The sequence below is a fragment of the Streptomyces sp. SDr-06 genome (assembly GCF_003324565.1).
Lineage (GTDB): Bacteria > Actinomycetota > Actinomycetes > Streptomycetales > Streptomycetaceae > Streptomyces.
This window is the reverse complement of the sequence record NZ_QOLA01000002.1, coordinates 229284-285625: the sequence shown is the minus strand read 5'-3', so window position 1 is coordinate 285625 and position 56342 is coordinate 229284. Positions and strand designations below refer to the sequence as shown.

Below are 56342 nucleotides of genomic sequence, written 5' to 3'. Positions count from 1 at the left end.
ACCCCCCGTTTCGTGCGCCCCGGCGGCGCGTGTCGCGCCCCGCGTGCGCTGGTGCGCGCCCCCAGTGCCCCCCACCGATCCGTTCGGCCGGACCGTGACGGGGGTAACCGCCGCCCAGAATCGTTGCGTGCCCAACGAAGGCACCGGTAGCGGTGACCCTGGGAGGAGCTGGAAACGTGATCCGGGTACTTCTCGTGCACGACGCGTGTCTGTTGCGGTCGGCCTTGGCCGACCGCCTCTCACGCGAATCGGACTTGGAGGTCCACCACGCCCCTTGGCGCGGCGCGGCGGCATTGGCGCGATTATTGAGCCCGGACGTCTGCGCGGCCGACCTGGACTGCTCCGAGTCCTATGGCATCGCCCCGCTCGGCGAACTCACCGGCTGCCGTCCCGGCACCGGGAAGTGCCGACTGCTGGTGCTGGCCGACACACACCGTCCGGGACCGTTGAAACGGGCCGCCGACGCCAACGCGCGCGGCTATGTGGACAAGGGGGGCACACCCGAGCGCCTGATCCTCGCCATCAGACAGGTGGCCGAGGGGAAACGGTTCGTCGACGACTCGCTCGGCTTCAGTTTCCTCAGGGCCGCCGAAATGCCGCTCACCCAACGGGAGTTGAGCGTGCTCTCACTCGCCGCGAAGGGGGCCTCGGTCTCCGACATCGCGCTCCGGCTGCACCTTTCCAACGGCACCGTGCGCAACTACATGGCCGCCATCACCCGCAAGACCGGGGCACGCAACCGGGTCGACGCGATACGGATCTCCCAGGGGGAGGGGTGGGTGTGAGGGGCCGGTTCCGGTGAGGTCGCGGTAGAACGCGGAGCGGGCCAGGAGCTCCTCGTGGGTGCCGAGTTCCGCGCGGGCCCCGTCCATCAGCAGTACGCGGTCCGCGCGCCGGGCCGAACCGGTGCGGTGGGCGACGACCACGAGGGTGCGTCCGGTGAACGCCCGCTCCGCGCGCGCCTCGGCCGCCGGGTCGAGATGACAGGTGGCCTCGTCGAGCAGCACCAGGGGCGCGGGCGACACATGGGCCCGCGCCAGCGCGACGAGCTGGCGCTCGGCGGCGGACAGCGCGGCGGGGTCGAGCACGGCGTCGAGCCCGCCGAGCCGCTCCAGGAGCGGCCCCGCCCCGACCGCCTCGGCCGACTCCCCCAGGGCCTCGTCGTCGGGGAGCCGCTCGCAGAAGTAGCCGAGGTTCTCGCGGAGGGTGCCGGTGAACACGTACGCCTCCTGCGGCACGAGCACCCGGTCGCAGCCCCTGATCACCTCGCCGGCGTCCGGCCGGAGCACCCCGGCGATCAGTGCGAGCAGGGTGGACTTGCCGATGCCGCTGGGCCCGGCCACCGCGAGCCGCTCGCCGGCCGGCACGGCCAGGTCGAGCCGGTCGAGGACCGGGGCGGCGCCGGGCCCGTACGCGAAGACGACCTCGCGCAGCCGCACCGGCCACGCCCCGGGCCCGTACGGCACCGGGGCCGGGCGGTCCTCCTCCCCCTCGGTCAGCCTGCGCAGCACGACCGTCAGCCGGGCGCCCGAGGTGCCGAGCCCCTGCACCAGGGCCTGGAGCGCGGGCAGCAGGGACTGCGTGAGGTAGGCGAGCGCGCCCGCCAGGCCGCCCGCGGTGACGCCGTGGCGCAGCAGCCAGGGCGCGCTGACCAGGAGCAGCACCAGGGGCAGGCGTCCGCCGATCCCCACGGCGAAGGTCCGGGCCACCCCCCAGAGGGCGAGCGAGCGGGCCGCGCGGTACTCGTCGTCGATCCGCTGCCCGGCGCCCGCGGCCGCCCGCTCGTGGGCGCCCGACGCGGCGATGTCCCTCAACCCGCCCGCGATCAGGCCCAGTTCGGCGGCCAGCCGTTCGTCGGCGGCCAGGAGGTCCTCCTGGCGGCGGGCGAGCGGGCCGAGCGTCGCGGCGAACAGGGCGAGACCCACGGCCAGCGGGCCCGCGACCACCGCGAGCAGCGGGGGTGCGAGGGCGAAGAGGCCGAAGAGGGCGCCCGCGGCGGTGAAGACGAAGGTGCGCGAGACGAGGACGAGGCCGGCGAGGGTGTCCCTGGCCAGCTCCACCTGCTGGGTGAGGCGGGACAGGGCGGCGTCGTCCGCCTCGCGCAGGCCGCGCGTCACCACCGCCCGCACCAGCCCGTCCCGTACGGGCTCCACGAGGTCGGCGACCGCCCCGTACACCCGGTGGGTTCCCCAGGCCCCGGCGAACACGGCGACGGCGGCCGCCGCGAGCCATCCGGCGCCGGTGGCGGCACGGCCCGCGAGGAAGCCGTCGTCGAGGGCGAGGGCGAGGGCGAAGCCGAGGAGGAAGGTCTGGGCGGATTCGAGCAGGGACCACCCGGCGAGGCGCAGCAGCACCCGCTTGCGCCGCCCCAGCAGGCTCATCAGCACGCGGCCTCGACCTCCCCGAACACCGCGCGGTAGTCCGCGATCCGGCAGAGCTCGTGGTGGGGCGCGACGGCCCGCGCCCGGCCGTCCTCCAGCCACACCACGAGGTCCGCGCGCGCCGCCGTCGAGGCCCGCAGCGCGATGACCAGGTGGGTGCCACTGCCGTGCAGCAGCGCCTGGGAGACCTTGAGCTCGGTGGCGGAGTCGAGGCTGGAGGTGGCGTCGTCCAGGATCAGCAGGCGTCCCGGGTGCGCGAACGCCCGTGCCAGACCGAGACGTTGGGCCTCGCCGCCGGACAGCGGCGCGCTCGCGCAGGGGGTGGCGTAGCCTTCGGGCATCGTGCGGATGAAGGCGTCGGCGCAGGCCGCGCGGGCGGCGGCGCGCACCGCGTCCTCGCCCGGGTCGTCGGCCCCGTACGCGATGGTGCCGCCCACCGTGCCGCCGAGCAGCACGGGGCGGGCGAAGGCGTAGCCGACCGCCCGGCGCAGCTCGGTGCGGGTGAGCAGGGGCAGGGGCACGCCGTCGAGGGCGACCGTCCCCGCCTCCGGATCGGCAAGGCGTCCGGCGACGGCCGCGAGTGCGGACTTGCCGCTGCCCGAGTGCCCGACGACGGCGACGACGGCCCCGCCCGGCACCGTCAGATCGAGCGCGCGCAAGGGGCCGTGCGTGACGCCCCGCAGGGTCAATTCGCCTTCTCCGGGCGGGAGTTCGGCGTTCCCGTACGCCGTTGTCGGCGTGCCCAGGACGTCCTGGAGGCGGGCCACGGCGGTGCGGCCGCGGGTCAGGGTGTTGACCATGCCGACCAGGGCGCCGGTGCCGGTGGCGAGCGCGGCGTAGCGCCAGGCGGCGAGGAGGCCGCCGACGCTCAGGTCGCCGCGGGCCACGCGCAGCCCGGCGACGGCGAGGACGGCGAGCTGGAGGAGTGGCAGCAGCACGGCGGCCTGCGCGGTGGAGCGGCCGAGGACCTCCCACATGCGGTGGCCCTGGCGGGACAGCTCGGGCAGCGGGGCCAGGATCCGGGCGGCGTCCCGTTCGGGGCGTCCGGCGGCGGCGATCGTACGGGCCCCGCGCACGGCTTCCAGGAGCCTGCCCGCGATCTCGCCCTGGGTGTGGAGGTATCCGGCGCTGCTGGCGCCGGAGCCGCGCACGAACACCTTGAGGAGCAGGGCGAACAGCGGCATTCCGGCCAGCACCACGAGGGCGGTCCACCCGTCGGTGAGGGCGAGCGCGACGAGGCCGCCGACCGGGGTGACCACGGCCGCGAGGGTGCCCGCGATCGACACCGGGACGGTCCCGGCCTGCACCGCGTTGCCGGTGAGCCGGGCCACCAACTCGCCCTCTGAACCGACGTGTTGGGGTCCCGCGTCCAGTACGTGACCGAGGACCCGGCGCCGGATCCAGGCCGCGCTGCGGGCGGCGGTGGTCGCGGTGACGGCGGATTCGACCGCGCCGATCAGCACCGCGAGGACGGTGAGCAGGACACACAGGGTGATCCACGGGCCGGCCTGGGACTGCCTCCCGGCCAGGACCAGGTCGAGGGCGCGGCCCAGCGCGGCGGGCAGGGCGAGCCCGGCGCCGGCCGACGCACAGCTCAGCAACAGGATCAGGGTGCCGGGGCCGGCGCTCTGCCGGACGGTCTCACGCAACAGCAAGGGCGGCCTCCCGCGTGGCGGCCCCGGCCGGCGAGCGGTGCCGGACGGGGCCGCGTCGTTCACTGTGTCACTGGTTACGCGGTGATCACAGGCAGAGCGTCAGGCTCGCGACGCTGTCACAGAGCAGCAGGCTGAGCTGGCTGCCGCCACCGTGACCGCCACCGTCGCCCTCGTCGATGTCGAGTTCGACGTCGAGGTTCTGCAGGTCCAGAAGGGACATTGCTTTCTCCTTTGTCGGCGATGTACAAGCCGTCCGTGGGGACGGGGTTTGTTTCAGCCCCGGGTGGGGCCGTTTCTGGGGCCGCCGGTCTCGGCGGCGGGGGTGGGCGCCAGGAAGGGCAGTCCGGCGGGCCGGTCGGCGAGGGCCGCGCCGAGTGCCAGGAGGCAGCCCGCCGTGCCGGTCGCGAGGTCCATGGACAGCCGCATCATCTGGTCGCCGGGGAAGGCGAGGTGGCCTTCGTAGAGCAGTGCGTACCAGGCGAGGAGCGCGATCTGGTCGTCGAGCCAGGCGCGCGGCGCACCGGACCGCGCCAGGTGGAGCACCATTCCGGCGCGCCCGTTGAACAGGCCGGGCTGCGCGTAGTACCGGGAGCGGGCGGCGGGCTGGATCTTGTCCCGCGCCTCCTGGAACGCCGGGTCGGCGCGGTGGGCGAGGAAGTCGTCGAGCACGGCGGCGATGCCGACGCTGCCCCCGCCCAGGTACGGCAGGGTGCGCGTGGTGTCGTTGACGACCAGGGTGCCGGCCGGATTGGTGACACAGCGGTCCAGATCGCGCCGCAGCTCCTCGGCGGCCCGGTCGAGCAGCGCCGGGTCGCCGGTGGACTCGTACAGGCGGAGCAGGAACAGCGCGGGTCCGCTGGCTCCGTGCAGCAGCCCGGCGCGGCGGCCGCCGCCGGTGCGTCCGGCGAGCAACTCGGCCGTCTCCAGCGCCTGTTCCTTGAAGCCGAGCCGGTCCAGGACCAGGCCGAGGCCCGCGAGGCCGCCGTGCAGTTCGGGGGCGAGCCGCTGCCAGTTCTCGGCCAGGACGGACTCGATCAGCTCGCGGGCCCGCTCGGTGTGGCCGAGCCGGTCGAGGACGAGGGCCACTCCGGCGAGCCCGTCGTAGAGACCGAGCGGAGTGCCGGACGGCGGCGGCGCGGTGTGCGCGAGCAGCCACTGCTCGCCCTCGGGGTAGCGCGCGGCGCCGGTCTCGGCGAGCGCGTACAGCACTCCGGCGGCGCCGTGCGCGAGGCCGAGGCCGCCGCCGGGGGTGAACTGTGCGACGTCGCCCGGGAAGAGCCGGTCGTCGCGTTCGGGGGTCGCGGAGGCGAGGATGGCGCGGATCATGGAGTCACGGCTCGCGGGCCAGTCGCCCGGCGCGACGGGCACGCACCCGCCCCGCGGCGCGTTCTCTCCCTCGATCACCCGGACCGCCTCGTCGAGGAAGCCCGCGGGCAGGCCGGGGAACTGGGACGCGGCGATCTCGGCGAGGTGGGCGGCCTTGGACCGGTCGATCACCAGCAGGCTCGTCATCGGCACGAACAACGCGATCCGCAGACAGGCCAGCGCGTAGCGGTCGACGTCGAAGCCCTTGCGGTCCAGGGGCGCGATGAAGCCGGGGTGGGCCATGGACTGGCCGCGGTGGTCGTCGACGGGCAGCGCGGCCTCGAAGTCGAGGAGGTGGACGCCCTGTTCGTCGGGGTCGACCATGATGTTGAACATGTGCAGGTCGTTGAAGACCACGCCCCGCTCGTGGACGGCGGCCACCGCGTCCTCCGTGGCCTTCAGGATCCGCAGCGCCCAGCGGGTGTACTCGGCGACCTCACCGGGGTCCGGCTCGACACCGATGAGCGGGTGGCGGGGCGCGAAGAAGGAGTTGAGGGTGCGCCCCTCCAGGAAGTCCATGACGAGGAAGCGGTGCTCGCCGAGGGTGAACCAGTCCCGCACGGCGGGGGCGACCCCGAGGCCCGCGACGCGTTCCAGGGCGTTCTTCTCGCGTTTCAGGCGGGTCACGGCGTCGGCCCCGTCCGCGGCGAGCCCGGCGTGGGGCCTGGCCTCCTTGAGGACGACCTTCTCGCCGGTGCGGGTGTCGGTCCCGGCATAGACACCGCCGCCGTTGGAGAAGTGCAGGGCGCGTTCGATGCGGTACGGCAGGTCGCCGGTGGTGGTGGCGTTGCGGGCGGCGAGGTGGGGCGCGAGGAACGGCGGCAGGGCGACCCAGTCGGGCAGGTGGAAGACGGGGTCGCGGCGGTCGGGCACGAGCACCCCGTCGGCGTTCTCGATCGCGGGCACCAGGGTGCCGTTCGCGTCCACGCAGTGCCGCTTGGTGAAGCCGCCGTAGCGGACGTAGAGCGGCCCCTCGCCCCAGCGCAGGTCACTGAGGACGTACGGTCCGGGCTCCCCGGCGAGCAGGGCGCCCAGCTCCTCCAGGATCACCCGGAACTCGGCCTCGTCGGCGGGGTAGAGAGTGGCGAACTTCCCGCTGGAACCGCGGCCCGCGTACTTGGAGTTGCGCAGGTGCAGGGGCCGTCGCCCGGGGACGAACTTGAACGGGACGGCGCGCGGGACGCAGTAGTCCCACACGTACTCCGCCACCTTCTCGGCGTTGTCCAGACAGGCCGACACGTGGATCTTCCAGCCCTGCTGCGGCCGCGTTCTGCGTCCCGGTATGCCGTCCGGGCTGAAGTGCAGCCAGTCTCCGGCGAGTTGGGTCGTCCAGCCCTCGGGAACGGTGCGCCGGGCGGTCTCGAAGAGCGGCACCCGGTCGTCGCGGCCGTCCGCACGCGAAGAGGACAAGCGGTCCGGGGTCTCGTAGAAATACCTGTCCGCCAGACAGAAGACCTCGTACCGCTTGTCCATCGTGCCTCCCCCTCGACGGCGTGACATCGAGTTGGCACTCCCCCCTCGACGGCGTGGCCACGACTTTTCCACGCCGCCGACGGGCCGGGAAAGTCACGCCTGTCATCAGGTCGCCGTGCGCTACGCATGGATCAACCTGTGTTCGCAGGGGCTCGAACAGGAGAGTTCGAACGGGGCCATTTCGGGACTGTTCCGGAGACGTTCCCTGCCTGACCCTCGGGCTACTCCTCGGGCGGGTACACCGTTTCGCGGGAGTCCAGCAGGGTGATCAGGATGGCTTCGACCGGGCAGCCCTCGGCGGCCGCCAGGACCTGCTCGTTGGCGTCCGTGTCGGGCGTGCGGGGGTGGGACTGACGCGCGCTGTCGAGTTCGAACCCGGCGGGGGCGTGATGGACGCACATGCCGGAGCCGATGCAGACGCTCCGGTCGACCTCGACGTGCCAGCGGTCGCCCATCATGCGCCTCCGTGCCCGGCGGGCAGGTGGATCATCTTGTGCTCCAGGTACTCGCCGAACCCCTCGGGCCCGAACTCCCGGCCCACACCGGACGACTTGTAGCCGCCGAACGGCCCGAGCATGTCCAGGCTGAAGGTGTTGACGTTGAAGGTGCCGGTCCGCACCTGCCGCCCGAACTCGATGCCGTGCTCGACGTCCCCGGTCCACACGCTGCCGCTGAGGCCGTACTCGGAGTCGTTGGCGATCCGGAGCGCCTCGGCCTCGTCCCCGTACGGCAGCAGGCAGATGACCGGGCCGAAGATCTCCTCGCGGGCGATGCGCATCGTGTTGTCGACGCCGCCGAAGAGGGTCGGCTCGACGTACCAGCCCCGGTCGAGCCCGGCCGGGCGGCCGCCGCCGGTGAGGATCTTGGCGCCCTCCTCCTGGCCGATCCGGATGTAGTCGAGCGAGCGCTGCTGCTGACGCCTGGCCACCAGCGGCCCGACCTGGGTCGCGGTGTCCAGCGGATCCCCGACGACGAGCGCCCCCGCGGCGGCCGCGAACGCCTCGGCGATCTCGTCGTAGCGGCTGCGCGGCGCCAGGATGCGGGTCTGCGCCACACAGGCCTGCCCGTTGTTCATCCAGGCGGCCGGGACGACTCCGGCGACCGTCGCCTCCAGGTCCGCGTCCGGCAGGATCACCGCCGCGGACTTGCCGCCGAGCTCCAGGGTGACCCGGGTGAGGTTGCGCGCGGCGACCTCCATCACCCGCTTCCCGGCCGCCACCGACCCGGTGAAGGACACCTTGTCGACGCCGGGGTGCCCGACGAGGTACTCACTCACCTCGCGGTCCGCGGGCAGGATGGAGAGCACGCCCTCCGGGAGCCCCGCCTCCGCCGCGATCTCGCCGAGGATGTACGAGTCGAGGGGCGACTCCGGGGACGGCTTGAGGATCACCGAGCAGCCGGTGAGCAGCGCGGGACCGAGCTTGGCGGCGGCCACGAACTGCGGGACGTTCCACGGCACCACGGCGGCCACCACGCCGACCGCCTCGCGCCGCACCAGGATCGGGCCCAGCGCCCCCGCTCGCCGCTCCTCGTACGGGAATCCGCGCGCCACGGTGATCGCGGAGTCCCACACCATCATCGCGCCGAGCGCCTGCGCGAGCACGCTCCAGGAGTACGGGGATCCGTTCTGCGAGCTGATCGACCGGGCGATCTCCTCGTGCCGCACCAGGATCGCGTCCTTGATCCGCGACACCACCTCGATGCGCTCCTCGGGCGTCGCCCGCGCCCAGGGCCCCTCGTCGAAGGCCCTGCGCGCCCCGGCGACGGCGCGGTCCACATCGGCGCGCGAGGCGTGCGGGACGCGGCCGATGACCTGCTCGGTATGGGGTGAGATCACCTCGATGACGTCGGAGCCGAGGGGGTCGGTCAACTCCCCGCCGATGAAAAGCTGTCCGTGTTCCACGAGCTCGGTCATGCCTGGTGCCTCCTGCGGGGCGGGCTTCCCTGTCGCAGCGGCCGGCGGCGCGGTCCACCACCACCGCCGCCCGACTCCGCTGCCTGACTGTCTGCTGCCTGGCTCTTCGCTGCCTGGACTCGTCCGACGTACCTGACGTCGTTTCAGAACTGATACCAGTTCTAGTTGCAGGTGTCCACGGTCCGAACCGTCAGGCACCAACCGCCCATTCTTCGAGGCGGAAGCCATTGCCCTGGATGACTCGGGCGACCATTGTAACCAGTTCTAGTTATAGTGACCGGGCAGCGTCCCGCCGGATCGCGCCCTGCGAGCCCCCTTGGAAGACCCGGTGAAACCCAGAGGGACCCAGAGAGCCCCAGCTAGACCCAGAGAGACGAGGACTCCATGCCGCAGGAGCCAGCCGGACCTCAGGTGACCGACCACGGTGGCGGCGTCCACTCCATCGCAGTGCCGATCCCGGACAACCCGCTCGGCCACACCCTGGTCCACCTCGTCGACACCGACCGGGGGCCGGTGCTCGTGGACACCGGCTGGGACGACCCGGCCTCCTGGGACATCCTCACCGCCGGGCTGCGCGCCCTCGGCACCGACGTCCCGGCCGTCCACGGCGTGGTCGTCACCCACCACCACCCCGACCACCACGGCCTCTCCGGCCAGGTCAGGGAGGCGTCCGGCGCCTGGATCGCGATGCACGCCGCCGACACCGCCGTCGTACGCCGCACCCGCGAGGCCGAACCGGGTGTCTGGCTCGACTACCTGTGCGCCAAACTCGCCGCGGCCGGCGCCCCCGAGGAACACGTCGCCCCCCTGCGCGAGGCCCGCGCCTCCGGGCGCGCACGGACCCTGCCGGGGCTGCGCGCCGCGCTGCCCGACCGCGAGATCGTGCCCGGCGACCTGCTGCCGCTGGCCGGGCGCCGGCTCCGCGCGATCTGGACCCCCGGCCACACGCCCGGCCACGTCTGCCTCCACCTGGAGGAGGCCCACCCCTCCCAACTCCCCGGCCACGGGCGCCTGTTCAGCGGTGACCACCTGCTGCCCGGCATCACCCCGCACATCGGCCTGTACGAGGACCCCGACGAGGCGGGCGAGACGGACCCCCTCGGCGACTATCTCGACTCCCTCGAACGGGTCGGCCGGCTCGGGGTCGCCGAGGTGCTCCCGGCCCACCAGCACGCCTTCACCGAACCTTCCGCGCGGGTAAGGGAGTTGCTGGCCCACCACGAGGACCGCCTCACCGGCCTGCTGGCCCTGCTGTCCACCCCGCTCACGCCGTGGCAGCTCGCGGAACGCATGGAGTGGAACCGGCCGTGGTCCCAGATCCCGTACGGCTCGCGCACGATCGCGGTGTCGGAGGCGGAGGCGCATCTGCGGCGGCTGGAGAAGCTGGGGCGGGCGGAGCGGGTGCCGGGGGACGGCGTGCAGCGCTACCGCGCGGTCTAGCCCCACCCCGCAGCTCCACCGCGCGGCCTCGGGGGGTGCGCGCAGTCCGCGGACCGTGCTCGCCTCTCGCGCCGTTCCCCGCGCCCCTGGCAGCACTGGTGCCGGCCGGCATGAGCATCCTCCAGCCCGGGGGAGGCGCGGGGCGCCCGACCCCGCCGGGTAGGGTGGTCGGGTCGTCATGCCCGTACGGGGGGAAGCCGGTGCAAACCCGGCGCTGACCCCTTCCCCGAGCTCTCGGCTCCGCTCGAGCAGGGGAGACCCCAATCCGTAAACCACACCCCGTGGTGAGCCGGAATGCCCCGCGGCCGCATGACCGGCTCACGTCACCCGCACACCGCTGGTGACCGGCACCGTCGAGGCATACGGAGCCGGAGCCGGGTGCCAGCGCGCGCCCGTGCCCGCGCTCCCCGCAGGAGAGGCACCGCCCGCCATGACCGCACGCCGCTGCGCCGCAGCGCTCGCCGCCGCCACCGCTGTCCTGGGCGGCGCCGCCCCGGCGGCCTTCGCCGACGGCACGCCGTCCCCCGCGGCGGTCCCGCCGGGCCTGTACGGCACGAAGGACCCGCAGTACGACGGTGTCTTCCGGCAGTCCCTCGCCTTCCTCGCCCAGGAGAAGGCCAACGTCGTGCCCGCCGAGCAGGCCGTCTCCTGGCTCACCGGCCAGCAGTGCGCCGACGGCTCGTTCATGTCGTTCCGCGCGGACACGGCCAAGGCCTGCGACACCGCGAAGCTGGACACCAACGCGACCTCGGCCGCCGTGCAGGCGCTCGTCGCGGTCGGCGGGCACGGCGACGCCGTGAAGAAGGGCGTCGCCTGGCTGAAGTCGGTGCAGCAGGACGACGGCGGCTGGCCGTACACCCCGGGCATGGGCGGCAGCGACGCCAACTCCACCGGGATCGTGATCGGCGCGCTCGCCGCAGCGGGCGAGAAGCCCGCCGAGGTGAAGTCGGCCAAGGGTGGCAAGACGCCCTTCGACGCGCTGCTCACCTTCGCGCTGCCCTGCGAGGACCCCACCGGCCCGGGTGCCTTCGCCTTCCAGCCCGACCCGAAGACGCAGAAGCTGTACGCCAACGCGGACGCCACCGCCGCGGCCGTGACCGGCTCCCTCGGCAAGGGCCTCACCGCCACCGCGGGCCAGGCCGACGCCAAGGGCACCGCCTGCGAGAAGGCCACCACCCCCGAGCAGGCCGCGCACAACGGCGCCGCCTACCTCGCCAAGACGCTGGCCCCGACCGGGTTCCTGAAGTCCGCGATGCCGGGCGCCACCGACCAGCCCGACTTCGGCAACACCGCGGACGCGGTCGTCGCCCTGGCCGCCGACGGCATGGCGCAGCAGGCCAAGGCGTCCGCCGACTGGCTGTCGAAGAACGCCGCCGCCTGGGCCAAGGAGAACGGCCCGGCCGCCTACGCCCAGCTCGTCTTCGCCGCCGACGCGACCGGCGCCGACCCGAAGAACTTCGGCGGCGTGAACCTGATCCAGTCCCTCAACGCCACGGGTCCCGCCCCGCGGACCGCGGCCACGGCGACCGCGTCCGCCGAGAAGTCCGAGAAGTCCGAGACGAAGAAGAACGACGGGATCTCGGTGTGGTGGATCGTCGGCGTCGGCCTGGTGGCCGGTATCGGCGTCGGCTTCCTGATCAGCGGGCGCAAGAAGAACCAGCAGCTGTGATCCGCACGCGACTCGCCTCGCTCGCCGCGCCGCTCCTGGCCCTGGCGGTCCTGGCCGCCGGTGCGGGGCCGGCCGAGGCGGCCGGGTACCGCTACTGGTCCTTCTGGGACCTGACCGGCGACTCCTGGGCGTACGCCACCCAGGGCCCGGCGTCCGCGCACCCCGGCGACGGCTCGGTCCAGGGCTTCCGCTTCGCCGTGAGCGCGGACTCCAAGGACGCGTCCAAGCCGCGTGCGACGCCGTCCTTCGAGGCGGTGTGCGGTGCCACGCCGACCAAGGACGGCACGAAGCGGGTCGCGCTCGTCATCGACTTCGGTACGCCCCAGGACGCCGCCCAGGGCGAGACCCCGCCTGCCGCGCGCAGCGCCTGCGCCCAGGTGCCCCCGGACGCGACCAGCGCGGACGCCCTGGCCGCCGTGGCCAAGCCGCTCCGGTACAACAGCGCGGCCCTGCTGTGCGCGATCGGCGGCTACCCGCGCACGGGCTGCGGCGAGCAGGTGGGCGACACGGCCCCCGAGCCCGCCCCGGCCGCGAAGGGCGACCACGGCAGCGGCCCCTCGGTGGGCCTGCTGGCCGGAGTGGCCGCGATCTTGGCCCTGGGCGCGGCAGCGATCTGGCAATCCCGCCGCCGCAGAAGCTGACCCCCGCCATGCCCCCCGAGCAACACCCCCCGACACCGGGCAACCCCACCCCTGAAAACGAAGCGGACCCCACCCCGACTCCGCAGCCGCCAACTGCGAGCACCGCCCACGGGGAGGCCCGCACGTGTCCACTCAGTGGTACGGGTGGTGCGGGTGGGAAACGGGGTCCGGCCGGAGGCCGGGCGCGCCCCCACCGGCCCGCGGCCGAAAGCGCCCCCTCCGGGCCCGGGGCCGAGCCCAACACCCCCCGGCCCGGAGCCAACCCCCGCCCGAGCCGGAGGCTGCCCGCGCCGGTCGCCGGCCGGAGCAACGCCGTGCACCCCGGCGCCTGGTGGCTCTGGGCGCTGGGCCTCGCCACGGCCGCGTCGCGCACGAACAACCCCCTCCTGCTCGGCCTGCTCGTCGGCGTGGCCGGCTACGTCGTGGCCGCCCGCAAGACCGACGCGCCCTGGGCCCGCTCGTACACCGCGTTCCTCAGGATCGGCCTGTTCGTGGTCGGCGTCCGGCTCGCGTTCAACCTGGTCCTCGGCTCTCCGATCCCCGGCAGCCACACCCTGTTCACGCTGCCCGAACTCCCGCTGCCCGCCTGGGCGAAGGGCATCCGGATCGGCGGCCGGGTCACCGCCGAGGGCATGCTCTTCGCGCTGTACGACGGGGCCCGCCTGGCCACCCTGCTCATCTGCGTGGGCGCCGCGAACGCCCTCGCCAACCCGGCCCGCCTCCTCAAGTCGCTGCCCGGCGCCCTGTACGAGGCCGGCGTGGCCGTGGTCGTCGCGATGACGTTCGCGCCCAACATGGTCGCCGACGTCGTACGGCTGCGTACCGCGAGAAGGCTGCGCGGCCGCCCCACCGGCGGCATCGGGGCGATCGCGCAGATCGGCCTGCCGGTACTGGAGGGCGCCCTGGAGCGCTCGGTCGCGGTGGCCGCCTCGATGGACGCGCGCGGCTACGGCCGCACCGCCCAGGTCCCCGCCCGCGTACGCCTCACCACGACCGTCCTCACGCTCGGCGGGCTCCTCGGGGTGTGCGCGGGAACCTACGGACTGCTCGCCGCCGAAGGCGCCGGGTACGGCCTCCCCGTGCTCGCGGCCGGGCTGCTCGCCTCCCTCGCCGGGCTCCGCCTGGGCGGCCGCCGCCAGATCCGCACCCGCTACCGCCCCGACCGCTGGGGTGTCCGGTCCTGGCTGGTGGCCGGTTCGGGCGCGGCGGCCGCGGCCCTGATGGTCTGGGCGGGTACATACGCTCCCGAGGCCCTCACCCTCGGCGTCCTCCCGCTCGCGCCGCCGAGCCTGCCGCTGTGGCCCGCGCTGTCCCTGCTCGCCGGGCTGCTCCCGGCGTTCGTCGCACCCGTCCCGTCGAAGGAGCCCCGGTGATCCGGTTCGAGAACGTGTCGGTCACCTACGACCCGGCCCCGGAGCCGACCGTACGGGGTGTCGAACTGACCGTCCCCGAAGGGGAGTTGGTTCTCCTGGTCGGCCCGTCGGGGGTCGGCAAGTCGACCCTGCTGGGTACGGTCTCCGGGCTCGTCCCGCACTTCACCGGCGGCACCCTGCGCGGCCGGGTCACCGTGGACGGCCGCGACACCCGCACCCACAAGCCGCGCGAGCTGGCCGACCTGGTCGGCACCGTGGGCCAGGATCCACTCGCCCACTTCGTCACCGACACCGTCGAGGACGAACTCGCCTACGGCATGGAGTCGTTGGGCCTCGCCCCGGCCGTGATGCGCCGCCGGGTCGAGGAGACCCTGGACCTGCTGGGCCTCGCGGAGCTGCGCGACCGCCCCATCGCCACCCTCTCCGGCGGGCAGCAGCAGCGCGTCGCGATCGGCTCGGTCCTCACCCCGCACCCGAAGGTCCTGGTCCTGGACGAGCCGACCTCCGCGCTCGACCCGGCCGCCGCCGAGGACGTCCTGTCGGTCCTCCAGCGCCTGGTCCACGACCTGGGCACGACGGTCCTGCTGGCCGAGCACCGCCTGGAGAGGGTGGTCCAGTACGCGGACCAGGTCATCCTGCTCCCCGCCCCCGGCGCCCCTCCCCTGATGGGCACCCCCGCCGACATCATGAGGATCTCCCCCGTCCACCCCCCGGTGGTGGCCCTGGGCCACCTGGCCGGCTGGGATCCGCTCCCCCTGTCGGTGCGGGACGCCCGCCGCAGGGCCGCCCCGCTGCGCGACCGGCTGGCTGCCCACACCCCGCGGCACCCGCGGGCGGCCCGCACCGACGGCGGGCGGACACCGACGGCGAAGGAGTCCCGCGCGGAGCGACTCGGCGACACGGACGGGACACACAGCCCGGCCGGGCACCCTCATGCGCCCGAGGCCGAGCCCCGCGCCGCTTTCCGGCGGACCCTGGCCGCCCTCTTCCGCCGCTCCCCGGACACCCCGGGCGCCCCCACCGTCACCACGGCGAGCGCCCTCGGCGTTCGGCGCGGACGCGTGGAGGCCCTGCGCCGGGTGGACCTCACCGTCGCCCCGGGCGAGACCATCGCCCTGATGGGACGTAACGGCGCCGGGAAGTCCACCCTCCTCGGCACCCTCGTCGGCATGATCGAGCCGACGACCGGCTCGGTCACGGTGGGCGGCCGCACCCCCCACCGCACCCCGCCGCGCGAGCTGGTCCGCGAGGTCGGCCTCGTACCGCAGGAGCCGCGGGACCTGCTGTACGCCGACACCGTCGCCGCCGAGTGCGCCGCCGCGGACCAGGACGCCGGGGCCGCTCCCGGCAGCTGCCGCGCGCTGGTCTCCGCCCTGCTGCCCGGTGTGGCGGACGACACCCACCCGCGCGACCTCTCCGAGGGCCAGCGTCTCGCCCTCGCCCTCGCGATCGTGCTGACCGGCCGTCCTCCCCTGCTCCTCCTCGACGAGCCGACCCGCGGTCTGGACTACGCGGCGAAGGCCCGCCTGGTCGAGGTGTTGCGGGCGCTGGCCGCCGAGGGCCACGCCATCGTGCTCGCGACCCACGACGTGGAGCTGGCCGCCGAGCTCGCCCACCGGGTGGTGATCCTCGCGGGCGGCGAGGTCGTCGCGGACGGCCCGACCGCCGAGGTGGTCGTGTCCTCGCCCGCCTTCGCCCCGCAGGTCGCCAAGGTCCTCGCGCCCCAGCACTGGCTCACCGTCCCGCAGGTCCGCGAGGCGCTGTCGTGACGCGGGACACCGGGGCGGCCAGGCCCGTCCGCCTGGGCCCCCGCGCGGTCGTGGCCCTCTGCCTCATCACCCTCATCGGCGTCGCCGCGTTCGGCTGGCCGCTCCTCGCCGACGCAGACTCCGGGCTCGCCCACGCCCAGGACGCCCCCTGGCTCTTCGCCGCGCTGCTCCCGCTCCTGGTGGGTGTGGTGGTCGCCACCATCGCGGACGACGGCATGGACGCCAAGGCCGTCGCGATGCTCGGGGTGCTGGCCGCGGTGGGCGCCGCGCTGCGCCCGCTGGGCGCGGGCACGGCGGGCCTGGAGCCGATGTTCTTCCTGATGGTGCTCAGCGGCCGGGTGCTCGGCCCGGGCTTCGGCTTCGTCCTCGGCTCGGTGACGATGTTCGCCTCCGCGCTGCTGACCGGCGGGGTCGGCCCGTGGATGCCGTTCCAGATGCTCGCCATGGGCTGGTTCACGATGGGCGCGGGCCTGCTGCCCGGCCCGAACCGCCTGCGCGGCCGGGCCGAGCTGGCCCTGCTCGCCCTCTACGGCGCGCTCGCCTCCCTCGCGTACGGCACGGTCATGAACCTCCAGGGCTGGACCTTCATCGGCGGCATGTCCTCGGGGATCTCCTTCCACCCCGGCGATCCGCTGCACGACAACCTGATCCGCTTCTTCGCGTACTGCGCCGCCACCTCGCTCGGCTGGGACCTGGGGCGGGCGGCGCTCACGGTGGTGCTGACCCTGACGCTCGGCACCACCCTGCTCAAGGCGCTCAGGCGGGCGACACGACGGGCCGCCTTCGAGGCCCAGGTCACATTCGAGGCCTGATCGGGGTCCCGCCGGGGTGAGGCCGCCCACAGGACCTTGGTCCTCTACGAGCCGGAATAGTGGCCCTGCGGCATGATCCAAGCGGGTTCCGCCAGCGGGGCTGACCTGCGCTTATCCACCCCTTACACCCCCGGGGACGTTTCACCTCTCATGCGACTCCCACTAGTAAGCGGGGTCATTGCAGCCGCCCGGTCGGCCCGTTACAACTGTTCGAGTCGCCGGAACCACCCGGTCCGCTCGCCGGGCCGACCAACTACGGGTTCCCTCGCCGTGGAGGTCTGAGAACCTCCGGCGGAGCGCGGCGCCCATGTCCCCGAAGTTAGGTTTCGCGTTGTCTTTCGCCGCCCCTTTCACCGCTCGTAAGAAGTCCATCGCCGCTGCCGGTGCCACGCTGCTGGCCGCCGCCGGTGTCGCCATGGCCGCCGTCCCGGCCCAGGCCGCACCGACGAGCGCCCAGGCGATCGCGCAGCAGATGATGCCGTCCGACCAGTTCCAGTGCTTCAGCAAGATCGTGAACCACGAGTCCGGCTGGAACCCGTCCGCCACGAACTCCTCCTCCGGCGCCTACGGCCTGGTCCAGGCCCTGCCGGGCTCCAAGATGGCCTCCGCCGGCGCCGACTGGCAGACCAACCCGGCCACCCAGATCAAGTGGGGCCTGAACTACATGAAGGAGCGCTACGGCAGCCCGTGTGGCGCCTGGAACTTCTGGCAGCAGAACAGCTGGTACTAAGCCGTACCGGCGACGGAGTCGAAGAGCCGCACGATCTGCGGCGCCGACTTCCTGAAGGCCCCGTTGTGGTCGACCGCTCCCTGGTCGACGACCGGGGCCTTCTTTCCGTGCGCGGCGAGCTGCCGCGCACAGCTGCGCGTGTTGGCGATCGGCACGTCGGTGTCCCCGCTCGCGGTGTAGAGCCGCAGCGGCACGGACGGCTTCCAGTCGCAGGTGTGGTCGTTCTCGCGCATGGCGTCGAGCAGCGCTCCGTCCGGGTGCCGCAGCCGCTCGTAGAACGCGGGTGTGAGCAGGTCCTTCACGGTGCCCGGCAGCGCGCCGAGAATCTGCTCCTCGGTGTGCGTCCCGTCGAGCAGCCCCTCGACGACGCCCGCGTACGGGGCGCGGAAGGCCTCGGCCGGGTCCTTGTACAGGGGGTGCAGCCGGTTCTGGGCGGTCAGCCAGTAGGACATGTACAGCACTCCGCTGATGTCGTTCACCCGCCCGTCGAAGAGCGCGGGCACCTCCTGGCCCTCGATGTCGTACGGCCCCGACACGGGGGCCAGCGCCTTGAGCCGGAAGTGCGCGTCCGCGCCCTGGCTCAGCGCCTTGCCGAGTGCCATGGCGACCTGCCCGCCCTGCGAGAACCCGGTGCCGTACACGTCCCCGGTCAGCGGCCTGCCCAGCTCGCGGGCCGCGGTGCGGGTGGCCCGCAGCATGTCGAGCGAGGCGGACACGGACGACGCGGTGTCCATGTAGGGGTGGTGACCGGGCCCCTTGCCGAGGCCGAGGTAGTCGGGGGCGGCCACGGCCCGCCCGGCGGAGGCGTGCAGATAGGGGGAGAGCCGGCCGGAGTCCTCGCCCACGGAGGGCGCGTAGTCGCGGTCGACCATCGTGCCGTGGGTGTCCGCGACGAGGTCGAGCCGCCCGTGCCGCCCGTCCGCGGGCAGCACGAGCAGACCGGTGGCGGTGGTGGGGCGGCCCTGCGGGGTGACGGTCCGGTACGTGACCCGGTAGCCCCGCACTCCATACCGGACCCCGGCGCTGTCCACGTCGGCGGCCTTCAGGAAGGTGGCGACCTGGGCGGGGCCGAGGTCGGAGACCGGGGCGAGCGAGACGAGCTCGCCCCTGGCGTCCGCGGGGTGGGCCTGGGCGAGGGGAACGGCGGCGCCGACCGTCGCGAGAGCGAGGGCGGCTGCGGCGAGAACGCGTGACTTCGTCATGGGGAAGAGCCTGTCTTCTCCCCCCACCCCGCCGACATCCGACGAGCCCCCTTACGTCTAGGGGGCCTGGCACCACCCCGGCCCGCCCAGGGACGCGGTGCCGTGGGAAGGGGCGGGGCTACAGGCGCTGGATGATCGTGGCCGTGGCCAGCGCCCCGCCCGCACACATGGTGATCAGCGCGAACTCCCTGTCCCGCCGCTCAAGTTCGTGCAACGCCGTCGCGATGAGACGAGCCCCGGTCGCCCCCACGGGATGCCCCAGCGCGATCGCGCCCCCGTTGACGTTCACCTTCTCCAGGTCCTGCTCGAAGACCTGCGCCCAGCTCAGCACCACCGACGCGAACGCCTCGTTGATCTCGACGAGGTCGATGTCCCGCAGCGACATGCCCGCCTTGCCGAGCACCGCCCGCGTCGCGTCGATGGGCCCGTCGAGGTGGAAGTGCGGATCGGCCCCGACGAGGGCCTGGGCGACGATCCGCGCCCGGGGCCTGAGCTTCAGCGCGCGGGCCATCCGCTTGGACGCCCACATGATCGCCGCCGAACCGTCCGAGATCTGCGAGGAGTTGCCCGCCGTGTGCACCGCCGTCGGCATGACCGGCTTCAGCCGGCCGAGCGCCTCCATCGAGGTGTCGCGGAGCCCCTCGTCGCGGTCGACGAGGCGCCACATGCCCTGCCCGGCGGCCTGCTCCTCCTCCGTCGTGGGCACCTGCACGGCGAACGTCTCCCGCTTGAAGCGCTCCTCGGCCCAGGCGACGGCCGCCCGCTCCTGCGACAACAGGCCGAGCGAGTCGACCCGTTCGCGGGTCAGCCCCCGGTTGCGGGCGATCCGCTCGGCCGCCTCGAACTGGTTGGGGAGGTCCACGTTCCACTCGTCGGGCCACGGCTTGCCCGGCCCGTGCTTGGAGCCGGAGCCCAGCGGCACCCGGGACATCGCCTCGACCCCGCAGCTGATCCCGACGTCGATGACGCCCGCCGCGATCATGTTGGCGACCATGTGGCTCGCCTGCTGCGAGGAGCCGCACTGGCAGTCGACGGTGGTCGCGGCGGTCTCGTACGGCAGCCCCACCGCGAGCCAGGCGTTGCGTGCCGGGTTCATGGACTGCTCGCCCGCGTGGGTGACCGTGCCGCCGACGATCTGCTCGACGCAGTCGGCGTGGATGCCGGTGCGGCCGAGGAGTTCACGGTAGGTCTCACCGAGCAGGTAGGCGGGGTGCAGATTGGCGAGCGCGCCTCCACGCTTGCCGATGGGGGTGCGTACGGCTTCGACGATGACGGGTTCCGCGGCCATGAGCTCGTCCTCTCCTGACACAGCCGCTGGGTGTCCCGGCACCGCACGGCCACGAACTGATACGCGTTCTAGTTCTGAGTGCAGTCTTATGAGAGCTACCCCGGGTACGCAAGGGTTGTGCACGGCCCGCATGGGGAGTTCAGTGGGCAACAGATGCTGCCGCGGGCCTTGCTACTTGTAGAACCCGTTACTACCTTTCGGGCAACTTCTGATGGACCGTCAGACATGGAGTGGCCGATGCGTTGCCCCCACCTGCCCGACGGGTTCGACCTCACCGACCCCGACCTGCTCCAATCCCGGGTGCCGCACCCGGAGTTCGCCCAGCTGCGCCAGACGGCCCCGGTGTGGTGGTGCGCCCAGCCGACCGGCATCTCCGGCTTCCAGGACGACGGCTACTGGGCGGTGACGCGGCACGCCGACGTCAAGCACGTCTCCACCCACCCGGAGTTGTTCTCCTCCCACACCAACACCGCGGTCATCCGCTTCAACGAGTCGATCAGCCGCGAGCAGATCGACGTCCAGAAGCTGATCATGCTGAACATGGACCCGCCGGAGCACACCCGGGTCCGCCAGATCGTCCAGCGCGGCTTCACACCCCGCGCGATCCGCTCCCTGGAGGGCGCGCTGCGCGACCGGGCCCGCGGCATCGTGGACGCGGCGCTGTTGGAGGCGGACAAGAACGACGGCGCCTTCGACTTCGTCACCAACATCGCGGTCGAGCTTCCCCTCCAGGCCATCGCCGAACTGATCGGCGTCCCCCAGGAGGACCGGACGAAGATCTTCGACTGGTCCAACAAGATGGCGGCGTACGACGACCCGGAGTACGCGATCACCGAGGAGATCGGCGCCGAGGCGGCGATGGAGCTGGTGTCGTACGCGATGAACCTCGCCGCGGCCCGCAAGGAGTGCCCCGCCAAGGACATCGTCTCCCAGCTGGTCGCGGCCGAGGGCGAGGGCAATCTGCTCTCGGACGAGTTCGGCTTCTTCGTGATCCTGCTCGCGGTGGCGGGCAACGAGACGACCCGCAACGCGATCAGCCACGGCATGCACGCCTTCCTGACCCACCCCGACCAGTGGGACCTCTACAAACGCGAGCGTCCCGCGACGGCCGCCGAGGAGATCGTGCGCTGGGCGACCCCGGTCGTCTCCTTCCAGCGGACGGCGACCCAGGACACCGAGCTGGGCGGCCAGAAGATCAAGGCGGGCGACCGGGTGGGCCTCTTCTACTCCTCCGCCAACAACGACCCCGAGGTCTTCGACGAGCCGGAGCGCTTCGACATCACCCGGGACCCCAACCCCCACCTCGGCTTCGGCGGCGGCGGCCCGCACTTCTGCCTGGGCAAGTCGCTCGCGGTCCTCGAAATCAACCTGATCTTCAACGCGATCGCCGACGTCCTGCCCGACCTGCGCCTGGCCGGCGACCCGCGCCGACTGCGCTCGGCCTGGCTGAACGGCATCAAGGGCCTTCAGGTGACACGTAGTTGATCCCCAGGAGCCGGGAGGCAGGGGCCATCCCCCCTACGCCCCGCCCCTGTCTCCTTCCGGGTGGTTCGTTACGCTCGTCCCATGATCGATGGGGTGGGCACGGGGCAGGTCCGGGACGCGACGCGGCTGTGGGTCGAGCGGAGCGTGGGCGCGCGCGTCGAGCGGGCGGTCGCCCTGCACGGCGGGCTGAGCTGCGAGGTGCGGCGCCTGGACATCGGCGGCGACCGCCCCCGCTCCGTGGTGCTCCGCTCCTTCACCGATGACTTCCACCTGCCGGACGCCCACGCGATGCTGACCCGCGAGGCGGAGGTCCTGACCCTGCTCGGCCGCACCGGGGTGCCCGCGGCCGAACTGGTCGCCGTCGACCCGGACGGCACGCACTGCGCCCACCCCTCGCTGCTCATGTCGCTGCTCCCGGGCCGCGTACGCCTCGACGAGGAGGGGGCCGACGAGCGCGCGCCGCTCCTGGCCCGCCAGCTCCTCGACATCCACCGCGTCCAGGTCGCCGAGGCCGAGCGGCCGCGCGTCTGGGAGGCGTGGACCTCGGCGGAGGAGGTCGAGCTGCCGGAGGCGACCCGTCGGCCCGAGGTCTGGCGGCGCGCCGTCGACGCCATCCGCCGCCAGCCTCCCCCGTACCGGCCGACGTTGCTGCACCGCGACTTCCACCCCGGCAACGTCCTGTTCACCGGCGCCGGGGACGGCCTGCGCGTCAGCGGCGTGGTCGACTGGGTCGAGACCTCCTGGGGGCCCGCCGACCTCGACGTGGCCCACTGCTCCACCAACCTCGCGCTGCTCCACGGCGCGGCGGCCGGTCTCGCCTTCGCCGGGCAGTACGTCGCCGCGGGCGGCGAGCCGGCCGCGACCGCGCGCGACCGTCAGTACTGGCGGCTCCTGGACGCCCTCGCCTTCGCACCGGACGCCGAGGACGTCGCGCTCCCCTGGCAGGCGCTCGGCCGCACCGACCTCACCCAGGAGCTCGTCGCCCAGCGGCTGGAGGACTACCTCCAGGCCGTGCTCGACGACGGACCCGATTCCGGCGCCCCGGAGCCACACGCCTCTTGATCCCCTGCTCCCCCACTGAAACAGTTGACGAAGAAGCCTCTCGCAACCGAATCGGCAGGGAAATGGACGCACAGCGACAGGATCAGCACACCCGGCGGATACCGGCCGAGCTGGCCGTCACAGAACGGACCCGTCATCGGCGGCTCCGCGACCAGGGCAGCACGCGGGTCGAGGACCTCGACGCGATCCTGCGCGCCGGGTTCGTCTGCCACCTCGGGGTCGTCGTCGACGGCACGCCCATGGTGGTGCCGACCGTGTACGGCGTGGACTTCGACAGCCGGACGCTGTTCGTGCACGGCTCGGTCGCCAGCCGCAGCATCGTGCGGGCACCGGGGGCCACGGTCTGCGTGACCGTCACCCACGTCGACGGTCTCGTGCTCGCCCGGTCGGTGTTCGAGCACGGGGTCAACTACCGCAGCGCGATGGTCTACGCCGTGCCCCGGCTGATCACCGAGGGGGACGAGCTCCTGCACGGACTGCGGGTCCTGACCGAGCACTGCGCGCCCGGCCAGTGGGACTACGCCCGGCGCCCCAACTCCAAGGAGCTGGCGGCCACTTCGCTGCTCGCGCTGCCGCTGGACGAGGCGTCGGTGAAGGTGGCCGCGGGGCCGCCCGAGGACGGGGACGGCCCCGACGGAGAGCTGGGCCTGTGGGCCGGAGTGGTGCCGCTGCACAGCCACTTCGGCACGCCGGAGCCCGACCCCGCGCTGCCCGCGGGCATCACCGTGCCCGGTCACGTCGCGGCCCTGGGCGGCGGCAGCTCGGGGGGCTGACGGGCCACGGGCGGCGCGCGACCGGACCCGGTCCCCTCACACCGCTTTGACCTGGGCCTGTAGCAGACTGATCCCGGATGGACGAGCCGAAGGCGCCACCCCGGCGGCCTTCCGACGAGAGGTGTCGCGTGGCCAGCGTCGTAAAGATCAACGTACTGACCGTGCCGGACGAGCAGCGCGAGGTGCTGGAGAAGCGGTTCGCCGCACGGGCGGGATCGGTGGAGAACGCGGACGGGTTCGAGTGGTTCGAGCTGCTGCGGCCCGCCGAGGGAACCGATCAGTACCTCGTCTACACCCGCTGGCGCAGCGAGGAGGACTTCCAGAACTGGATGGCCACCTCCATGCGGGGCGCGCACGGCGGCCAGGGCGAGGGCGGCGAGCGGCCCAAGCCCGCCGCGTCCGCGTCCACGCTGTGGTCCTTCGAGGTCGTCCAGCAGGCCGAGCCCAAGGCGTGAGCCCGGGGGCCGATTAATTCGGTGGCCACGGCGGTCCTGCCCAGGATAGGCAGGGCCCATGAGTTGGATCATGGCTACCGAGCGGCCCGACACCCCCGACGCGAGCCTGCTGCGGCGCGACTACTACGACGAGGTGGCGAGCCGGTGGTACGGCCGGCCCGCCACCGCCGAGGAGATCGAGCAGGGTCTCGCGGACGACGGCGCGGGCCAACTGCGGCCGCCCACCGGGGACTTCGTGGTCGGCAGGTACGAGGGGCGCCCGGCGGCGTGCGGGGGTGTGCTGCTGTTCGCCCGGGCGCCGGTGATCGACGGAACGGCCCCGGCGACGGCCGAGCTCACCCGGGTGTTCGTCCGCCCCTTCGCGCGCGGGACCGGGGGCGGCGCGGCGCTGCTCTCGGCCCTGGAGGACGCGGCCCGGCGGCTCGGCGCGCGACGGCTCGCCCTGGACACCCGGCACGACCTGGTCGAGGCGCGCGGCCTGTACGCGAAGCACGGCTACCGCGAGGTGGCCCCGTACAGCGAGGGCCCGTACAGCGAGCGGTGGTTCGCCAAGGAGCTGTGATCCACAAGGGGCTCAGACGGCGGGGCCGTCGGCCCTCCCCCGGGCCAGGTGGTCGCGGGGGACGGCGGGGCCGGTCGGCCGCTCCGGGTCCGAACCCGACAGCTCCGACGAGAGTTCCGCCACCAGTTTCACCAGGTCCGTGGGGCGGTTTGGCCCCCACCAGTCACCCAGGAGCTCGGCGAGGGACTCCTCGCGCGCCGCCGCGAGACGGATCGCGACCTGGTGGCCCCGGTCCGTCAGCACCATCGGCATGCCCTCGCGCCGGGCGAGGCCCCGCTCCTCGACCTGGCGGGCGGCCTCGGTGATGACGTGCAGCGGCACGGGGCTGCGCTCGGCGAGCATGCCGGGTTCGGCGGATCCGTACTTCCTGATGCGCAGGAGCAGCCAGCTCGCCGCCGGGAGGAGGTCCAGGTCGGCCTTCTTCGTGATCGTCTCGTAGATCGCGCGGCGGCCCTCGCGCGTCCCGAGGACCGACAGGGCGCGCGCGCACTCGTCATAGGAGGACCGCTCGACGGGGTTCGAGGCCAGCGTCTGGCTGGTGTCCGGCGCGGTCACCGCGCCCCGCAGCTTGTCCTCCTTGAGCAGCCACGCCGTCAGGAAGGCGACGAGGACGACGGGCGCCGCGTACAGGAACACGTCGGTGATGGAGGAGGCGTACGCGTGCAGCACCGGCTGCCGCGCGGCGGGCGGGAGTTGGCCGATCGCGCGCGGGTCGGCGGCGATGCTGCCGGGGCCGACGCCCGGCGGGAGCGGCTGCCCGGCCAGGGCGTCGGAGAGCTTGCCGGTGAGCCGGTTGGTGAAGATCGTGCCGAAGATGGCGACACCGAACGAGGCTCCGATGGAGCGGAAGAAGGTGGCGCCGGAGGTCGCGACGCCCAGGTCCGCGTAGTCGACGGCGTTCTGCACGACCAGGACCAGGACCTGCATGACCAGGCCGAGGCCCGCGCCGAAGACGAAGAAGTAGACGCTCATCTCCCAGGTGGGGCTCGTCTCGGTGAGCCGGTGCAGGAGCAGCAGGCCGAGCGTGGTGACCGCCGTGCCCGCGATGGGGAAGACCTTCCACCGCCCGGTGCGCGACACGACCTGCCCGGACGCCGTCGACGTCAGCAGCATGCCGAGGACCATGGGCAGCATGTGCACGCCGGACATGGTCGGTGAGACGCCCTGCACGACCTGGAGGAACGTCGGCAGGTACGTCATCGCGCCGAACATCGCGAAGCCCACGATGAAGCTGATGACCGCGACGAGCGTGAACGTACGGATGCGGAACAGTTTCAGCGGCAGCACCGGCTCGACCGCCCTGCGCTCGACCGCGACGAAGGCCGCGAGCAGCACCGCGCCGAGCACCGCGAGCCCGATGATCTGCGCCGAGCCCCAGGCCCAGGTCGTGCCGCCGAGCGAGGCGACCAGGACCAGGCAGGTCGCCACCGAGGCGATGAGGAAGGTACCCAGGTAGTCGATGGTGTGCCGGGTCCCGCGCACCGGGATGTGCAGGACGGCGGCGATGACGAGGAGCGCGATGACGCCGATGGGCAGGTTGATGTAGAACACCCAGCGCCAGCTGAGCTGTTCGGTGAAGAACCCGCCGAGCAGCGGGCCGAGCACGCTCGTGGCGCCGAAGACCGCGCCGAACAGGCCCTGGTACTTGCCGCGTTCGCGCGGCGAGACGATGTCGCCGACGATCGCCATGGAGAGCACCATCAGTCCGCCGCCGCCCAGGCCCTGGAGCGCGCGGAAGCCGATCAGCTGGCCCATGTCCTGCGCGAGGCCGCACAGCGCCGAGCCGATGAGGAAGATCACGATGGCGGCCTGGAACAGCTTCTTGCGGCCGTACTGGTCGCCGAGCTTGCCCCAGAGCGGCGTCGCGGCGGTGGAGGCGAGCATGTACGCCGTGACGACCCAGGACAGGTGCTCCATCCCGCCCAGCTCGCTGACGATGGTCGGCAGCGCGGTCGAGACGATGGTCTGGTCGAGCGCGGCGATCAGCATGCCGAGCAGCAGCGCGCCGATGGCGACCAGTACGGTCCGCCGTTCCTGCCCCGCACCGGGGGCGACGGTGGCGGGAGCTGATCCCTGGGCCATGGTCACGTCCCATCCGTGTGTGTGCCGCGAGTCGCTCCCCCCATCTTGATCGGAATGGGGGGATATGGCCTGCCGGGGCGGCCGCACGGCCCGGGTGCCCCGGGGCACCCGGGCATAATCGCTCGCAGTCCATGGGGAGGGGACCCGACGATGACCGGACACGGCTGTCCTGAATGCGGTGCGGAACGCGGGGTGGACGGCAGACCCGGCTGCGGCTGCGCCGAGCGCGCCGCCGAGACTCTGCGCGCCGGGCGCTCGGCCGAGGCCGCCGCCGCGGAGGACTTCGACCCGCTGCGGATCCGGCCGTACGTGATGCTGCCGAACGCCTCGGCGGGGCCGGACCCGGAGCCGCCGCCCGTTCCCGCCGCCGAGCGGACCATGCGCCTCGCGGCGGTGCCCGCCGAACCGGCCACGCCCGCCGGCGCCGGGCACCCCGACGCAAAGGCCCCCGAAGCCCCGGCCCCGGGTCCCGCCGAGGCGCCTCGCGGGCGCCGCCGGACGGCCGCGGTGGCCATCGGCGCCGCCGCCGCGGTCGTCATCGGCACGGCGGCGTTCGCGAGCACCCTGTTCGCCGGGGACGCCACGCCGAAGCGGGCGCTGCCCACCGCCGCGGACAGCGGCGTTCCCTACAGCGGCACCGGCACCGCGTCGGCCGAGGCCCTCTCCGCCGCTCCGTCGCGTACGCCGAGGGCGACGCCGAGCCACTCCCCCTCGGCGCGCCCCTCGCCCTCGGCCACGGCGTCCAGGACCGCCTCGCCGACGCCGTCCAGGACCGCGCCCCCACCGTCCGCTCCGGCCTCGGGCCCGCCCGTGAACTCCCCCGGCGGCAAGCCGCTCGCGCCGCCGCCGAGCACGACGCTGCGGCGCGGCGACAGCGGCCCCGCGGTGCTCGAACTCCAGCAACGGCTGGCCCAGTTGGGCCTGTACACCGGCAGCACGGACGGCGGCTTCGGGTCCCGGACGGAGCGCGCGGTGCGCGACTTCCAGTCGTACACGGGTGTCGACGGCGACCCGGCCGGCGTCTACGGTCCGCCGACCCGCCGCGCCCTGGAGTCGATGACTGACCAGCCGTAGGCGGCTGCCGCCCTCAGCGGCCCGGCCGCACCGTACTGACGCACCGTCCGGGCGGGCAGGAGGGGGGGCGGGTGGCACAAACCGCCTCGCGTTTTGTATCGTGGAGGAACAAAGTGATCCCTGCCTGTACTCCCTGACCGGCGGGCGGGGATCACCTTTGTGTTTCTGCGCCCCCCGCTCCCGCGCCCTGGAGTCCGCCGATGCCGGCCAGCACCACGACCACCGTCCTGACCGCCCGCGCCTTCCTGCTGGACATGGACGGCACGATCGTGAACTCCGACGCCGTCGTGGAGCGCTGCTGGCGCCGCTGGGCCGAGCGGCACGGCCTCGACCCGGAGGCGGCGCTCAAGGTCGTCCACGGCCGCCAGGGCTACGCCACGATGGCCGTGCTGCTCCCGGACCGGCCGATGGAGCAGAACCACGCGGACAACAAGGTGATGCTCGCCGAGGAGACCGCGGACACCGACGGCGTCGTGCCGGTGGCCGGGGCCCCCGCCTTCATGGCCGCCCTCGCCGGACACCCGCACGCCCTGGTGACCTCGGCCGACGCGGCGCTCGCCCGGGCCCGGATGACGGCCGCGGACCTGCCGATGCCGGACGTGCGGGTCACCGCCGAGTGCGTGGGCGCGAGCAAGCCGGACCCGGAGGGCTTCCTCAAGGGCGCGGCCGAGCTGGGCTTCGACCCGGCGGACTGCATCGTCTTCGAGGACTCGGAGGCCGGGATCGCGGCGGGCCGGGCGGCCGGGATGCGGGTCTTGGGCGTGGGCCCGCGCGCGCACGCCCACGAGCCCACCGCGTACGTCCCGGACCTGACGCACCTCACCGTGACCGCCGAGACGGACGGCACCCTGCGCCTGGAGATCCACGGCTGACCGGGCCCGTACGGCCCCCATCGACGAACGGCCCCCGGCCTACCCCGGGGGCCGTTTTCACGCCCAGAGCCCGGCCGGGCTCAGCCCGCGATCGCCTCGAACAGGCTGAACCCGGCGAGCGCCAGCATCAGGCAGGCCGCCACCTTGGTGATCAGGCGCAGCGGCACGTGCTTCATCAGGGTGCGGCCGCCCACGATGCCGAGCCCGGCGACCGCCCACAGGCCGAGCACCGCGCCGATGCCGACGGACAGCGGGTTGTCGTAACGGGCGGCCAGGTTGGCCGTCATGATCTGGGTCAGATCACCGAACTCGGCGACCAGGATCAGCATGAAGCCCGCCCCCGACACCTTCCAGAACGACTGGTCGGCGGGCGCCTTCACTTCCTCGTCGTCCTCGTCCTTCTTGAAGAGCAGCATCGCCGCGCCCGCGAGGAAGAGCACGCCGACGATCGCCTGGAGCAGCCGGTGCGGCAGCAGGGTCAGCACGCTGCCCGCCGCGATGGCGAGGACCACGTGGACGGCGAAGGCGGCCGCGACCCCGACGAAGACGTAGGAGGCCTTGTAGCGGGTGCCGAGCATCAGTCCCGCGAGCGCGGTCTTGTCGGGGAGTTCGGCGAGGAAGATCACGCCGAAGGTGATCGCCATGATCGTGAAGCTGAGCACGGAAGGGGTTCCTCAATCGGTCGGGCGCGGCCGTACCGAGAGCAGTTCGGAGCTGAATCCGGGGTCGCTTCGGCACGGCAGCGCCATGAATGGTCATGGTCACTGCGGCCGAAGGTCTCGCTGGCGCGTCCCTGACGGGCACGCGCCTCCGGGCGCCGGCCGAGAACCCCTGGGGGACACGGCAGTATGTCGACGTTCCGGCGAAGAGCTACTCCCCTTCTGCGCCCTCAAGGGTACGGCATGGCTCGCGCACCCATCAGGGACCAAGGTCCCGTACGTCCCGGTGGACCCGGCCCCGGGCGACGAGTTCGAGCACCACGGACACCGCTATCGCCTGGACGGCCATGAGCGCGACGAGCACGAAGAGCTGGACCGCGCCCGCCTGCACGGGCGAGGCGCCGCCGAGCAGCATGCCCACGAAGGCGCCCGGCAGCGTGACCAATCCCACGGTCCTGGTCTGGTCGAGGCCGGGCAGCAGCGCGTCCGAGGCGGCGGGCCGGGCGATCTCCAGGCGGGCGTCCCGGTCGAGCAGGCCGAGCGCCATCCCGGCCTCCACCTCGCCGCGCCGCGCGGTCAGCTCGTCGAGCGCCCGCCGCCCGCCGAGCACGGTCGCGGTCAGCGCGCCGCCGATGAGGATGCCGGTCACCGGGATCAGCGCGATGCCCTTGACCGGGACGAGGCCGGTGAGCAGCAGCGCCGAGACGACCGGGACGACTCCGGCCGCGATGGGGGCGGCCGCCCACCACCAGGTGGTGTTGGCGGTCATGCGGCGGCCCGCGGTGCGGACCGCGACGGCGAACATCAGCGTCAGGAAACCCAGCAGCAGCGGCAGGGAGCCGACCACCCAGTGGATCGCCAGGGCGACCACGCCCAGCTGAACGGCCGCCCGCACCCCGGCGATCAGGATCTCGCGGTGCCGCCCCAGGTGCGTGGCCGCGGCCACGCCCGCGGCGAGGAGGAGCAGGGCGACGAGAACGGCCCCGAGCGTGACATTCACCGGCAGCAACACGCGCCCACCGTACGACGGGCGCCTGTCGGGAGCGGCCCGCGGAGACGGCGCGTCGGTACCACCGCGCCCCTGCCCGGTCGCGGGGCGCCGTGCGCCTCCCCGGGCCCTCACCGTCGGCCGCGTCGAACGGCACACCGGGCACCTGGCCATCAACGGCCGCTGTCACAACGCCTGTTGAAACCTGTCGGACCCCTGCGTCGTTCCGTACCGTACGAACGGACCGGCGACAAAGGGGGCATCACATGGCCGGGCTTCGCCTGGGGCCGCTGTTGCGTTACGTGGATCCGCGGGGGTCCGCCACGGTATGGGTCGAAGCGGACCGGCCCTGCACGGCCCGGGTGCGCTGCGCCGACGGCACCGAGGGCGCCGCCCGTACGTTCCAGATCGCCGGGCACCACTACGCGCTGATCCCGCTGGACGGGCTGGCTCCGGGCCCGGCCACCGCGTACCAGGTACTGCTCGACGAGCGGCCGGTCTGGCCGCTGCCCCACTCCCGCTTCCCGCCGAGCACCATCGCGGTCCCGGCGGGCGGCTCCGGCCGGCTCCGCGTCACCTTCGGCTCGTGCCGCCGCGCGCCCGAACCCGGCGGCGCGGACGCGCTGGACGCCCTGGCCGCGGGGCTCGCGGCCGACCCGGCGGCCGGGCGGCCCGATCTCCTGCTGCTCCTCGGCGACCAGGTCTACGCGGACAGCGTCTCGGCGGGCACCCGGGCCTGGCTGGCCGCGCGCCGCGACCCCCGCGACGCCCCGGGCGCGCAGGTCGCGGACTACGAGGAGTACACCCGGCTGTACTACGAGTCCTGGCTCGACCCCGAGGTGCGCTGGCTCCTTTCCACCGTCCCGAGCTGCCACATCTTCGACGACCACGACGTGATCGACGACTGGAACACCAGCGCCGCCTGGCTCGAGGAGATGCGTGCCACCCCCTGGTGGCAGGAGCGGGTGATCAGCGGGCTGATGTCGTACTGGGTCCATCAGCACCTGGGCAACCTCTCACCCGCCGAGCTCGCCGCCGATCCGCTGTACGCGCGGGTGCGGGCCGCGCCGGACGGCACCGAGGCGCTGCGCGAGTTCGCCGCGCTCGCCGACGCGGACCCGGCGGCCGTGCGCTGGAGCTACCGGCGCGACTTCGGCCGCACCCGGCTGGTGATGGTGGACACCCGGGCCGCCCGCGTGCTGGCCGAGGGGCGGCGGGCGATGCTCGACGAGGGCGAGGCGAAGTGGCTGCGTGAGCAGGTCCCCGCGCCCGGCACCTGTGACCACCTCCTCATCGGGGCCTCGCTGCCCTGGCTGCTCCCGCCGCTCATCCATGACGCGGAGGGCTGGAACGCGGCGCTGTGCGCGGGCTCGCGCGGGCCGCGCTGGGCACGCCTCGGCGAGAACCTGCGGCGGCGGGCCGACCTGGAGCACTGGGCCGCTTTCCCGGAGTCGTTCGGGCATCTGGCCGAGCTGATCGCCACGGCGGGGTCGGAGGCCGGCGCTCCGGCCACCATCACCGTGCTGTCGGGTGATGTGCACCACGCATACGTGGCGGAGCCCTTCTGGCCAAATTCTGCGCCCCAACTCATTTCGCACGTCGCGCAGTTGACGTGTTCTCCGGTCCACAACTCCGTTCCGGCCCCCGTGCGGGCCGGATTCCGCTTCGGCTGGAGCCGTCTGGGGCGCCGTCTCGGCCGCGCCCTGACCCGGCACGGACGAGTGGTTCGGCCGCCGCTCGACTGGCGCAGGGCCGGTGGGCCGTGGTTCGGCAATCAGCTCATGACCCTTACGCTGCAAGGCCGTTCGGCACAGCTGCGGCTCGATCAGGCGCGCCGCGCGAGCCGTTGGCGAATTGGTCCAGTCCAACTGACAACCGTTGTGGATCGGCCACTCGCCCCCGGCGGCACGCCTGGCTCAATTCACCCAGCCGAAACAAGACATTAAGAATGTTGAACTTGCAAGCACTACTGAGGGCCGCCTAACCTGTGGGTCCCATCGGTCACGTCCCCCACCGAAGGAGCCCTCATGGCCTCCCCCACGCTCGACGCCGAGCGCGCGCGTCCCTACGCGCTCGCCCTGTTCCGCATAGTCATCGGCCTCCTCTTCGCCTGCCACGGCGCCGCCTCCCTGTTCGGCGTCTTCGGTGGAGCGATGGGCGGCGGCTCCATCCCGGCGGGCACCTGGCCGGGCTGGTACGCGGCGGTGATCCAGCTCGTCGGCGGCATCCTGGTGCTGACCGGCCTCTTCACCCGCGCCGCGGCGCTGGTCTCCTCCGGCTCGATGGCGTACGCGTACTTCAGCGTCCACCAGTCCCACGCGCTGCTCCCCCTGCAGAACGGCGGCGAGGCCTCCGCGATGTACTGCTGGGCGTTCCTGCTCCTCGTCTTCACCGGGCCCGGCGCACTCGCCCTCGACCAGCTCCTGGGCGCCCGCCGCACCGCCGGGCCGGCCGCCGACAGCCAGCGCGAGACCGTCGCCGCCTGAGCGCGGCCGGGGCTCCGGCCCCAACGCCCACCCAGTTGACCGGAGTTCAGCCGCAGAACTCCGGTCAGCGGCCGGTCGTCAACCGGCGGCACGCGGCGCCTTCGGCGCGGCGAACGGCACCGTGAAGCAGGCGAGCCGGTCCCCCTTGCCGCCGGGCTCCCGGTGGATCACCACCGAGTTGGCCTCGCCGGGCCGGAACCCCCAGGCGTGGTGCGCGACCGCCGCGCCGTCCCCGTGCGCGTCGGACGTGAAGTCCAGCCACACCTCGTTGGCCGGGCCGGACAGCGGCGCGGCCGAGTCCCGGTAGTGGTCCCCCGCGTCCTTGGGGCTGCCGCCGCAGGGGGCCCGGTGCACATGCACGCCGTACGCGTGCCCCGGCGCGAGGCCGCGCACCCGCAGCGCCACGGTCGTCCCGCCGGACTCCTCCCGGCCCGCCCGCCCGCCGTCCCGCGCCCCCGCCGTCCGCTGCTCCACCCCGATCCACGCACCGGCCGGTACGAGATCCATGGCGTACGTCACCGCCGGGGAGGGGATGAAGGCGCCGGGCGGCGCGAACCGGGCCTGCGTCCGCAGCAGCACCGCGTCCCTCGGGCCTTCACCGCCCGTGCCCTGGCCCGCGGCCCCACCGGCGAACACCACGAGCGCCGCCACCCCGGCCTGCACCGCGGACATCCTCGACACCATGCTCCACTCCCAACGATCATGTCCCGCTCGACTCTCCCTGTGCTGTAACACCAGCCACCCCTGGCAGAAACCCCCAGAGGCCCAGGCGTACGCTGTACGGCTGTACCGCCGCCCCTGCCGCTTCCCCGCGACACCGCGGTATTCAGTCCCGGGGAACCGACAAGCCGCAGAGGAGCGAACGTGCTGGAGAGTGTGGGGGCGCTGACGTCCAGCCCCTGGATCTACGCCGTGGTCACGCTCTCCGTGCTGCTCGACGTCTTCCTGCCGGTGCTCCCCAGCGGCGTGCTGGTGATCACTGCGGCGACCACGGCGGCCGGTTCGGCGGGCGTGGCCGGAGCCGGGGACGCCACCCGGGCCGGGCACGCCGATCTGCTCCTGCTCGCCGCGTGCGCGGCGACCGCCTCCGTCCTGGGCGACCTGATCGCCTACCGCCTCGCGCGGCGCGGCGGCGCCCGTCTGGAGCGCGCGATCGCCCGCTCCCGCCGCCTGACCCGGGCGCAGGAACGACTCGGCATCGCCCTCAGCCGGGGCGGCGGCGGCCTGGTCGTCATCGCGCGCTTCGCCCCCGCCGGGCGCTCCGTCGTCTCGCTCGGCGCGGGCGCCGCGCACCGCAAGGTCCGCGAGTTCCTGCCGTGGTCGGCGCTCGCGGGCGTGGCCTGGGCGACGTACAGCGTGGGGCTCGGCTACTTCGGCGGGCAGTGGCTCGGCGCGACCTGGCTGGGCACGGCGGTCTCCGTGCTCGCCCTGTTCGCGGCGGGCGGCCTCGCGGCGTACGTCATGAAGCGCCCCGCGCCGACGACGGCCCCGGCGTCCTGACGAGGGCGAGCCCCGCGTCGCGACCAGAGCGCGCCAGGCCGTGCGGCGTCGCCACGCCTGACGAAGGCACCCCCTCCCGCCCAGCGCGCGCGGCCCATCCTGCCCGCCCTCCTGGCTAGGCGGGCTTCCGCGCGGCCGCCCCGCGCACCTCAAGGCCGGCGAGCAGCTCGCGGGTCGCCTCCGCTATCTCGTCCACCGCGCGCTCGAAGACCTCCCTGTTGTGCTCGGCGGGCGCCCGGAAGCCGGACACCTTGCGTACGTACTGCAGGGCCGCGGCCCTGATGTCGTCGTCGGTGGCCTCCTGCGGCATGGCCGGCGGCCTCAGCGTCTTGATACTTCTGCACATGCCCCCAGTGTGACCGACGCCACTGACAACGCCTTCCGGGTGCAGCGACCGGCACTCCGGGTCCGGGTCCGAAATCCGCGCGGCCGCGCCGCCGTCGCCGTCTAGAGTCGACGGCATGGCGGAAGAAGCGAACGGCACCAGCACCGGCCCCGTACGCGTCGACAGCTGGATCTGGTCGGTCCGGCTCACCAAGACGCGCTCCCAGGCGGGCACGGCCTGCCGGGCCGGCCACGTCCAGGTCAACGGCGAGCGCGTCAAGGCCGCCCACCAGGTCAAGGTGGGCGACGAGGTGCGGCTGCGCATGGACGGCCGGGAGCGGATCGTCAAGGTGGCCAAGCTGCTGCGCAAGCGGGTCGGCGCCCCGGTCGCGGTCGAGGCCTACGTCGACGACAGCCCGCCGCCGCCCGCCCGCGCGGACGTCCTCGCCGCGGGCGTACGGGACCGCGGTCTGGGCCGTCCGACCAAGCGTGACCGGCGCGAGATGGAGCGGCTGCGCGGCCTCAACGAGAGCCGCCGCACGGCGGGTTGAGGGGGTGGCCGGGCTCCACCGGCCGTTAACCCGGGGGCAACTCGCGCGGTCCCGGAGTACCTTGGAGGCTTGAAACGGGGGCCAGGGGAAGCCCCCGATCTGTCCCTCAAGGACCCACCATGATCCTCTGGATGATCCTTCTCGCCCTGATCCTGTACGGATTCGGACTCAGCCTCGGCAGCATCGTCTTCTGGGTGGCCGTCGTGGCAGCTCTGCTCACCCTCAACCGCCGCGTAGGCGGCGGCGGTTCGGCCTCCGGCGGCGGATCCGGCCGCATGGACTCCGACTACCGCGCCTACCGTGCCCGCCGGGACCGGATGGACCGCTGGGAGCGCCGCTACCGGCGCGAGCGCCAGGGCCTGTTCTCCCGGCACCGCAACTGACCGGCCGTCAGCACCGGCGCGGCGGCGGGCTTCAGAGCCAGCCGTTGCGCCGGAACCCGCGATGGATGACGAAACAGGCCACGGCCATGACCCCCAGGGCCATGAAGTAGCCGTAGCGCCAGTGTAGTTCGGGCATGTTCTCGAAGTTCATGCCGTAGATGCCGCACACCATGGTCGGCACCGCGACGATGGCCGCCCACGCCGTGATCTTCCGCATGTCCTCGTTCTGGGCCACCGTGACCTGGGCGAGGTGGGCCTGGAGGATGGAGTCGAGCAGCCCGTCGAAGGCGGCGATCTGCTCGGTGGTGCGCAGCAGGTGGTCGGCGACGTCGCGGAAGTACGGCCTGACGTCCGCGGCGACCGAGGGCACCGCTTCACCGGCGAGCTTCTGCAGCGGCCGGTCGAGCGGTGCCACCGCCCGCTTCAGTTCCAGGAGTTCACGCTTGAGCTGATAGATCCGCCCGGCGTCACCGCGCCCCGCGTTCTCGGCGAAGACGGCCGTCTCGACCGCGTCCATGTCGCTCTGCATGGCGTCGGTGACGGCGAGGTATTCGTCGACGACGTGGTCGGCGATGGCGTGCAGCACGGCCGAGGGCCCCTTGGCGAGCTGCTCGCGCTCCTTCTCCAGCACCTCCCGCAGGGGCCCGAGCGAGCCGTGCATGCCGTGCCGCACGGTGATCACGAAGTCGGGCCCGGTGAACACCATCAGCTCCCCGGTGTCCACCACCTCGCTGCTGGCGGTGAGTTCCTCGTGCTCGACGTACCGGCACGTCTTGAAGACGGAGAACAGGATGTCGTCGTACGGCACGACCTTGGGCCGCTGGTGCGCGCTCACCGCGTCCTCGACGGCCAGCGGGTGCAGCCCGAACAGCTCGGCGAGCCCCGCGAACTCCTCCTCGGTCGGCTCGTGCAGCCCGATCCACACGAAGGCGCCGCCGCCCGCCTTGCGCACCCGGCGCAGCGCCTCGTCGACGGGGCAGTCCTCCTTCTGCCGCATGCCGTCCGCGTACACGACGCAGTTGACGACCGCGCTCCCCAGCGGCGAGCGCGCCGGATGGCTGAGGTCGACGGTCCGCCGGTAGGCGCGGCGCACCGCCCTCCGCAGGTTCCGCATCATCGCCACGACCCGATTCCCTTCCCCGAACGAGCGGCCAGTGTGCCACCGCCTCCTGTGCCCTTGCGCGCCTCCCCGGGAATGCCCGCCCGCACTCCCCGAAGGCGCCCGTACGCACCTCCCTGGGAGACGTGCCGCGCCCCGTCGGCGTTCCCGTCGTCAGGGCGGTCCCTCGCGGACGGCGGCGGCCACCGACAGCAGGTAACGCCGGACCACCAGGTCCTGGAGCAGGCGCGTGAGGGGTCCGCCGAGCCGGGCGTACCAGCGTGCGGGCCGCGAGAACGCCATGACCTCGAACCAGACCAGCCCGTCGGCCTCACGCCCCACGACGAACGCCTCCTCGCCGCATTCGGGGTGTCCGGGCAGGGTGCCGTAGGCGAATCCGATGCGTTCTGCGGCCCGTACGGTCCACACCACCCGGCACGGGACGACCAGGCGCGGAAAGGGCAGGCCGGGCGGTCGCGCGACGATGAGCACGGTCGCGCCGGGCACGGCGGGTGCGGCGGGCCGCACCCCGAACCCCGCACCGCGCTGCGCGCCCCAGGCCAGGACGAGCGCACCGGCCCGCTCGAAGGTGTCCTGTCCGTACCCGACCCGGATCCGCCGCCGGAAGGTGCGGTACCCGGCCTCGGCGCCGGGCAGCGCCCGCTCGCCGGTCGCGCCCACCTCCGGATAGCAGGGCTGTGCCGCGCGGGCGCGTGCGTACGCCGCCCGCAGACTCCGCTTCACGACCATGATCACCCCTCGCCTCACCCTCACCACGCACCAGAACCAGAACCCGAACCACACGGAACCGCGCCCGAACTCCCAGGCCCCCACAGCCCCGCGGATCCATGGCAGCCACATCCCGCACGGGGGTTACTTTTCAGCCAACCACAGGCGTAATCTCGGCCATCCGGCGGAGTCCCTCCCCGCTCCTGACCCGCCGGGCCCCGGGCCGAGCGTTTCCCCGAGCACGCTGCGGCACCGGCCGAGAAGCCCCGTCCCCACCCCGACGGGGCTTCCCGCCGAACACGCCCTTTCATCCTGCGCGCTGATGGAGGGGGTGGCCATGGGCCGACGCCGCGGTCGTCCGGCCCCTCACCTCAACGAGGCCGCCGAACCGGCCGCGCCGTCGCGGTCACCTCCACGGGCGGCCTTCTGGCGGGCTCCTCAGGGCCGCGGCTCGCCGCCACAGCGCGTCGAAGGTGTGCCGCGACCAGACACCGGGCGCGCTTCCTCCCCGCACGTCCGAAAGCTCGGCGCGCAGACGCACACACCTCTTCGACCGCTTCCGCGCTTGGGCACGCGATGTCCCGGGCGAACCCGTTTCCTGAACCAAGTAACCAAGGCTTAGCACCCCTTGAGGGCACAGGGCGGCTTCTACGGCGTCTGCCGTCTTGCGGGGACGCTACCTCGGCTGTTGACATGTTGGTGCGGGGGAGCACGCCGACGCCGGGGGGCCAGCGTGAGCGAACTGAAGATCACTGTGTGGAAGCGGTACGGGCATGACCGGCTGTATGTGAACCTCCCGAACGGAGTGGCCGTCGCATTCCTCGACCGGCACACCGGCGAGGTCACCATCCTGCGGGACGAGTACCGAACTGCCGCTACCCAGGCCCTCGTTCAGTACCTTCCCAGCGCCGATCCACCCGCTCCCCCGCCCCGGCCTCCGGCCCCACCCCGCCCCGCACCGCGCCCCCTGCCCGAGCTCGGCCGGGAGGACGACCTCGCTCTGCGAGAGCCGGGCAAGGCCCTGCGGGACAAGCTCCGCGACGAGGGGCCCGGCCCCGTCGAGCGCTTCGTGGACCTGCTTCTGCGTCGCGAGACCGAGTGGGACTCCTGGCGGAAGGGGCTGGCCGGTGAGAAGCGGGTGGGCCGGGAGTTGCGCCGATTGTCCGCAGACGGCTGGTTCGTCCTGCACTCCGTACCGCTTCCCCGCGATGTCGACATCGACCATCTCCTCATCGGGCCCGGCGGCGTGTTCAGCATCAACACCAAGCGTCATCCCGACAAGGACGTCTGGGTCGGAGACGACGTGGTCAAGGTCGACCACGGCAAGCCCCAGCCCTATCTGCGAAAGAGCCGTGCCGAAGCCAGGCGCGTGCGGCGGGTGCTGGAGCGCTACTGCGGCTTCGAGGTCCCGGTGACACCGGTCCTGGTCTTCGTCGACATCCGCCACCTCGACAAGGTCCCCACCCTGCTCGATGTCCGCGTCTATGAGGAGCGGGCCGTCTCCGCACTGGCCCCTCTCAGGGGAGTGCTCCGGCCCGAGCAGGTACGGCAGCTCTACGAGATCGCCCGCCGCAAGCCCGTGTGGGAGAACGCCTGAGGCGGCCAGGCCATGCCAGGGGCCCCGACCGGCCGCTCAGGAGGCGACCCGGATCGGAGTTGCCGTCGGCGGCGACGTCCGGAGTGAATGCGCAAGGCCCCCCGCCAAGATCGGCGGGGGGCCTTCGTACCGGTGGGCGTGGACGGTTTCGAACCGCCGACATCTGCTTTGTAAGAGCAGCGCTCTACCCCTGAGCTACACACCCGTGGATGAGGGAACAGCGTACATGGCTCATGGGGTGCGGTCGCAAACCCGTAAGAACCGGTGAGGAGGGAGAGGGGAAGCGTGAACTGACCGGGCCGTGTGTTCGTCCTTTCCTGGTGGGAGAATGGAACGGGCAGGGCGACTCAGCACGGGAGAGGGATGTGACGGCGACACACGCGCGGCCGTACAGCAGAGCGGGTGCCACCGTCCGGGACGTGCTGGCGCTCATCGCGTTCCCCGTGGTGCTCGGCGCCGCGGTGCTGCCGGGTGCCTTCGCCGGGGGCGGCACGCGCCGCTGGTTCGGCGGGCGGGGCGAGAGCATGCGCGCCGACGCGCAGGCGGCCAAGGACGCGGCGGCGGCCGCGTTCTACGAACTGGACACCGCCCAGCGCGATCTGCGGATCTCCATCGAGACGATCACGGCGGTGGACAGTTCGCCCGGCGGCCGCCGGGCCGTGGACGACTTCGAGGCGCTCGGCCGCCGCATCGACGAGGTCAGCAACCAGTACATCACCGCTGTCGACGCCCACGACCTGGACCGGGACGACCTGGACGCCTCCGTCGCCTCCCGGGCGCGGGCCGAGCTGACCGCCGCCAAGGACGCACTCGTCCGGGTGAAGGGCGAGCTCGACCGCTTCGAGCAGAACCTGCGGCCCCTCCTGGACACCGCCGAGACCCAGCTCGCCCGGCTCGCCCCGGCCATCGAGCGGGCTCGGCACGCGCTGCTCGGCGCCAGCACCGCCCTGGACGCCGTGCGCGCCTCGGGGCTGCGGGCCGACGAGCTCGCGGCCCGGCTCGCCGCGCTCGGGCCGGAGCTCACCAAGCTCAACCAGGGGGCCGGGCAACACGGCGTGCCCGAGACGCTCCAGCGTGCCGACCGGGTGCTGCGCGAGGCCGAGGCGCTGCGTTCCGAGGCCGAGCAACTGCCCGCCAGGGCCGCCGAGATCGACCGCAGGCTGGTCTCGCTGCGCACCCGCGCCCAGGCGCTGACCACCCGGGCCGGGGCGGTCGACCCGGTCCTGAGCGAGCTGCGCAGGCGCTTCGCCGCCGCCTGCTGGCAGGACCTCCAGCAGGTGCCCGAGCAGGCCGTCGTCTCCGTACGGCAGGCGGAGGACAAGCTCAAGGAGGCGGCCAAGGCGCGCGATGAGCAGCGCTGGGCCGACGCGACCTCGCGGCTCAGTACGGTGCGGGCGCTGCTCAACACCACCGACGAGGCCGTCTCGGCCGCCGGTGACCGGCTGAACCGGCTCAACGCCGTGGCGAAGGACCCGCAGCAGGAGATCCAGCGCACCCGGTTCGCGATCCGCGACGCCCAGCGGCTGGCGATGTCCGGCCGCAACACCCCCGATCCGAAGCACGCGGGACCCCTGGACGAATCGGTGGCGCGGCTGGAGCGGGCCATCGCCACGCTCGAGGGCAGGCACCCGGACTACTGGCACTTCCTGACCGAGACCGAGGCGGTGCGGGCGACCGTGGCGCAGGTGGTGGCCCGCATCCGCGAGGAGCGCGGCCACGGCGCGTGACCGGCTGTCGCGGGTCGTAGCGGCGGGCCTCCCGCTGAGTTGTTGCTGGCCCCGCCCGGGCGGATCCTGGTGTACGTACGCCCTGCGTGCCTACGGATGAGGAGGGCCCCCACGATGGCCACCCACACGATCTCGCAGCGCCTCAACCACAGCCGGGTCTCGCTCAACGAACATCTGCCGGTCGACCACCGCCTCAGCCGTGTCTACCGCTTCGGCGCCGGGGTGATGGGGCTCGCCCTGCTGGTCTTCGGCATCCTCGGCCTGATCCACCAGATCGGGTTCTTCGACACCGGCGGCGCCCAGGTCGCCGGGCTCAACGCCAACGGCGCGCTGAGCGTGCTGTCCATCGTCGTCGGCGTGCTGCTCCTGTACGGGATGGTCAGGGGCGGCAACTTCGCCTCGACGCTCAACATCGTGCTCGGCGTCCTGTTCCTGATCAGCGGGTTCGTGAACCTCGCCCTGCTGGACACCTCGCGCAACTTCCTGGCCTTCAAGATGCAGAACGTGCTGTTCAGCTTCGTGGTCGGGCTGCTTCTGATGGTCTTCGGGATGTACGGCCGGGTCACCGGTTTCCTGCCGCACGACAACCCGTACTGGAGGGCGCGGCACCAACGCTGACCCTCTGGATGCGCGCGGTCATACGGGGCGGCGGGGCGTCCGGGCCGGGAGGCACGCTGCTTCTTCGCCCGCGGGCCGTGCGGGGCCGCTCGCGCAGTTCCCCGCGCCCCTGGCGGCGTGTGCCTCGCCGCATGCGCCATCAGCCCCCTGGGGCCCCTTCGACCGCGGACCGTGCGGGGTTGCTCGCGCAGTTCCCCGCGCCCCCGGCGGCATGCACCTCGCCGTGCGTGCCATCAGCCCCCTGCGGGCTCCTTCGGCCGCGGACCGTGCGGGGTTGCTCGCGCAGTTCCCCGCGCCCCTGGCGGCGTGTGTCTCGCCGGGTGGAATCTCGGCGGGGTTGGCTTCGGGGCGCTTAGGCTTGGGGTATGCCTCGCTATGAATATCGCTGCCGCACCTGCGGCGACACGTTTGAACTCAGCCGTCCGATGGCCGAGTCCGCCGCCCCCGCACCGTGCCCGGTCGGCCACGACGACACGGTGAAGCTGCTCTCCACGGTGGCCGTGGCCGGCACCGCGAAGTCCTCGCCCACCCCGTCCGCCGGCGGCGGAGGTTGCTGCGGAGGCGGCTGCTGCGGCTAAGGGCTCATGCGTCGCCCCGCCCCGCCCCAGCCCCGCCAGGGGCGCGGGGAACGGCCAGCCACGCACGGCCCGCAGACAAAAGCAGCTCCCCAGCGCCCCGGGGCACGCAGGGTCCATAGGCGGACGGCGGCACTTCAGGGGCGCGGGGAACTGCGCGGCCAGCCACGTACGACCCGCAGACAAAAGGCAGCCCCATACCCCCAGGGGCGCGGGGAACTGCGCGACGAGCCATCAGCGGCCCGCAGACAAAAGCAGCTCCCCAGCGCCCCGGGGCACGCAGGATCCGTGGGCGGACGGCGGCACTTCAGGGGCGCGGGGAACTGCGCAAAGGCTGGGCTGGTCGCCGCGGGACCCCGCCCCCGCGGGGTGCTACCGCTTGCGGGACAGGGTCAGACCGTCCGCGACGGTCAGCATGACGCTGTCCATGCGCTCATCCGCGGCCACGTGCTCGTTGAACGCGCGGATCGCGGCGGGCGCGCCGGTCGCCTCCGGGTCCAGGACCTGGCCGTGGTACAGGACGTTGTCCGTCGCGATGAGGCCGCCCGGTCGCAGCCGCGGCACCAACTCCTCCCAGTACGCGATGTAGTTGCCCTTGTCCGCGTCCAAGTAGGCGAGGTCGATGTGCGGCTCGGCCGGCATCGCCCGCAGGGTGTCCAGGGCGGGCGCGATCCGCAGGTCGATGCGGTCGGCGACCCCGGCCTTCGCCCAGGCCTCCTTGCCGTACGCCGTCCACTCCTCGGAGATGTCGCAGGCGATCAGCTTCCCGTCGGCCGGGAGCGCCTGCGCCATCGCCAGCGCCGAGAACCCGGTGAAGGTCCCCACCTCGACGATGTGACGGGCGTTCACCAGCCGTACGAGGAAGGCGAGGAGCGGCGCCTGCTCCTCGGCCGACTGCATGCCCGCGAAATCCGGCAGCCGCTCGTACGTCGTCTCGACGAGCCCCTGCTGCACCGCGTCCAGCGGGGGGTTGTGGGCCAGCATGTAGGCGTACAACTCGTCAGTGATCTTGGTGCTGTTTCCCTTGGTCATGCGGTGACCGTACCGGGTGGAGCACGGTCCGGCGGTCCTCCGTCAGCACGCGGCGGCGGCCAGGAGGCGGCGCAGGATCTCCTCGCCCGCGAGCACCCCGCGCGCGGCCAGCGCCTCGGTGGCGGGCGACTGCCAGCCCGCCTCGGCGAGCTCGCCGTGGCCCGGGCGCCAGCCCCGGTCGGCGGCCAGCAGCAGGTCGGCGTCCAGGAGCGAGTCCCCGGCGGCCAGGGTCAGTTCGGCGCCGGTGCGGCGGGCCACCTCGCGGACCGCCGCGCTCTTGGTGAGCGGCTTCGGCACCGCGTAGATCTTGCGGCCCTGGAGCGAGACCGTCCAGCCGCGCGGGTCCGCCCAGGCCGCCAGTTCCTTGACCCACTCCTCGGGCAGCAGTTCCCGTTCGACCACGAGGTAGGCGAAGAGGTCCTCGGCGACCCGCTCCTTGCGCAGCCAGCCCGGGTCGGCGACGGCCCGCAGATGGGCGCGAACCTCGTCGAGCGAGGCGCACTCGGCGGCGATGCGGGCGGTCACCTCACGCGCCCAGTCGAGGTCGGACACGCCGTTGACGAGCAGGTGGCCGCCGTTGGCGCAGATCGCGAACTCCGAGGGAGGGCCCGGGAGTTGGATGCGCTGGTACTGCTTGCGGGTGCGGGTCGTGGTGGGCACGAACACGGTCGCCGTCTTCAGCTCGGCCAGCAGCCGGGCCGCCTGCTCGGTGACGTACGAGAGGGGCTTGTGCTCGTGCACCTCGACGCAGAGCAGACGCGGGGCCCGGTGGTCCGGCATGGTGAGGCCGAGGGCCGCGGCGGAGTAGACCAGCGTGCGGTCGAGGTCGCTGGCGACCAGCGGAAGCGGTGTGCTCACTGAGCCGCCACCGCCTTGCCGTCCGCGCCGGTGGCGCCCCGCGTGTACTGGGGGTGGATCAGTCCGACGCAGCGGTACGGCAGCCCGTCGACCTCTTCGACCGGCACCCCGCGCTGTTCGGCGAGCAGCCGTACGTGGTCGAGGTCGGCCCCGGCGCCCCGCCCGGCGAGGATCTTCCAGGGGACCCGGCGCAGCAGCACCCGGGTGGTCTCGCCGACGCCGGGCTTGACCAGGTTGACGTCGTGGATGCCGTAGGCCTCGCTGATCCGCTCGACGGCCGCCCAGCCCTCCCAGCTCGGGGTGCGGTCGGCGTCCCGCAGGGCCTTGGCCTCGTGGTCCACGTCGGCCTCGACCTCGTCGAAGCGGGCGGTGACGGCGTCGAGGAAGTCGCCCGAGACATCGGCCCCGGCCAGTTCCCGGTAGAACTTGGCGCCGTGGAAGTCGCCGGGGCCGATGAGGTCCCGGCGCAGCACGGTGCGCGAGATCAGTCCGGAGACCGTGGAGTTGAGGCAGGCGGACGGGATCAGGAAGTCCTCACGGGTGCCGTACGTCCGCACGCACGAGCCGGGGTCGGCGAGCACGGCGATCTCCGGATCGAAGCCCTCGAACTCGGGGAACTCCCCTAGGGCTGCGGCCAGTTCGCGGGTGATGGCGCCCTTGCCCGTCCAGCCGTCGACGAACACCACGTCGGCGGGGTCGTGGTGGGCGGCGAGCCAGCGCAGCGCGTTCGGGTCGATGCCCCGGCCGCGCACGATGGAGACCGCGTAGTGCGGCAGGTCCAGGCCGTGGCGGTGCCGGGCCCAGCGGCGCATCAGCACGCCGACGGGCGTCCCGGCCCGGGCGAGCGAGACGAGCACGGGGCGCGGCGACCTCTCGGTCAGGACGGTCTCGGTGACCACGCCGACGGCCCGCGCGATCCGGTGGGCCGAGGTGTCGAGCGCGGCGCGGAACAGCTCCTGGTACTGCGGGCTCGGCTGGTACTCGACGGGCAACGACTCCGCGTAGTGGGCGCCGCCGCTCTGGATGGCCTCCTCGCGCTCCTCGGTGGGGGCTTCGAGCTCGACCCCGGACAGGTCCTTGAGCAGCCAGCCCACGTCGTCGGGCGCGTAGGAGGAGAAGGCGGGGCCCCTGAGGGGTTCGGGCAGCGGCTCGGACATGGAGGCACCTTCGGGTACGTACGAGGGCAGCACGGCGAGCACGACGTGCGGTATGTGGGCGGCGAGCTGGGCCAACAGGCCGTCGGGGGCGTGCAGTCGGGGGGTGTCGGCGGCCGAGTCCACCACGGCCACGACCGCGTCGAAGCCGCCGCCCGCGACGTTGTACGCGTACCGCTCGCCGGGGCCGTCGGCCGGGTCGTCGTGCGCGGGGAAGGCGAGGCGGGTGCGGATCGCGTACCCGGGGTCGTCCACGGCGAGCACGGGCGAGCGGGTGGTGGTGGAGTAGCGCACCTCGGCGCCGCCGAGCTCTTCGAGGGCGACGGCGAGCCGGAGCGGCGCGTACATCAGCTCCTCGAAGCCGAGCACGAGGACGCGCGGTGTCCCCGCGCCGCCGGGAGCGGGGAGGGCCTCGGCGAGGCGGGCGGCCATACCGGGCAGCGCGGCGTCCAGGGCGGCCCGGTGGGCCGGGGTGAAGCCGTGCCGCCCCCCGTCGGGAAGCCCCGCGGGCCAGCCCACCTCGACCCGGGTGCACATCGAGGGGTGAGCGGCGCTCTCGTGCGGTGCGGGTCCGGGCCCGGCCGTCTCGTACTCCTCCACCAGCGCCCGCCCCTTCTCCAGCACCCCCTCCGGCAGCCGTACCGTGCCCGACGCGGAGGCGACCAGGTCGACGCGGGCGCCGATCTCCGCCGCGAAGGCGTCGAGGCGGCGGCGGTCCTCGGGTGAGCGCATGTCGACGAGCGCGACGATCACGTAGTGGTCGCGCGGGTGGCGCGCGTGCAGGTCGCGGATGGTGTTGAGGACCGTGTTGCCGGTCGAGAACTCGTCGTCGACCAGGACCAAGGGGCCCTGCCCCGCGAGGAGTTGGGGGTCCTCGGGCAGCAGCAGGTGGGAGGTGGCGTGGGAGTGGGACTCCTCGAAGCCGCCCGCGGCCGCCACGCCCCGCACCGGGCGGCGGGTGGAGTGCAGGAAGGGGGCGAGGGCGAGGCCGTCGGCGACCGAGTGGCCGAGGCCCGTGGCGGTCTCGGCGTACCCGAGCACCACGGCCCGCGCGGCCGCCTCCGCGCCGAGCAACTCGCCTACGCGTACACCCAGTTCGTATCCCGCGCGCCACACCACGGAGGGGCTCTGCGGCACGTGCTTGCCCAGCACGTTCGACACGAGGAGGTGAGCGCGCTTCGGGTTGCGGCGCAGGGCGAGCCCGAGCAGACCGCTCAGCCGCTCGTCCCCGACGAGCTCGACGCCCAGCCGCTCGGCGACCCAGGTTCCCGACCACTCAACCACGTTGCTGTGTCCCTCTGTTCGTTCGTACGTCTCGTGCGCGCTGTTCGTCCGTGCACGTCAGTCGGCGAGCCCGGCCGCCAGCAGGTCCACGAAGCCGACGCCCTCCGCGGCGACGCCGAACACCTCGGCCCGCAGCTGGGTGCGCTCGGCCCAGGCGCGGTGCGGCTTCACCTCGTTCATCTTGTTCGTGTACGAGGAGCGCAGGACCCCACCGCCGTCCCGTTCGGGCCGCAGGATGTCCTGGGCGTCGCTGAACTCCTCGTGGCTGACCACGGACAGGGCGTGCACGGGGACCACGTGCGAGGGGTGTATGCAGGTCTTGCCGAGCAGCCCGTTGGCCCGGTCGAGCTCGATCTCGCGGAGCAGGCCGTCCAGGTCGTGCTCGATCAGCGTGGTGCGGAGCTCCTCGGCGCGCCCTTCGAGGAAGGGGCTGCGGCGCAGCTGGGGCTTGAACATCCGCTCCTGGAGCCGGAAGTACTCCCACACGGGCCCGGTGATGGTGAAGCCGCTGCCGTCGGCCCGGCCGAGCACGTTGACCACGTCCGCGATGACCCCGGCCACGATCTGCACGTCGTACGCCGTCATGTCGGGCGAGCGGCGCAGGCCGTAGGCGGAGCAGAAGTCGGTGACGCCCAGGCGCAGGGCGAGGACGCGCTCGCGGTACTTCTCCACCGTGCGCGCGATCCCGGTCAGGGTCTCGGTGCGGGTCTCCAGGTGGAGCAGCTCGGGCGACTCCAGGACGGGCATCGCGAAGAGCCGGCGCCCGCTCGCGGACTCGGCGGCGGTGAGCGCCTCCAGGAAGTCGAGGCCGCGCTCCTCGGTGAACTTCGGCAGGACGAAGCCGCACAGGAGGCGTGCCGAGGCGCCCAGGCGCTGCACCAGGTCGGGTATCTGGAGGGGCTCGCGGACCCGCACGAAGAGCAGCGGGACCTCCTCGGCGCGGGCGTCGAGGTCGGCGAACTGGCGGATCAGATTGGCCTCGGCGGCCACCACCTCGGCGTCGTCGATCGAGTCCTCCAGGCACAGCACCATGGACACGACACCGCGGCGAGCCTGTTTCAGGACATCGTCGGCGAGCGTGGGCCGCGTCGCCGGGCTGTACAGGGTGGCACCGAGGGCGGCCGACAGCACGCGTGCTGAGGAGCTCGCGGTGAACTCGCAGGGCTCCTGATGGAAGAGGTCCTTCCGCACCGTCGGCGGGACGTGCCCGAAATGCCGCATATACATTCCCCGTACTGCCAGGACGGCCGAGAATTTGGGTGGCCGGTAATAGTACGTAGGAACACGTGTCAAGAGTTCCCCAAGTGCGTGAAGTTCAGGTAACTCGTCTGCATCATCCGCCCCGGGTGTGGTCGGCGAGTACATCTCGGGGCGTACCCGGCCGGGCCCCGCGTTGTCCGCGGGGCCCGCGGGGAGGCAGGATGACGGGCATGACGCACGCGATGCTGAAGGGATCGAACGTCCCGCTGGAGGCCCCGGCCGTACGGGCCGTACTCCGCTGGTCGCCCGGCGCCGACGTCCCGGACGTGGACGCCTCGGCGCTGCTGCTCGCCGCCGACGGCCGGGTGCGTTCCGACGAGGACTTCGTCTTCTACAACCAGCCGCGCCATCCGTCGGGCCTGGTGCGCAGGCTGCCCAAGAAGCGCGTCGCGGAGGGGCTCACCGACACCGTCGAGGCCGATCTGGCCGCGCTCGACCGGTCCGTCGACCGGGTGCTGATCACGGCGTCTTCGGACGGGGCGACCTTCCGTGCCGTACGCGATCTGCGGATCCTGCTGTTCGACGCGGCGGTGTCGGGGGCCGAGCCGGTCGCGCTGTTCGACGTGAAGCCGGAGACCGGCGAGGAGACGGCGATCATCTGCGGCGAGCTGTACCGCCGCGGCGAGGGCTGGAAGTTCCGCGCGGTGGGCCAGGGCTACCCGACCGGCCTGGTGGGCCTCGCCACGGAGTACGGGATCTCGGTGGACGACGGCGACAGCCCGGACGGCACAGACAGCTCGGCCAGCACAGACGGCACGGACAGCGGCGACAGCGCGCCCAGTGCGCCGTCCGTGCCCCAGCCGCTCCCGCAGCACGCGGCCCAGCCCGTCTACGGCTACCCGCACCCCGCGCCGCCCACCCAGCCGCCCCCCGCGCAGCCGTCGTACGGCTATCCGCAGCCGGCCTCGCCGCAGCCCGCGTACGGCTACCCCCAGCCCGCCGTTCCGGCACCCGCGCCCGACCCCGCGTTCGTCCTGCCACCCATGGGGCCGCAGTTCATCCGCCCGTAGGGCGGCGGCTCACGCCTTGGTCTTGTAGCCGCGGCCCCACTGGAGGCCCCAGCCGTACAGGCGGTCCAGCTCAGCCTGGAAGCCGTACACGAACTTCACCTCGCGCCGCACCACCATGTCGCCCTTGATGTTCTCGATGGAGACGACGGCGCAGGAGCGGGCCTCGGGGGCGCGCTCGTCGAGCTCGATCTCGATGCGTGGGCCGTTGCTCGGGTAGAGCGTCACCTTGGCGTGGGTGCGGTCGAAGGCCGGGGTCTGGTCGTAGATGTAGACGAAGACCAGCAGCCGCTTTATGTCGTCGCGGTGGTCCAGGTTGATGAAGATGGTCTCGCCCGACGCCGAGCCGAACCGGTCGTCGCCGCTGCACTCCACGTAGGGCGGCTTGTTGGTGGCGCCCAGGAAGTTGCCCAGCGGCTGGACCACGCCCTTGGTGCCGTCCTGGAGTTCGTACAGGCAGCCGAGGTCCAGGTCGACGTTGACCATGGACTGGGTGTGCCCCTGGACCATCTCCGGCTTGAAGAACTTGAGCGGGTGGCGCAGCAGCCGCCCGCTCTGGTCGGGCTTGCCCCCGAAGTCCGAGGTCCGCATCCGCCAGGACAGGTTGACCCGCAGGCTGCCGGTGTTGGCGCCCTGCTTCCCGAGCGAGACCGTGTTGTGCCGTCGGGTCAGCTCGATCGTGTTGGTCGCCGCGCTGCCCGAGTCGAACTGTGAGGCCCTGCCCCGCCACACGCCGTCCCAGAACGCCATTGCCCCCACCCCATCGGTCCGTGAACTGTCCCCGCACGAGCGACTGCGGGGCGGTCGGTGAGGCCGAGACCTCGTGACCGCCCCGCAGAGAGCGTTCCTCAATCGAAGGCGGATCACACGCCCCGGGGCGTGCGCTCCGGAAGCACCGGGGTCACACCCCGGAGCCGACTTCCGCCCGTTCGCTGGAATCCTCGCCGCCGTCCGCCGCGATCCGCCGGTTGCGGCGCACCGAGGACCAGAAGGACCAGGCGATCAGGACGACGCCGACGAGGCCGGTGATGACCTCGTTGATCTCGTACTGGATGGTGACCAGGAGGATCACGGCGAGCGCACCGATCGCGTAGTGCGCCCCGTGCTCCAGGTAGACGTAGTCGTCGAGGGTGCCCTGGCGGACCAGGTAGACGGTGAGCGACCGGACGTACATCGCGCCGATGCCGAGGCCGAGCGCCATCAGGACGATGTCGTTGGTGATCGCGAAGGCGCCGATGACGCCGTCGAAGGAGAACGACGCGTCCAGGACCTCCAGGTAGAGGAACATGAAGAACGCGGCCTTGCCGGCCATGGCGACGGCGGAAACCTTGCTGCCGGTGCGCCTGGCCTCCTCCTCGGCCTCGTGCTCGCGCTCCTCGTCCTCTTCGAGGCGGTTCTCGAAGAAGCCGGAGAGCCCGCCCACGACGAGGTACGTGATGAGACCGGCGATGCCGGAGATCAGGACGGTCTGTGCCTTGTCGACGTGGGCGCCGCCGTGCTGGTGGGCATGGGTGGCGAACGTCATGGAGGCGATGAGCAGGACGACCAGGGCGATGCAGACCGACAGCATGTCGATCTTGCCGAGCTTGGCCAGCGGGCGCTCCAGCCAGGCGAGCCACTTGATGTCGCGGTCCTCGAAGATGAAGTCGAGGAAGATCATCAACAGGAACATGCCACCGAAGGCGGCGATCGACGGGTGCGCGTCGGTCACCAGCTGCTGGTAGCGGTCGGCGTCGTTCAGCGCCAGGTCGACCGCGTCGACCGGGCCGATCTTGGCGCTGATCGCGACGATGACGACGGGGAAGAGCAGTCGCATGCCGAAGACGGCGATGAGCACGCCGACCGTGAGGAAGATCTTCTGCCAGAAGGCGTTCATCTTCTTCAGGATCCCGGCGTTGACCACCGCGTTGTCGAAGGACAGCGAGATCTCCAGGACCGCCAGGATGGCGACGACCCCGAAGGCGGTCCAGCCGTCGTAGAGCACGGCCAGGGCCAGGCCGATCGCGGTGATCGCGAACGACCAGCCGAAGGTTTTCAGTAGCACTGACTTCCCCATCGTGTAGAGCGGGCCGACCCCACGTAGAGCGGGTGTCCCCCCGCACCGCGCACGGCTTGACGCTGCTGTCTCCCGGGGAAGGCCCCCGGGCCCCCGTCAGGGACCGCCCTCGACGGCACTCGATTTGAACGCAACCGGGCGATCTCTTTAGGAGACGTTGACCCCGAAGTCTAGAGCGATGCCCCGCAGCCCCGATGCGTACCCCTGACCAACAGCACGGAACTTCCACTCGCCGCTGTACCGGTAGAGCTCGCCGAAGATCATCGCGGTCTCCGTCGAGGCGTCCTCGCTCAGGTCGTACCGGGCCAGCTCCTGGCCGTCGGCCTGGTTGACGACGCGGATGAACGCGTTGGCCACCTGGCCGAAGGTCTGGCCGCGGTTGTCCGCGTCGTGGATCGAGACCGGGAAGACGATCTTGTCGCAGGCGGCGGGCACCTTCGTCAGGTCCACGATGAGCGACTCGTCGTCGCCCTCGCCCTCACCGGTCAGGTTGTCCCCGGTGTGCTCGACCGACCCCTCGGGGCTCTTGAGATTGTTGTAGAAGACGAAGTACTCGTCGCCGAGCACCCGCCCGTTCGCGCACAGCAGGGCGCTGGCGTCGAGGTCGAAGTCGGCTCCGGTGGTGGAGCGCGCGTCCCAGCCGAGACCGACGAGCACCTGCGTGAGGTTCGGTGCGGCCTTGGAGAGGGAGACATTGCCTCCCTTGGCGAGCGTGACGCCCATGTTCGTGTCCTCCCCGAGAAGTGGAACAGCTGGTGAGCACGTCCGGCGCCGCACCGGAAAGGTGCGGCGCCGGACGGAGAGAGCGGTCGGCTCAGACGTTGACGCCGAAGTCCTGCGCGATGCCGCGCAGGCCCGAGGCGTAGCCCTGGCCGATGGCGCGGAACTTCCACTCCGCGCCGTTGCGGTACAGCTCGCCGAAGACCATCGCGGTCTCCGTCGAGGCGTCCTCGCTCAGGTCGTACCGGGCCAGCTCGCTGTTGTCCGCCTGGTTCACGACGCGGATGTACGCGTTGCGCACCTGGCCGAAGGACTGCTGGCGGCTCTCGGCCTCGTAGATCGAGACCGGGAAGACGATCTTGGCGACGTCGGCCGGCACGGCGGCCAGGTTCACCTTGATGACCTCGTCGTCGCCCTCGCCCTCACCGGTGAGGTTGTCACCCTGGTGCTCGACGGAGCCGTCGGGGCTCTTGAGGTTATTGAAGAACACGAAGTTCGAGTCGTTGGTGACCTTGCCCTGGTCATTGGTCAGCAGGGCGCTGGCGTCCAGGTCGAAGTCACCCCCGGTGGTGGTGCGTGCGTCCCAGCCCAGACCGACGATGACCGCGGTCAGGTTGGGGGCGGCCTTGGTCAGCGAGACGTTGCCGCCCTTGCTGAGGCTGACTCCCACGAGTCCTCCCAATGGTGTGAGGGGCCGGCTTGGTCAGCGTCCCCGTCGTGCGTTGGCATCGGATCAACGAATGGATCCTAGTAACCGGTTCCCGGGTCAAACAGACGATTCGGCCGAACGTCAGCGGTGTCGGCCGGACCGGGGCCGGACGGCATGCCGCGGTCAGATGGTGTCGAGCGCCTTGAGGTACTCGTTCAGGTCGCGCGCGTCCGGCAGGGCGTTCACGACGGTCCAGCGGACCACGCCCTCCTTGTCGATGATGAAGGTGCCGCGCACCGCGCATCCCTTGTCCTCGTCGAAGACTCCGTAGGCGCGGCTGACCTCGCCGTGCGGCCAGAAGTCGGAGACCAGCGGGTACTCCAGGCCCTCCTGCTCGGCGAAGACGCGCAGGGTGTGGATGGAGTCGTTGGAGACGGCGAGCAGCTGGGTGTCGTCGTTCACGAACTTCGGCAGGTTGTCGCGCAGTTCGCACAGCTCGCCCGTGCACACGCCGGTGAAGGCGAACGGGTAGAAGAGCAGCACCACGTTCTTCTCACCGCGGAAGTCGCTGAGCTTCACGGTCCTGCCGTGGTTGTCCTTGAGCTCGAACTCCGGGGCCTTGGTGCCGACCTCGATAGCCATGGAAACGCCTTCCCTTCAGTGGGCCGTTCTGGTGAACCCCACCCTACGCACCCGCCCACGCACAGGGCCCCCTCAGGCGGCTGCCTGAGGGGGCCCTGAGGGCGTGTGGGGAGGATCAGCGCTTCGGGGACTTCAGGCGGGTGCCCGACCAGTCCTTGCCGACGCTGACGCTCTTGGCCGGCGACAGGCCGGCGGTCTGCGCGGCGTCGTTGATGTCGCTGGGCTCGACGTAGCCGTCCCGGCCGGTCTTCGGGCTCAGCAGCCAGATCGTGCCGCCGTCCTCCAGAAGGCCGATGGCGTCCACCAGGGCGTCCGTAAGGTCGCCGTCCTCGTCGCGGAACCACAGCAGTACGACGTCGGCGACGTCGTCATAGTCCTCATCGACGAGATCCTGGCCAATCAGGGACTCGATGCCCTCGCGGAGATCCTGGTCGACGTCGTCGTCGTAACCGATCTCCTGGACCACCTGTCCGGGCTCGAACCCCAGCCTTCCGGCCGGGTTGGTCCGCTCCTCCGCGTGGTCCGCGGTCGCGCTCACGGCTTGCCTCCTGATCTTGATTCGGTAAGTTCTGCAGCCGCGCGCATACGCGTGGCATTGGGCGTAGTCCACACGGGCGGGACGAATCTCGCAAGTACCCGGCCCCCGAACCCGCCCTTTGGGGGTCAGTGTGGCCGTGTTCAGGGACATCCGCATCCCCGCCGGTGATTCATCCCACACCTTTGGTGACCGTTTGCTCCGTTGTGTTCCTTCGGGTGCCCCACTCGGGCCCGAACACCCTTCGGGAACGCTTGGCCGGGTTGAGCGTAAGGTTGCGATTTGGCCCGACCCGTCCAGGCTCCGAGCCTACTTCCTGCTCCGGTGACGGTTACCCCTCAGTTACCTCTCAGTAGAGATGACGTTTGCGCCCCAGCGGTACACGATGGGATGCGGCGCAGAATTGGCTGTCTTCCGCATTCCCCCGACAGTGAAGGAACAGCGTGGCTTCCGGATCCGATCGCAACCCGATCATCATTGGCGGCCTGCCGAGCCAGGTCCCGGACTTCGATCCCGAAGAGACCCGGGAGTGGCTCGACTCCCTGGACGCCGCCGTCGACGAACGCGGCCGGGAACGAGCCCGCTATCTGATGCTCCGGCTGATCGAGCGGGCCCGCGAGAAGCGCGTGGCCGTGCCCGAGATGCGCAGCTCGGACTACGTCAACACGATCGCCACCAAGGACGAGCCGTTCTTCCCCGGCAACGAGGAGATCGAGCGCAAGGTCCTCAACGCGACCCGCTGGAACGCGGCCGTGATGGTCTCCCGGGCCCAGCGCCCGGGCATCGGCGTCGGCGGCCACATCGCCACCTTCGCCTCCTCCGCCTCGCTGTACGACGTGGGCTTCAACCACTTCTTCCGCGGCAAGGAGGAGGACGGCGGCGACCAGATCTTCTTCCAGGGCCACGCCTCCCCCGGCATCTACGCCCGCGCCTACCTGCTCGACCGCCTCAGCGAGCAGCAGCTCGACGCGTTCCGGCAGGAGAAGTCGAAGGCGCCGTACGGGCTCTCCTCCTATCCGCACCCCCGGCTCATGCCGGACTTCTGGGAGTTCCCGACCGTCTCGATGGGCCTCGGTCCGCTCGGCGCGATCTACCAGGCGCGGATGAACCGCTACATGGAGGCGCGCGGCATCGCCGACACCTCCAACTCGCACGTGTGGGCGTTCCTCGGCGACGGCGAGATGGACGAGCCCGAGTCGCTCGGCCAGCTGTCCATCGCGGCGCGCGAGAACCTGGACAACCTGACGTTCGTGGTCAACTGCAACCTCCAGCGCCTCGACGGGCCGGTGCGCGGCAACGGCAAGATCATCCAGGAGCTGGAATCGCAGTTCCGCGGCGCCGGATGGAACGTCATCAAGCTGATCTGGGACCGCAGTTGGGACCCGCTGCTCGCCCAGGACCGCGACGGCATCCTGGTCAACAAGATGAACACCACGCCGGACGGCCAGTTCCAGACGTACGCCACCGAGACCGGCGCCTACATCCGGGAGCACTTCTTCGGCGACGACCACCGGCTGCGCGCCATGGTCGAGGGCATGACCGACCAGCAGATCCTGCACCTCGGACGCGGCGGCCACGACCACAAGAAGATCTTCGCGGCGTTCTCGGCGGCCAAGGCGCACAAGGGCCAGCCGACCGTGATCCTGGCGCACACCGTCAAGGGCTGGACGCTCGGCCCGAACTTCGAGGGCCGCAACGCGACCCACCAGATGAAGAAGCTGACGGTCGACGACCTCAAGGGCTTCCGCGACCGGCTGCACATCCCGATCACGGACAAGGAGCTGGAGTCCGGCGCGCCGCCGTACTACCACCCGGGCCGCAAGTCCGAGGAGATCCAGTACATGCACGACCGCCGGCTCGGGCTCGGCGGCTACGTGCCGACCCGTGTGGTGCGTTCGAAGCCGCTGGCCCTGCCGGAGGACAAGACGTACGCGGTGGCCAAGAAGGGCTCGGGCCAGCAGTCGATCGCCACCACGATGGCGTTCGTCCGCATCCTGAAGGACCTGATGCGGGACAAGGAGATCGGCAAGCGGTTCGTGCTGATCGCCCCCGACGAGTACCGCACCTTCGGCATGGACGCGTTCTTCCCGAGCGCCAAGATCTACAACCCGCTGGGCCAGCAGTACGAGGCGGTCGACCGCGAACTGCTGCTCGCCTACAAGGAGTCGCCGACCGGGCAGATGCTGCACGACGGCATCTCGGAGGCGGGCTGCACTGCCTCGCTGATCGCCGCGGGCTCGGCGTACGCCACGCACGGCGAGCCGCTGATCCCGGTGTACGTCTTCTACTCGATGTTCGGTTTCCAGCGCACCGGCGACCAGTTCTGGCAGATGGCCGACCAGTTGGCGCGCGGGTTCGTGCTCGGCGCGACCGCCGGGCGTACGACGCTGACCGGCGAGGGCCTGCAACACGCGGACGGCCACTCGCAGTTGCTCGCCTCGACCAACCCGGCCTGTGTCGCCTACGACCCGGCGTTCGGCTACGAGATCGCGCACATCGTGCAGGACGGCCTGCGCCGGATGTACGGCCCGGACAGCGAGGACGTCTTCTACTACCTCACCGTCTACAACGAGCCGATCCAGCATCCGGCCGAGCCGGCGGACGTCGACGTGGACGGCATCCTCAAGGGCATCCACCGCTTCGCCGCGGGTACTTCGGGCTCCATCCCGGCGCAGATCCTGGCGTCCGGCGTGGCCGTGCCGTGGGCCGTCGAGGCGCAGCGGATCCTCGCCGAGGAGTGGAACGTACGAGCCGACGTCTGGTCCGCCACCTCCTGGAACGAGCTGCGCCGCGAGGCCGTCGAGGTGGAGGAGCACAACCTCCTGCACCCCGAGGAGGAGCAGCGCGTCCCCTATGTCACGCGCAAGCTCCAGGGCGCGCAGGGTCCGTTCGTGGCCGTCTCCGACTGGATGCGGGCGGTTCCGGACCAGATCGCGCGCTGGGTGCCGGGCACGTACCAGTCGCTGGGCGCGGACGGGTTCGGCTTCGCGGACACGCGGGGTGCCGCGCGGCGCTTCTTCCACATCGACGCGCAGTCCATCGTGCTGGCGGTCCTCACGGAGCTGGCCCGCGAGGGCAAGGTCGACCGGTCGGCGTTGAAGCAGGCGGTCGACCGGTACCGGTTGCTGGATGTCACGGCGGCCGATCCCGGGGCTGCGGGGGGCGACGCGTAGGCCGCATCCGCTGGTCTTGGGGCTCGGGGGGTGATGAGTGCTGCGGGGTTCTTCCCCTCGGCCCCTGTCACTTCTCGGGCCGGCGGCCCGGTGGCTTCCCCGGCGGAGGCCCTCCGGGGCCTGTTCGGGATCGTGAGCGGGGGGTTGGTGCGCGGGTTGGTCGGCTGACCGTCCGACGGGGCTGGTCGCGCAGTTCCCCGCGCCCCTGTAGGTGACCCCGGTCGCGTCCTGGCACGGGGTTGCGCGCCGGAGATTCGGCTGACCGTCTGGCGGGGCTGGTCGCGCAGTTCCTCGCGCCCCTGGTAGGTGGGCCCGTATGCGTGTGGAGGGGCGGGTTCCCTGGGGAACCCGCCCCTCGGTGTTCGCGGCTGAGTCAGAAGACTCCGTTGCCCAGGCTTGCCGCCCCTATCAGCCAGATGATGGCCAGCAGGGTGTCGATGGCGCCCAGGACCAGGGCCACCAGGGCGGGCAGGGGGTGTGCGCCGTTCCAGCGGCGCCCCATGCCCAGCCAGCCGCAGGCGATCGCGACCGGGCCGAGCACGATCCCGAGGACGAAGAACCCCGCGACCGCGCAGACCAGTCCGACGATGCCGAGCGTCGCGCGGTCCGGCCCGGTCCGGGGCCACATGCGGTTCCGTGACCGGAGGGTCCTGCGCAT

General features: G+C 72.4%; 51 protein-coding genes, 1 tRNA gene and 1 pseudogene (1 of these 53 only partly in view). 26 read left to right on the top strand and 27 right to left on the bottom strand.

Annotation, left to right across the window (positions count from 1 at the left end):
• Window positions 1–176: 176 nt before the first annotated feature.
• Window positions 177–785, top strand: coding sequence for a response regulator transcription factor (locus tag DT019_RS05665; RefSeq protein ID WP_114035520.1), 609 nt, complete (start codon window positions 177–179; stop codon window positions 783–785).
• Between the two features lie 261 nt (window positions 786–1046).
• Here DT019_RS05665 and DT019_RS05660 read toward each other — a convergent pair.
• The 6 genes and pseudogenes from DT019_RS05660 to DT019_RS05635 form a co-directional block, all read right to left on the bottom strand.
• Window positions 1047–2381, bottom strand: a pseudogene (locus DT019_RS05660) (ATP-binding cassette domain-containing protein); the annotation flags it as partial.
• Window positions 2381–4036 carry an ATP-binding cassette domain-containing protein gene (locus DT019_RS05655; protein ID WP_223279317.1) on the bottom strand — a complete coding sequence of 552 codons (1656 nt, stop codon included), beginning with the start codon at window positions 4034–4036 and terminating at the stop codon, window positions 2381–2383. The gene DT019_RS05655 and the pseudogene DT019_RS05660, both read right to left, overlap by 1 nt.
• Before the next feature lie 85 nt (window positions 4037–4121).
• Window positions 4122–4256 carry a SapB/AmfS family lanthipeptide gene (locus tag DT019_RS05650; RefSeq protein ID WP_114035518.1) on the bottom strand — a complete coding sequence of 45 codons (135 nt, stop codon included), beginning with the start codon at window positions 4254–4256 and terminating at the stop codon, window positions 4122–4124.
• Between the two features lie 53 nt (window positions 4257–4309).
• Entirely contained in the window at window positions 4310–6874 is a 2565-nt protein-coding gene (gene lanKC, locus DT019_RS05645) for a class III lanthionine synthetase LanKC (RefSeq protein WP_114035517.1), read from the bottom strand.
• A 221-nt stretch (window positions 6875–7095) separates the two neighbouring features.
• Window positions 7096–7329 carry a ferredoxin gene (locus DT019_RS05640; RefSeq protein WP_114035516.1) on the bottom strand — a complete coding sequence of 78 codons (234 nt, stop codon included), beginning with the start codon at window positions 7327–7329 and terminating at the stop codon, window positions 7096–7098.
• Window positions 7329–8789, bottom strand: coding sequence for an aldehyde dehydrogenase (locus DT019_RS05635; protein ID WP_114035515.1), 1461 nt, complete (start codon window positions 8787–8789; stop codon window positions 7329–7331). The genes DT019_RS05640 and DT019_RS05635 overlap by 1 nt, the downstream gene beginning before the upstream one ends.
• A 384-nt stretch (window positions 8790–9173) precedes the next feature.
• Here DT019_RS05635 and DT019_RS05630 point away from each other — a divergent pair, with 384 nt between their 5' ends.
• The 7 genes from DT019_RS05630 (at window position 9174) to DT019_RS05600 (ending at window position 17223) form a co-directional block, all read left to right on the top strand.
• Window positions 9174–10229: an MBL fold metallo-hydrolase gene (locus DT019_RS05630; protein ID WP_114035514.1), complete on the top strand. Its 1056-nt coding sequence runs from the start codon at window positions 9174–9176 to the stop codon at window positions 10227–10229.
• A 430-nt stretch (window positions 10230–10659) separates the two neighbouring features.
• A complete protein-coding gene (locus tag DT019_RS05625; protein WP_114035513.1) occupies window positions 10660–11898 on the top strand; it encodes a prenyltransferase/squalene oxidase repeat-containing protein in 1239 nt (412 codons plus the stop codon).
• Window positions 11895–12539, top strand: coding sequence for an SCO2322 family protein (locus DT019_RS05620; RefSeq protein WP_114035512.1), 645 nt, complete (start codon window positions 11895–11897; stop codon window positions 12537–12539). Before DT019_RS05625 ends, DT019_RS05620 begins: the two co-directional genes overlap by 4 nt.
• An 8-nt stretch (window positions 12540–12547) precedes the next feature.
• The gene (locus DT019_RS05615; protein ID WP_223279316.1) at window positions 12548–13912 is read left to right on the top strand and encodes an energy-coupling factor transporter transmembrane component T; all 1365 of its coding nucleotides are present in this window, start codon (window positions 12548–12550) and stop codon (window positions 13910–13912) included.
• Complete coding sequence (locus DT019_RS05610) at window positions 13909–15681, top strand: ABC transporter ATP-binding protein (protein WP_114035511.1); 1773 nt, start codon at window positions 13909–13911, stop codon at window positions 15679–15681. The genes DT019_RS05615 and DT019_RS05610 overlap by 4 nt, the downstream gene beginning before the upstream one ends.
• Window positions 15678–16493 (top strand): ECF transporter S component, encoded by an 816-nt coding sequence (locus DT019_RS05605; RefSeq protein WP_114035510.1) that lies wholly within the window; start codon window positions 15678–15680, stop codon window positions 16491–16493. Before DT019_RS05610 ends, DT019_RS05605 begins: the two co-directional genes overlap by 4 nt.
• Before the next feature lie 307 nt (window positions 16494–16800).
• Window positions 16801–17223, top strand: coding sequence for a transglycosylase SLT domain-containing protein (locus DT019_RS05600; protein WP_114035509.1), 423 nt, complete (start codon window positions 16801–16803; stop codon window positions 17221–17223).
• Here DT019_RS05600 and DT019_RS05595 read toward each other — a convergent pair.
• Window positions 17220–18425, bottom strand: coding sequence for an alpha/beta hydrolase (locus DT019_RS05595; RefSeq protein ID WP_114035508.1), 1206 nt, complete (start codon window positions 18423–18425; stop codon window positions 17220–17222). The two genes, DT019_RS05600 and DT019_RS05595, sit on opposite strands and share 4 nt — an antisense overlap.
• 118 nt (window positions 18426–18543) lie before the next feature.
• Window positions 18544–19713, bottom strand: a complete 1170-nt coding sequence (locus DT019_RS05590) for a steroid 3-ketoacyl-CoA thiolase (RefSeq protein WP_114035507.1) — start codon at window positions 19711–19713, stop codon at window positions 18544–18546.
• A 237-nt stretch (window positions 19714–19950) separates the two neighbouring features.
• Between DT019_RS05590 and DT019_RS05585 the strand changes: the two genes are divergently transcribed.
• From DT019_RS05585 to DT019_RS05565, 5 genes are all read left to right on the top strand, one after another.
• On the top strand, window positions 19951–21198 hold the full coding sequence (locus DT019_RS05585) for a cytochrome P450 (protein WP_114036023.1): 1248 nt from the start codon (window positions 19951–19953) through the stop codon (window positions 21196–21198).
• 81 nt (window positions 21199–21279) lie between these two features.
• A complete protein-coding gene (locus tag DT019_RS05580) occupies window positions 21280–22260 on the top strand; it encodes a phosphotransferase family protein (protein ID WP_114035506.1) in 981 nt (326 codons plus the stop codon).
• Between the two features lie 62 nt (window positions 22261–22322).
• Complete coding sequence (locus DT019_RS05575; RefSeq protein ID WP_114035505.1) at window positions 22323–23033, top strand: pyridoxamine 5'-phosphate oxidase family protein; 711 nt, start codon at window positions 22323–22325, stop codon at window positions 23031–23033.
• 128 nt (window positions 23034–23161) lie between these two features.
• Complete coding sequence (locus DT019_RS05570; RefSeq protein ID WP_114035504.1) at window positions 23162–23488, top strand: antibiotic biosynthesis monooxygenase family protein; 327 nt, start codon at window positions 23162–23164, stop codon at window positions 23486–23488.
• Between the two features lie 58 nt (window positions 23489–23546).
• Complete coding sequence (locus DT019_RS05565; RefSeq protein ID WP_114035503.1) at window positions 23547–24050, top strand: GNAT family N-acetyltransferase; 504 nt, start codon at window positions 23547–23549, stop codon at window positions 24048–24050.
• Between the two features lie 12 nt (window positions 24051–24062).
• Here DT019_RS05565 and DT019_RS05560 read toward each other — a convergent pair whose 3' ends face one another.
• Window positions 24063–26132: an MDR family MFS transporter gene (locus tag DT019_RS05560; RefSeq protein ID WP_114036022.1), complete on the bottom strand. Its 2070-nt coding sequence runs from the start codon at window positions 26130–26132 to the stop codon at window positions 24063–24065.
• A gap of 192 nt (window positions 26133–26324) precedes the next feature.
• On the opposite strand from DT019_RS05560, the gene DT019_RS05555 reads away from it, so the two are divergent.
• Together DT019_RS05555 and DT019_RS05550 are read left to right on the top strand one after the other, a co-directional pair.
• The gene (locus tag DT019_RS05555) at window positions 26325–27206 is read left to right on the top strand and encodes a peptidoglycan-binding domain-containing protein (protein WP_317617734.1); all 882 of its coding nucleotides are present in this window, start codon (window positions 26325–26327) and stop codon (window positions 27204–27206) included.
• Between the two features lie 200 nt (window positions 27207–27406).
• Entirely contained in the window at window positions 27407–28078 is a 672-nt protein-coding gene (locus tag DT019_RS05550; RefSeq protein ID WP_114035501.1) for an HAD-IA family hydrolase, read from the top strand.
• An 80-nt stretch (window positions 28079–28158) separates the two neighbouring features.
• Here the strand turns inward: DT019_RS05550 and DT019_RS05545 are convergent, their stop codons facing one another.
• Entirely contained in the window at window positions 28159–28740 is a 582-nt protein-coding gene (locus DT019_RS05545) for a TMEM165/GDT1 family protein (RefSeq protein ID WP_114035500.1), read from the bottom strand.
• Window positions 28741–28996: 256 nt separating this feature from the next.
• The gene (locus DT019_RS05540; protein WP_114035499.1) at window positions 28997–29749 is read right to left on the bottom strand and encodes an ABC transporter permease; all 753 of its coding nucleotides are present in this window, start codon (window positions 29747–29749) and stop codon (window positions 28997–28999) included.
• A gap of 242 nt (window positions 29750–29991) precedes the next feature.
• On the opposite strand from DT019_RS05540, the gene DT019_RS05535 reads away from it, so the two are divergent.
• Together DT019_RS05535 and DT019_RS05530 are read left to right on the top strand one after the other, a co-directional pair.
• Window positions 29992–31671, top strand: a complete 1680-nt coding sequence (locus DT019_RS05535) for an alkaline phosphatase D family protein (RefSeq protein WP_114035498.1) — start codon at window positions 29992–29994, stop codon at window positions 31669–31671.
• A gap of 81 nt (window positions 31672–31752) precedes the next feature.
• Entirely contained in the window at window positions 31753–32211 is a 459-nt protein-coding gene (locus DT019_RS05530) for a DoxX family protein (protein WP_114035497.1), read from the top strand.
• Window positions 32212–32289: 78 nt separating this feature from the next.
• Here the strand turns inward: DT019_RS05530 and DT019_RS05525 are convergent, their stop codons facing one another.
• Window positions 32290–32883: a superoxide dismutase family protein gene (locus DT019_RS05525; RefSeq protein WP_223279315.1), complete on the bottom strand. Its 594-nt coding sequence runs from the start codon at window positions 32881–32883 to the stop codon at window positions 32290–32292.
• Between the two features lie 192 nt (window positions 32884–33075).
• On the opposite strand from DT019_RS05525, the gene DT019_RS05520 reads away from it, so the two are divergent.
• The gene (locus tag DT019_RS05520) at window positions 33076–33711 is read left to right on the top strand and encodes a DedA family protein (protein ID WP_114035495.1); all 636 of its coding nucleotides are present in this window, start codon (window positions 33076–33078) and stop codon (window positions 33709–33711) included.
• Between the two features lie 115 nt (window positions 33712–33826).
• On the opposite strand, the gene DT019_RS05515 is transcribed toward DT019_RS05520, so the two are convergent.
• A complete protein-coding gene (locus DT019_RS05515) occupies window positions 33827–34057 on the bottom strand; it encodes a DUF2277 domain-containing protein (RefSeq protein ID WP_114035494.1) in 231 nt (76 codons plus the stop codon).
• Window positions 34058–34172: 115 nt separating this feature from the next.
• Here DT019_RS05515 and DT019_RS05510 point away from each other — a divergent pair, with 115 nt between their 5' ends.
• Both DT019_RS05510 and DT019_RS05505 read left to right on the top strand, forming a co-directional pair.
• A complete protein-coding gene (locus tag DT019_RS05510) occupies window positions 34173–34586 on the top strand; it encodes an RNA-binding S4 domain-containing protein (protein WP_114035493.1) in 414 nt (137 codons plus the stop codon).
• Between the two features lie 119 nt (window positions 34587–34705).
• Window positions 34706–34969 carry a hypothetical protein gene (locus DT019_RS05505; protein WP_114035492.1) on the top strand — a complete coding sequence of 88 codons (264 nt, stop codon included), beginning with the start codon at window positions 34706–34708 and terminating at the stop codon, window positions 34967–34969.
• Between the two features lie 31 nt (window positions 34970–35000).
• On the opposite strand, the gene corA is transcribed toward DT019_RS05505, so the two are convergent.
• Entirely contained in the window at window positions 35001–36086 is a 1086-nt protein-coding gene (corA, locus tag DT019_RS05500; protein WP_114036021.1) for a magnesium/cobalt transporter CorA, read from the bottom strand.
• A 156-nt stretch (window positions 36087–36242) separates the two neighbouring features.
• A complete protein-coding gene (locus tag DT019_RS05495) occupies window positions 36243–36818 on the bottom strand; it encodes a DUF1990 family protein (protein ID WP_114036020.1) in 576 nt (191 codons plus the stop codon).
• Window positions 36819–37530: 712 nt separating this feature from the next.
• Here DT019_RS05495 and DT019_RS05490 point away from each other — a divergent pair.
• Window positions 37531–38394 (top strand): nuclease-related domain-containing protein, encoded by an 864-nt coding sequence (locus tag DT019_RS05490; protein WP_114035491.1) that lies wholly within the window; start codon window positions 37531–37533, stop codon window positions 38392–38394.
• Between the two features lie 133 nt (window positions 38395–38527).
• On the opposite strand, the gene DT019_RS05485 is transcribed toward DT019_RS05490, so the two are convergent.
• Window positions 38528–38599, bottom strand: a tRNA-Val gene (locus DT019_RS05485).
• Window positions 38600–38759: 160 nt separating this feature from the next.
• Here DT019_RS05485 and DT019_RS05480 point away from each other — a divergent pair.
• From DT019_RS05480 to DT019_RS05470, 3 genes are all read left to right on the top strand, one after another.
• Window positions 38760–40121, top strand: a complete 1362-nt coding sequence (locus tag DT019_RS05480) for a hypothetical protein (protein ID WP_114035490.1) — start codon at window positions 38760–38762, stop codon at window positions 40119–40121.
• A gap of 114 nt (window positions 40122–40235) precedes the next feature.
• The gene (locus tag DT019_RS05475; protein WP_114035489.1) at window positions 40236–40739 is read left to right on the top strand and encodes a DUF4383 domain-containing protein; all 504 of its coding nucleotides are present in this window, start codon (window positions 40236–40238) and stop codon (window positions 40737–40739) included.
• A 365-nt stretch (window positions 40740–41104) separates the two neighbouring features.
• Window positions 41105–41317, top strand: a complete 213-nt coding sequence (locus DT019_RS05470; protein WP_114035488.1) for an FmdB family zinc ribbon protein — start codon at window positions 41105–41107, stop codon at window positions 41315–41317.
• A 369-nt stretch (window positions 41318–41686) separates the two neighbouring features.
• Here DT019_RS05470 and DT019_RS05465 read toward each other — a convergent pair whose 3' ends face one another.
• Genes DT019_RS05465 through DT019_RS05450 form a run of 4 tightly spaced genes read right to left on the bottom strand, consistent with a single transcriptional unit; the run spans window position 41687 to window position 46863 of the window.
• Window positions 41687–42346 (bottom strand): O-methyltransferase, encoded by a 660-nt coding sequence (locus tag DT019_RS05465; RefSeq protein WP_114035487.1) that lies wholly within the window; start codon window positions 42344–42346, stop codon window positions 41687–41689.
• Window positions 42347–42388: 42 nt separating this feature from the next.
• Window positions 42389–43204, bottom strand: coding sequence for an HAD family hydrolase (locus DT019_RS05460; protein WP_114035486.1), 816 nt, complete (start codon window positions 43202–43204; stop codon window positions 42389–42391).
• Complete coding sequence (locus DT019_RS05455) at window positions 43201–45642, bottom strand: phosphoribosyltransferase (RefSeq protein ID WP_114035485.1); 2442 nt, start codon at window positions 45640–45642, stop codon at window positions 43201–43203. Before DT019_RS05455 ends, DT019_RS05460 begins: the two co-directional genes overlap by 4 nt.
• Window positions 45643–45699: 57 nt before the next feature.
• Entirely contained in the window at window positions 45700–46863 is a 1164-nt protein-coding gene (locus DT019_RS05450; RefSeq protein WP_114035484.1) for an HpcH/HpaI aldolase/citrate lyase family protein, read from the bottom strand.
• A 200-nt stretch (window positions 46864–47063) separates the two neighbouring features.
• Between DT019_RS05450 and DT019_RS05445 the strand changes: the two genes are divergently transcribed.
• On the top strand, window positions 47064–47912 hold the full coding sequence (locus DT019_RS05445; protein ID WP_411292687.1) for a TerD family protein: 849 nt from the start codon (window positions 47064–47066) through the stop codon (window positions 47910–47912).
• A gap of 9 nt (window positions 47913–47921) precedes the next feature.
• On the opposite strand, the gene DT019_RS05440 is transcribed toward DT019_RS05445, so the two are convergent.
• The 6 genes from DT019_RS05440 to DT019_RS05415 form a co-directional block, all read right to left on the bottom strand.
• On the bottom strand, window positions 47922–48659 hold the full coding sequence (locus DT019_RS05440) for a Tellurium resistance (RefSeq protein WP_114035482.1): 738 nt from the start codon (window positions 48657–48659) through the stop codon (window positions 47922–47924).
• Between the two features lie 151 nt (window positions 48660–48810).
• Entirely contained in the window at window positions 48811–49953 is a 1143-nt protein-coding gene (locus tag DT019_RS05435; RefSeq protein WP_114035481.1) for a DUF475 domain-containing protein, read from the bottom strand.
• A 159-nt stretch (window positions 49954–50112) separates the two neighbouring features.
• Window positions 50113–50688 carry a TerD family protein gene (locus tag DT019_RS05430; protein ID WP_114035480.1) on the bottom strand — a complete coding sequence of 192 codons (576 nt, stop codon included), beginning with the start codon at window positions 50686–50688 and terminating at the stop codon, window positions 50113–50115.
• 91 nt (window positions 50689–50779) lie between these two features.
• Window positions 50780–51355, bottom strand: a complete 576-nt coding sequence (locus DT019_RS05425) for a TerD family protein (RefSeq protein ID WP_114035479.1) — start codon at window positions 51353–51355, stop codon at window positions 50780–50782.
• A gap of 162 nt (window positions 51356–51517) precedes the next feature.
• Window positions 51518–51976, bottom strand: coding sequence for a peroxiredoxin (locus DT019_RS05420; protein WP_114035478.1), 459 nt, complete (start codon window positions 51974–51976; stop codon window positions 51518–51520).
• Window positions 51977–52091: 115 nt separating this feature from the next.
• Window positions 52092–52514, bottom strand: coding sequence for a DUF3052 domain-containing protein (locus DT019_RS05415; RefSeq protein ID WP_114035477.1), 423 nt, complete (start codon window positions 52512–52514; stop codon window positions 52092–52094).
• Window positions 52515–52954: 440 nt separating this feature from the next.
• Here DT019_RS05415 and aceE point away from each other — a divergent pair, with 440 nt between their 5' ends.
• Window positions 52955–55684, top strand: coding sequence for a pyruvate dehydrogenase (acetyl-transferring), homodimeric type (gene aceE / locus DT019_RS05410; protein ID WP_114035476.1), 2730 nt, complete (start codon window positions 52955–52957; stop codon window positions 55682–55684).
• Window positions 55685–56057: 373 nt separating this feature from the next.
• Here the strand turns inward: aceE and DT019_RS05405 are convergent, their stop codons facing one another.
• Window positions 56058–56342, bottom strand: partial view of a small hydrophobic protein gene (locus DT019_RS05405; protein ID WP_114035475.1) — the 3' portion only. Its footprint extends 30 nt past the window's final position; 285 of the gene's 315 nt are visible here — the last part of the coding sequence; its start codon lies off the right edge, out of view — the gene reads right to left on this strand; it ends in the stop codon at window positions 56058–56060.

Coding starts and splice junctions, on each gene's coding strand:
- DT019_RS05475 (WP_114035489.1), top strand. CDS start 40,236: ATGGCCACCCACACGATCTCGCAGCGCCTCAACCACAGCCGGGTCTCG.
- DT019_RS05565 (WP_114035503.1), top strand. CDS start 23,547: ATGAGTTGGATCATGGCTACCGAGCGGCCCGACACCCCCGACGCGAGC.
- DT019_RS05600 (WP_114035509.1), top strand. CDS start 16,801: ATGTCCCCGAAGTTAGGTTTCGCGTTGTCTTTCGCCGCCCCTTTCACC.
- DT019_RS05515 (WP_114035494.1), bottom strand. CDS start 34,057: ATGTGCAGAAGTATCAAGACGCTGAGGCCGCCGGCCATGCCGCAGGAG.
- DT019_RS05465 (WP_114035487.1), bottom strand. CDS start 42,346: ATGACCAAGGGAAACAGCACCAAGATCACTGACGAGTTGTACGCCTAC.
- DT019_RS05440 (WP_114035482.1), bottom strand. CDS start 48,659: ATGGCGTTCTGGGACGGCGTGTGGCGGGGCAGGGCCTCACAGTTCGAC.
- DT019_RS05445 (WP_411292687.1), top strand. CDS start 47,064: ATGACGGGCATGACGCACGCGATGCTGAAGGGATCGAACGTCCCGCTG.
- DT019_RS05615 (WP_223279316.1), top strand. CDS start 12,548: ATGCCCCCCGAGCAACACCCCCCGACACCGGGCAACCCCACCCCTGAA.
- DT019_RS05525 (WP_223279315.1), bottom strand. CDS start 32,883: ATGTCCGCGGTGCAGGCCGGGGTGGCGGCGCTCGTGGTGTTCGCCGGT.
- DT019_RS05625 (WP_114035513.1), top strand. CDS start 10,660: ATGACCGCACGCCGCTGCGCCGCAGCGCTCGCCGCCGCCACCGCTGTC.
- DT019_RS05650 (WP_114035518.1), bottom strand. CDS start 4,256: ATGTCCCTTCTGGACCTGCAGAACCTCGACGTCGAACTCGACATCGAC.
- DT019_RS05450 (WP_114035484.1), bottom strand. CDS start 46,863: ATGCGGCATTTCGGGCACGTCCCGCCGACGGTGCGGAAGGACCTCTTC.
- DT019_RS05550 (WP_114035501.1), top strand. CDS start 27,407: ATGCCGGCCAGCACCACGACCACCGTCCTGACCGCCCGCGCCTTCCTG.
- DT019_RS05560 (WP_114036022.1), bottom strand. CDS start 26,132: ATGGCCCAGGGATCAGCTCCCGCCACCGTCGCCCCCGGTGCGGGGCAG.
- DT019_RS05430 (WP_114035480.1), bottom strand. CDS start 50,688: ATGGGCGTCACGCTCGCCAAGGGAGGCAATGTCTCCCTCTCCAAGGCC.
- DT019_RS05505 (WP_114035492.1), top strand. CDS start 34,706: ATGATCCTCTGGATGATCCTTCTCGCCCTGATCCTGTACGGATTCGGA.
- DT019_RS05585 (WP_114036023.1), top strand. CDS start 19,951: ATGCGTTGCCCCCACCTGCCCGACGGGTTCGACCTCACCGACCCCGAC.
- DT019_RS05535 (WP_114035498.1), top strand. CDS start 29,992: ATGGCCGGGCTTCGCCTGGGGCCGCTGTTGCGTTACGTGGATCCGCGG.
- DT019_RS05575 (WP_114035505.1), top strand. CDS start 22,323: ATGGACGCACAGCGACAGGATCAGCACACCCGGCGGATACCGGCCGAG.
- corA (WP_114036021.1), bottom strand. CDS start 36,086: ATGATGCGGAACCTGCGGAGGGCGGTGCGCCGCGCCTACCGGCGGACC.
- DT019_RS05495 (WP_114036020.1), bottom strand. CDS start 36,818: ATGGTCGTGAAGCGGAGTCTGCGGGCGGCGTACGCACGCGCCCGCGCG.
- DT019_RS05635 (WP_114035515.1), bottom strand. CDS start 8,789: ATGACCGAGCTCGTGGAACACGGACAGCTTTTCATCGGCGGGGAGTTG.
- DT019_RS05595 (WP_114035508.1), bottom strand. CDS start 18,425: ATGACGAAGTCACGCGTTCTCGCCGCAGCCGCCCTCGCTCTCGCGACG.
- DT019_RS05580 (WP_114035506.1), top strand. CDS start 21,280: ATGATCGATGGGGTGGGCACGGGGCAGGTCCGGGACGCGACGCGGCTG.
- lanKC (WP_114035517.1), bottom strand. CDS start 6,874: ATGGACAAGCGGTACGAGGTCTTCTGTCTGGCGGACAGGTATTTCTAC.
- DT019_RS05470 (WP_114035488.1), top strand. CDS start 41,105: ATGCCTCGCTATGAATATCGCTGCCGCACCTGCGGCGACACGTTTGAA.
- DT019_RS05420 (WP_114035478.1), bottom strand. CDS start 51,976: ATGGCTATCGAGGTCGGCACCAAGGCCCCGGAGTTCGAGCTCAAGGAC.
- DT019_RS05590 (WP_114035507.1), bottom strand. CDS start 19,713: ATGGCCGCGGAACCCGTCATCGTCGAAGCCGTACGCACCCCCATCGGC.
- DT019_RS05630 (WP_114035514.1), top strand. CDS start 9,174: ATGCCGCAGGAGCCAGCCGGACCTCAGGTGACCGACCACGGTGGCGGC.
- DT019_RS05530 (WP_114035497.1), top strand. CDS start 31,753: ATGGCCTCCCCCACGCTCGACGCCGAGCGCGCGCGTCCCTACGCGCTC.
- DT019_RS05640 (WP_114035516.1), bottom strand. CDS start 7,329: ATGGGCGACCGCTGGCACGTCGAGGTCGACCGGAGCGTCTGCATCGGC.
- DT019_RS05510 (WP_114035493.1), top strand. CDS start 34,173: ATGGCGGAAGAAGCGAACGGCACCAGCACCGGCCCCGTACGCGTCGAC.